Source organism: Microbispora sp. NPDC088329 (assembly GCF_040685655.1).
Lineage (GTDB): Bacteria > Actinomycetota > Actinomycetes > Streptosporangiales > Streptosporangiaceae > Microbispora.
Map to the genome: position 1 here is coordinate 113,139 of NZ_JBFBIP010000018.1, position 56,862 is coordinate 170,000.

At 70.1% G+C, this 56,862-nt stretch carries 50 protein-coding genes (2 of these 50 running past the window's edge); 30 read left to right on the plus strand and 20 right to left on the minus strand.

Going from position 1 to position 56,862, the window contains the following annotated elements; translation table 11 throughout:
- On the plus strand, nt 1-956 hold the 3' portion of the coding sequence (locus AB0O28_RS28755; RefSeq protein ID WP_363645488.1) for an Lrp/AsnC family transcriptional regulator. Its footprint begins 73 nt before the window's first position; only the last 956 of its 1,029 coding nucleotides appear in the window; the start codon falls outside the window, past its left edge; the stop codon is at nt 954-956.
- Nucleotides 957-1,046: 90 nt separating this feature from the next.
- Here AB0O28_RS28755 and AB0O28_RS28760 read toward each other — a convergent pair whose 3' ends face one another.
- The gene (locus AB0O28_RS28760; protein ID WP_363645490.1) at nt 1,047-1,997 is read right to left on the minus strand and encodes an MBL fold metallo-hydrolase; all 951 of its coding nucleotides are present in this window, start codon (nt 1,995-1,997) and stop codon (nt 1,047-1,049) included.
- Nucleotides 1,998-2,007: 10 nt separating this feature from the next.
- Nucleotides 2,008-3,318: an MFS transporter gene (locus tag AB0O28_RS28765; protein WP_363645492.1), complete on the minus strand. Its 1,311-nt coding sequence runs from the start codon at nt 3,316-3,318 to the stop codon at nt 2,008-2,010.
- A gap of 150 nt (nt 3,319-3,468) precedes the next feature.
- Between AB0O28_RS28765 and AB0O28_RS28770 the strand changes: the two genes are divergently transcribed.
- From AB0O28_RS28770 to AB0O28_RS28780, 3 genes are all read left to right on the plus strand, one after another.
- Nucleotides 3,469-3,804, plus strand: a complete 336-nt coding sequence (locus AB0O28_RS28770) for a hypothetical protein (protein ID WP_363645494.1) — start codon at nt 3,469-3,471, stop codon at nt 3,802-3,804.
- Between the two features lies 1 nt (nt 3,805).
- Nucleotides 3,806-5,221 carry an amidase gene (locus AB0O28_RS28775; RefSeq protein WP_363645620.1) on the plus strand — a complete coding sequence of 472 codons (1,416 nt, stop codon included), beginning with the start codon at nt 3,806-3,808 and terminating at the stop codon, nt 5,219-5,221.
- A gap of 279 nt (nt 5,222-5,500) precedes the next feature.
- Nucleotides 5,501-6,073, plus strand: a complete 573-nt coding sequence (locus AB0O28_RS28780; RefSeq protein WP_363645496.1) for a TetR/AcrR family transcriptional regulator — start codon at nt 5,501-5,503, stop codon at nt 6,071-6,073.
- A gap of 117 nt (nt 6,074-6,190) precedes the next feature.
- Here AB0O28_RS28780 and AB0O28_RS28785 read toward each other — a convergent pair whose 3' ends face one another.
- A complete protein-coding gene (locus AB0O28_RS28785; protein WP_363645498.1) occupies nt 6,191-7,339 on the minus strand; it encodes a hypothetical protein in 1,149 nt (382 codons plus the stop codon).
- A gap of 103 nt (nt 7,340-7,442) precedes the next feature.
- Here AB0O28_RS28785 and AB0O28_RS28790 point away from each other — a divergent pair, with 103 nt between their 5' ends.
- On the plus strand, nt 7,443-8,462 hold the full coding sequence (locus tag AB0O28_RS28790) for a hypothetical protein (protein WP_363645500.1): 1,020 nt from the start codon (nt 7,443-7,445) through the stop codon (nt 8,460-8,462).
- Nucleotides 8,463-8,937: 475 nt separating this feature from the next.
- Nucleotides 8,938-10,188: a hypothetical protein gene (locus AB0O28_RS28795; RefSeq protein WP_363645502.1), complete on the plus strand. Its 1,251-nt coding sequence runs from the start codon at nt 8,938-8,940 to the stop codon at nt 10,186-10,188.
- A 173-nt stretch (nt 10,189-10,361) separates the two neighbouring features.
- Here AB0O28_RS28795 and AB0O28_RS28800 read toward each other — a convergent pair whose 3' ends face one another.
- Nucleotides 10,362-12,842 (minus strand): SpoIIE family protein phosphatase, encoded by a 2,481-nt coding sequence (locus AB0O28_RS28800; protein WP_363645504.1) that lies wholly within the window; start codon nt 12,840-12,842, stop codon nt 10,362-10,364.
- Nucleotides 12,843-13,698: 856 nt separating this feature from the next.
- Between AB0O28_RS28800 and AB0O28_RS28805 the strand changes: the two genes are divergently transcribed.
- The 6 genes from AB0O28_RS28805 (at nt 13,699) to AB0O28_RS28830 (ending at nt 20,719) form a co-directional block, all read left to right on the plus strand.
- Entirely contained in the window at nt 13,699-14,442 is a 744-nt protein-coding gene (locus AB0O28_RS28805; RefSeq protein WP_363645506.1) for a VWA domain-containing protein, read from the plus strand.
- A gap of 36 nt (nt 14,443-14,478) precedes the next feature.
- A complete protein-coding gene (locus tag AB0O28_RS28810) occupies nt 14,479-15,384 on the plus strand; it encodes a protein phosphatase 2C domain-containing protein (protein ID WP_363645508.1) in 906 nt (301 codons plus the stop codon).
- Entirely contained in the window at nt 15,381-16,883 is a 1,503-nt protein-coding gene (locus AB0O28_RS28815; RefSeq protein WP_363645510.1) for a hypothetical protein, read from the plus strand. Before AB0O28_RS28810 ends, AB0O28_RS28815 begins: the two co-directional genes overlap by 4 nt.
- Nucleotides 16,884-16,891: 8 nt before the next feature.
- The gene (locus AB0O28_RS28820) at nt 16,892-18,409 is read left to right on the plus strand and encodes a DUF4407 domain-containing protein (RefSeq protein WP_363645512.1); all 1,518 of its coding nucleotides are present in this window, start codon (nt 16,892-16,894) and stop codon (nt 18,407-18,409) included.
- The gene (locus tag AB0O28_RS28825; protein WP_363645514.1) at nt 18,406-19,935 is read left to right on the plus strand and encodes a hypothetical protein; all 1,530 of its coding nucleotides are present in this window, start codon (nt 18,406-18,408) and stop codon (nt 19,933-19,935) included. The genes AB0O28_RS28820 and AB0O28_RS28825 overlap by 4 nt, the downstream gene beginning before the upstream one ends.
- A 187-nt stretch (nt 19,936-20,122) precedes the next feature.
- Complete coding sequence (locus AB0O28_RS28830; protein WP_363645516.1) at nt 20,123-20,719, plus strand: hypothetical protein; 597 nt, start codon at nt 20,123-20,125, stop codon at nt 20,717-20,719.
- Nucleotides 20,720-20,902: 183 nt separating this feature from the next.
- On the opposite strand, the gene AB0O28_RS28835 is transcribed toward AB0O28_RS28830, so the two are convergent.
- Entirely contained in the window at nt 20,903-21,265 is a 363-nt protein-coding gene (locus AB0O28_RS28835) for a VOC family protein (protein WP_363645518.1), read from the minus strand.
- 54 nt (nt 21,266-21,319) lie between these two features.
- On the opposite strand from AB0O28_RS28835, the gene AB0O28_RS28840 reads away from it, so the two are divergent.
- The 3 genes from AB0O28_RS28840 to AB0O28_RS28850 all read left to right on the plus strand — a co-directional run bounded on the left by AB0O28_RS28840 (nt 21,320) and on the right by AB0O28_RS28850 (nt 23,006).
- The gene (locus tag AB0O28_RS28840; protein WP_363645520.1) at nt 21,320-21,790 is read left to right on the plus strand and encodes a MarR family transcriptional regulator; all 471 of its coding nucleotides are present in this window, start codon (nt 21,320-21,322) and stop codon (nt 21,788-21,790) included.
- Between the two features lie 278 nt (nt 21,791-22,068).
- The gene (locus AB0O28_RS28845; protein ID WP_363645522.1) at nt 22,069-22,296 is read left to right on the plus strand and encodes a hypothetical protein; all 228 of its coding nucleotides are present in this window, start codon (nt 22,069-22,071) and stop codon (nt 22,294-22,296) included.
- Nucleotides 22,297-22,616: 320 nt separating this feature from the next.
- On the plus strand, nt 22,617-23,006 hold the full coding sequence (locus AB0O28_RS28850; RefSeq protein WP_363645524.1) for a MerR family transcriptional regulator: 390 nt from the start codon (nt 22,617-22,619) through the stop codon (nt 23,004-23,006).
- Between the two features lie 369 nt (nt 23,007-23,375).
- On the opposite strand, the gene AB0O28_RS28855 is transcribed toward AB0O28_RS28850, so the two are convergent.
- Nucleotides 23,376-23,756: a hypothetical protein gene (locus AB0O28_RS28855; protein ID WP_363645526.1), complete on the minus strand. Its 381-nt coding sequence runs from the start codon at nt 23,754-23,756 to the stop codon at nt 23,376-23,378.
- A 131-nt stretch (nt 23,757-23,887) separates the two neighbouring features.
- Between AB0O28_RS28855 and AB0O28_RS28860 the strand changes: the two genes are divergently transcribed.
- The 3 genes from AB0O28_RS28860 to AB0O28_RS28870 all read left to right on the plus strand — a co-directional run bounded on the left by AB0O28_RS28860 (nt 23,888) and on the right by AB0O28_RS28870 (nt 26,412).
- Complete coding sequence (locus tag AB0O28_RS28860) at nt 23,888-24,562, plus strand: response regulator transcription factor (protein ID WP_363645528.1); 675 nt, start codon at nt 23,888-23,890, stop codon at nt 24,560-24,562.
- The gene (locus AB0O28_RS28865; RefSeq protein ID WP_363645530.1) at nt 24,559-25,812 is read left to right on the plus strand and encodes a HAMP domain-containing sensor histidine kinase; all 1,254 of its coding nucleotides are present in this window, start codon (nt 24,559-24,561) and stop codon (nt 25,810-25,812) included. Before AB0O28_RS28860 ends, AB0O28_RS28865 begins: the two co-directional genes overlap by 4 nt.
- Nucleotides 25,813-25,971: 159 nt before the next feature.
- The gene (locus tag AB0O28_RS28870) at nt 25,972-26,412 is read left to right on the plus strand and encodes an ATP-binding protein (protein ID WP_363645532.1); all 441 of its coding nucleotides are present in this window, start codon (nt 25,972-25,974) and stop codon (nt 26,410-26,412) included.
- Nucleotides 26,413-26,426: 14 nt separating this feature from the next.
- Here the strand turns inward: AB0O28_RS28870 and AB0O28_RS28875 are convergent, their stop codons facing one another.
- From AB0O28_RS28875 to AB0O28_RS28885, 3 genes are all read right to left on the minus strand, one after another.
- The gene (locus tag AB0O28_RS28875; RefSeq protein ID WP_363645534.1) at nt 26,427-27,407 is read right to left on the minus strand and encodes an AraC family transcriptional regulator; all 981 of its coding nucleotides are present in this window, start codon (nt 27,405-27,407) and stop codon (nt 26,427-26,429) included.
- Nucleotides 27,408-27,521: 114 nt separating this feature from the next.
- Complete coding sequence (locus AB0O28_RS28880) at nt 27,522-28,547, minus strand: substrate-binding domain-containing protein (protein ID WP_363645536.1); 1,026 nt, start codon at nt 28,545-28,547, stop codon at nt 27,522-27,524.
- Complete coding sequence (locus AB0O28_RS28885; RefSeq protein ID WP_363645538.1) at nt 28,531-30,966, minus strand: glycoside hydrolase family 3 N-terminal domain-containing protein; 2,436 nt, start codon at nt 30,964-30,966, stop codon at nt 28,531-28,533. The genes AB0O28_RS28880 and AB0O28_RS28885 overlap by 17 nt, the downstream gene beginning before the upstream one ends.
- 384 nt (nt 30,967-31,350) lie before the next feature.
- On the opposite strand from AB0O28_RS28885, the gene AB0O28_RS28890 reads away from it, so the two are divergent.
- From AB0O28_RS28890 to AB0O28_RS28900, 3 genes are all read left to right on the plus strand, one after another.
- A complete protein-coding gene (locus tag AB0O28_RS28890) occupies nt 31,351-32,670 on the plus strand; it encodes an extracellular solute-binding protein (RefSeq protein WP_363645540.1) in 1,320 nt (439 codons plus the stop codon).
- A 2-nt stretch (nt 32,671-32,672) separates the two neighbouring features.
- Nucleotides 32,673-33,593, plus strand: coding sequence for a sugar ABC transporter permease (locus AB0O28_RS28895; protein WP_363645542.1), 921 nt, complete (start codon nt 32,673-32,675; stop codon nt 33,591-33,593).
- A 92-nt stretch (nt 33,594-33,685) separates the two neighbouring features.
- Nucleotides 33,686-34,492 (plus strand): carbohydrate ABC transporter permease, encoded by an 807-nt coding sequence (locus tag AB0O28_RS28900; protein WP_363645622.1) that lies wholly within the window; start codon nt 33,686-33,688, stop codon nt 34,490-34,492.
- A gap of 23 nt (nt 34,493-34,515) precedes the next feature.
- Here AB0O28_RS28900 and AB0O28_RS28905 read toward each other — a convergent pair whose 3' ends face one another.
- The gene (locus tag AB0O28_RS28905; RefSeq protein WP_363645544.1) at nt 34,516-35,844 is read right to left on the minus strand and encodes an ATP-binding protein; all 1,329 of its coding nucleotides are present in this window, start codon (nt 35,842-35,844) and stop codon (nt 34,516-34,518) included.
- A gap of 233 nt (nt 35,845-36,077) precedes the next feature.
- A complete protein-coding gene (locus AB0O28_RS28910) occupies nt 36,078-36,296 on the minus strand; it encodes a hypothetical protein (RefSeq protein WP_363645546.1) in 219 nt (72 codons plus the stop codon).
- A 472-nt stretch (nt 36,297-36,768) separates the two neighbouring features.
- On the opposite strand from AB0O28_RS28910, the gene AB0O28_RS28915 reads away from it, so the two are divergent.
- The 3 genes from AB0O28_RS28915 to AB0O28_RS28925 all read left to right on the plus strand — a co-directional run bounded on the left by AB0O28_RS28915 (nt 36,769) and on the right by AB0O28_RS28925 (nt 40,354).
- Nucleotides 36,769-37,257, plus strand: coding sequence for a DUF4870 domain-containing protein (locus AB0O28_RS28915; protein ID WP_363645548.1), 489 nt, complete (start codon nt 36,769-36,771; stop codon nt 37,255-37,257).
- A gap of 328 nt (nt 37,258-37,585) precedes the next feature.
- The gene (locus AB0O28_RS28920) at nt 37,586-38,515 is read left to right on the plus strand and encodes a hypothetical protein (RefSeq protein ID WP_363645550.1); all 930 of its coding nucleotides are present in this window, start codon (nt 37,586-37,588) and stop codon (nt 38,513-38,515) included.
- A 21-nt stretch (nt 38,516-38,536) separates the two neighbouring features.
- The gene (locus AB0O28_RS28925; protein ID WP_363645552.1) at nt 38,537-40,354 is read left to right on the plus strand and encodes a serine/threonine-protein kinase; all 1,818 of its coding nucleotides are present in this window, start codon (nt 38,537-38,539) and stop codon (nt 40,352-40,354) included.
- Nucleotides 40,355-40,362: 8 nt separating this feature from the next.
- On the opposite strand, the gene AB0O28_RS28930 is transcribed toward AB0O28_RS28925, so the two are convergent.
- The 7 genes from AB0O28_RS28930 to AB0O28_RS28960 are packed head-to-tail and all read right to left on the minus strand — an operon-like array spanning nt 40,363 to nt 47,943.
- Nucleotides 40,363-41,274 carry a formylglycine-generating enzyme family protein gene (locus AB0O28_RS28930; protein ID WP_363645554.1) on the minus strand — a complete coding sequence of 304 codons (912 nt, stop codon included), beginning with the start codon at nt 41,272-41,274 and terminating at the stop codon, nt 40,363-40,365.
- On the minus strand, nt 41,274-42,692 hold the full coding sequence (locus tag AB0O28_RS28935; protein ID WP_363645556.1) for a sulfatase: 1,419 nt from the start codon (nt 42,690-42,692) through the stop codon (nt 41,274-41,276). The genes AB0O28_RS28930 and AB0O28_RS28935 overlap by 1 nt, the downstream gene beginning before the upstream one ends.
- A complete protein-coding gene (locus tag AB0O28_RS28940) occupies nt 42,689-44,170 on the minus strand; it encodes a sulfatase-like hydrolase/transferase (protein ID WP_363645558.1) in 1,482 nt (493 codons plus the stop codon). The genes AB0O28_RS28935 and AB0O28_RS28940 overlap by 4 nt, the downstream gene beginning before the upstream one ends.
- Nucleotides 44,171-44,178: 8 nt before the next feature.
- On the minus strand, nt 44,179-45,177 hold the full coding sequence (locus tag AB0O28_RS28945) for an aliphatic sulfonate ABC transporter substrate-binding protein (RefSeq protein ID WP_363645560.1): 999 nt from the start codon (nt 45,175-45,177) through the stop codon (nt 44,179-44,181).
- On the minus strand, nt 45,174-45,971 hold the full coding sequence (locus AB0O28_RS28950; protein ID WP_363645562.1) for an ABC transporter ATP-binding protein: 798 nt from the start codon (nt 45,969-45,971) through the stop codon (nt 45,174-45,176). The genes AB0O28_RS28945 and AB0O28_RS28950 overlap by 4 nt, the downstream gene beginning before the upstream one ends.
- Entirely contained in the window at nt 45,968-46,768 is an 801-nt protein-coding gene (locus AB0O28_RS28955; protein ID WP_363645564.1) for an ABC transporter permease, read from the minus strand. The genes AB0O28_RS28950 and AB0O28_RS28955 overlap by 4 nt, the downstream gene beginning before the upstream one ends.
- Nucleotides 46,768-47,943 carry an ROK family transcriptional regulator gene (locus tag AB0O28_RS28960; protein WP_363645566.1) on the minus strand — a complete coding sequence of 392 codons (1,176 nt, stop codon included), beginning with the start codon at nt 47,941-47,943 and terminating at the stop codon, nt 46,768-46,770. The genes AB0O28_RS28955 and AB0O28_RS28960 overlap by 1 nt, the downstream gene beginning before the upstream one ends.
- Nucleotides 47,944-48,163: 220 nt before the next feature.
- Between AB0O28_RS28960 and AB0O28_RS28965 the strand changes: the two genes are divergently transcribed.
- The 5 genes from AB0O28_RS28965 to AB0O28_RS28985 all read left to right on the plus strand — a co-directional run bounded on the left by AB0O28_RS28965 (nt 48,164) and on the right by AB0O28_RS28985 (nt 52,397).
- Complete coding sequence (locus tag AB0O28_RS28965; RefSeq protein WP_363645568.1) at nt 48,164-50,464, plus strand: family 43 glycosylhydrolase; 2,301 nt, start codon at nt 48,164-48,166, stop codon at nt 50,462-50,464.
- Between the two features lie 116 nt (nt 50,465-50,580).
- A complete protein-coding gene (locus tag AB0O28_RS28970; protein ID WP_363645570.1) occupies nt 50,581-50,967 on the plus strand; it encodes a hypothetical protein in 387 nt (128 codons plus the stop codon).
- A 7-nt stretch (nt 50,968-50,974) separates the two neighbouring features.
- A complete protein-coding gene (locus tag AB0O28_RS28975; RefSeq protein ID WP_363645572.1) occupies nt 50,975-51,367 on the plus strand; it encodes a hypothetical protein in 393 nt (130 codons plus the stop codon).
- A gap of 104 nt (nt 51,368-51,471) precedes the next feature.
- Nucleotides 51,472-51,879, plus strand: coding sequence for a hypothetical protein (locus AB0O28_RS28980; protein WP_363645574.1), 408 nt, complete (start codon nt 51,472-51,474; stop codon nt 51,877-51,879).
- A gap of 155 nt (nt 51,880-52,034) precedes the next feature.
- A complete protein-coding gene (locus AB0O28_RS28985; protein WP_363645576.1) occupies nt 52,035-52,397 on the plus strand; it encodes a hypothetical protein in 363 nt (120 codons plus the stop codon).
- Between the two features lie 17 nt (nt 52,398-52,414).
- On the opposite strand, the gene AB0O28_RS28990 is transcribed toward AB0O28_RS28985, so the two are convergent.
- Together AB0O28_RS28990 and AB0O28_RS28995 are read right to left on the minus strand one after the other, a co-directional pair.
- On the minus strand, nt 52,415-52,774 hold the full coding sequence (locus tag AB0O28_RS28990; RefSeq protein WP_363645578.1) for an STAS domain-containing protein: 360 nt from the start codon (nt 52,772-52,774) through the stop codon (nt 52,415-52,417).
- Nucleotides 52,764-54,116: a GAF domain-containing SpoIIE family protein phosphatase gene (locus AB0O28_RS28995; RefSeq protein WP_363645580.1), complete on the minus strand. Its 1,353-nt coding sequence runs from the start codon at nt 54,114-54,116 to the stop codon at nt 52,764-52,766. Before AB0O28_RS28995 ends, AB0O28_RS28990 begins: the two co-directional genes overlap by 11 nt.
- 164 nt (nt 54,117-54,280) lie before the next feature.
- Here AB0O28_RS28995 and AB0O28_RS29000 point away from each other — a divergent pair, with 164 nt between their 5' ends.
- Nucleotides 54,281-56,862 carry the 5' portion of a SpoIIE family protein phosphatase gene (locus AB0O28_RS29000; protein WP_363645582.1) on the plus strand. The gene runs 1,699 nt beyond the window's last position, so the window shows 2,582 of its 4,281 coding nt (coding positions 1-2,582); it begins with the start codon at nt 54,281-54,283; the stop codon falls past the right edge of the window.

Consider the following 56,862-nt stretch of genomic DNA (forward strand, 5'->3'; position numbering starts at 1 on the left):
GGGCCGAGGCGGCCCGCATTCTCGGCACCACCCCGGCGACCCTCGCGGCGCGGTGGCGACGATTGCGCTCGGCTGGCCTCGCCTGGGTCACAGCGCATCCCGGCGGCGACTACAGCCGGATCATGCTTGCCTTGATCGAGGTTGACTGCCTCCCCGGCGCGCGGGCCGAGGTCGTACGCGCACTGTGCCTCGACCCGCGCGCGGTCACCGTCGAGGAAGCCACCCGCGGCCGCGATCTGCTACTCACCGTCATCGCCCCCGACCTCGCCGCCCTGGCCGCCTTCGCCCTCGACGACCTGGACCGGCTGCCCGGCGTCGAACGGCAGCGCACCCACCTCGTCACCGCCGTACACCGAGACGGCGGCGCCTGGCGGCTGAACGCGCTCAGCCGCCCGCAACAGCAGGCGTTCGCCGCCGCGGCGGCGGCGACGCGACCGGTCCCCGGCGTCACCCCGCCGCCGAACGCCTGGCCGCTGATCGAGGCGCTCGCCCACGACGGCCGCCGCACCGCCACCGACCTGGCCGCGCTCACCGGTCGTAACCCCGCGACCGTACGCCGCCAGCTCGGCCGGCTGCTCGCCTCCGGTCTGCTGTCGTTCCGCTGCGAGATCGCTCAGCCGGTCTCCGGCTCCCCCATCAGCTGTACGTGGATGGGCCGGGTCGCCGCCGCCGAGCACGAGCGCACGGTCGCCGCGATCGCCACCCTGCCCGAGTTGAAGATGTGCGTGTCCACCACCGGGGACACCAACATCGCGTTCACGGTGTGGGCCCGGTCGGTGTCCGACCTGCTGCGGCTTGAACGCCTCATCGGCGAGAGGCTCCCCTGGCTCCGGCTGCACGAGAGCGGCGTCAACCTGCGCACCCCCAAACGCATGGGCTGGCTGCTGGACGCGGCGGGCCACGCGACCGGCGAGGTGGTGCCTCCCGCCGGCCACCTCAGCCTGGGCGCGGGGTGACGTGATCAAGGTAGTGGCCTACCTGACCGGCATCACCGACCGCTTCCCCTGGTAGGTGTGGTCGACGGTCGCGGCTCGGCGAGGCACCCCTCAGGCGTCGGCACAGTCGTGGTCGCTTCGCTCTCCGCCGCGCGGGAGCGAGCTGCTCTGCGGGACGGGAACGAGGCGGTGGGCGTCGCCGTACGACTGCACGTGTCCGGCGGTGGGCGGAGGAAAGTGGGTGCCCAGGACCAGGATGCCGGTGTCGGCCAAGGAGGCGAGCAGTGACCGGCGAGTGGCCTCCGCTCGCACGGGGTCTATGTCCACACAGCTTCCGATCCCCGGATAGGGCATCTGGACGGGGTGGTGGACGCAGTCGCCGGTGATCAACGCCGTCTCTGTACGGCTGCGCACTTCCACCGCCACATGTCCGGGCGTGTGACCGGGCGTGGGCAGCAGGCGCAGGCCCGGCGCGACGTCGGCGGCCCGGTCCTGGACGTCGACGAGGTTGAGGAGCCCCGCCTCGCGGATTGGCTGCACCGAGTCGCGGAACATCTGTCGCCGCGGTTCGTCCATGTCGTATCCCGCCCAGAAGTCCCACTCCGTTTTGGTGGCGAGGTAGCGCGCGTTGGGAAAGGTCGGCACCCAGGTGGTGCCGTCAGCGCGGGTGTTCCAGCCGACGTGGTCCGTGTGCAGGTGGGTGAGGATTACCAGGTCCACCGACTCCGGCGGGAAACCGGCGCGGTGGAGCCGGTCCAGGTAGCCGGTGTCCAGGTCGTGCCAGGCGGGGTTCGCTCGTGGCTTGCCGTTGCCGATCCCCGTGTCCACCAGGATCCGCATGCCGTCCACCATCAGGGCGAAGCTGTGGCTGCTCAGGCGAAGGACCCCCTGGTCGTCGGCGAAGTCGGGGGCCAGCCATGTCTCCCCCTCCACGACCTGCCTGGTGGCTTCGGGAAGAAGCCACGGTCCGGTCTCGGGCGGAAGCGTGATCTCGTCGACCCGGTGGACGACGACGTCACCCACGTTCCAGGTCGAAGCCTCCGGATTGTGTGTGCGCCTCATCTGATTCTCCTCACTTGCAGGTGGCGGGAAGTGACGTGCCGGCGACAAGACCGGCCGCGACCGGCGCGGCCGCGCAGGGGGCGCCGGCGTGTTCCTCGGCTGGGACGGACGAGTGCCGCACCGCCGCGAAGAGTCTGGCCGCCGCGGTCACCGAGAGCAGGGCGACGGCGGCCGCATATAAGTGGGCCGCCGTCCGCAGCCCGTAGAGTTCCGTGAGGAGACCGGCGCCCACGGCAGGCAGGCTCATCGCCGCGTAGCTGAGCACGTAGTACGCGGCCAGCGTCGCACTGCGACCCGGCTGTGAAACCGGTGCGAGCATCAAGCGCAGTGAGCCCTGTGACACCGCGCCGAAGGCAACACCGGCCAGTACGGCCGCGGTGAACACCGCGGCCAGGCTCGCCAGGTGCATTCCGGCCAGGGACAGGGTCATGGCAAGGAGGGCGGCACAGCAGCCGAGAAGAGTGGCGGTCACCGGGCGCAGCCCGCGCGTGACCCCCATGGTGACGGCCGCGGACAGGGCCAGGGTGAAGAAGACCATGCCACCCGCCGCCTGCGGAGAGCCGGGAGCCGCCACGTGGACGAAGGCCGGTCCGAGGGACGAGTAGAAACCGCCCAGCGCCCAGACCGCGGCGACGCCTCCGCCGCAGAGCAGCAGGGCGCGGCGGGTCGCAGGCGGCATGGCGACACGCGGACGCAGGGAGCGCCATGCGCCCTGCTGAGGGCGGGCTGTCTCGGGGACGAAGAGGACGGCGACGGCCTGCGTGACGAAAAGGATCATCAGGGAGAAGTACACGGTGACGGTGGGGCCGGGCGCGTAGCGCACGAGCAGTGTGGCCGCCATGACCCCGATAGCCATGCCGGCCGCAGGGGCGACGCTGTTGGTCAAGGCGGACCGACCGGGCCGTACCGGGTCGTCGAGATCCACCAGCGCGGCACCCGCCGCGCTGGTGGCCCCGCCGGTGGCAACTCCCTGCAGGGCGCGGGCGGCGATGAGCGCACCCGTGCCGTCGGCGGCGGCGAAGGCGGCCATCGAGGCCGCTTCGAGGACCAGTGCGCCCACCAGCACGGGGCGCCGTCCGACATGGTCGGACAGGGTGCCCGTGGTGAGCAGGGCCGCCAAGAGGGCCAGGGCGTACGCACTGAAGACCAACGTCACGGCCAAGGCTGACAGCCCCCAACGCTCCTGGTAGGTGGGGTAGAGCGGAGTGGGCGCGCTGGAGGCGGCCAGCAGGGTGACCAGGATCGATGCGTACAGGACGAACGTCAGGCGCGTCGCGGTGCGGGTGCGCTGCACTGGTGCGCCCGTAGGAGCGCTGTGCATGATACTCCTCACTTAAAGCAATTTGTTTGCTTTAAGTGACGGTAGGCCCTATCGTCCCCTAAAGCAAATCCTTTGCTTTAGCGTGCGGTGCCGCCGCATGGGGCGCGAACAGCTCCCGCGCGGCACACCCACCCGACAGAGAGGGCGTACATGACCGCCACCGATCTCACCCCGCAGGAGGCCGCCCGCTGGGCCCTGTGGGCAGGACTTCCACTGGGGCACGAACGCCGCGCCGAGGTGGCCGCCACAGCCCGGCACATCCACGACGTCATCGCCATCCTGCGAGAACTGGACTTCGGAGACACGCCACCTGCGGCGGTCTACCGCCCCGGCTCCTCCACTCCGCCGGGGACAGGCGTGTCGCCGGAGACGGGCGACCGATGGGGGACGGGCGGCCCGTCCACACCGCGGGACGGGCACGACGGGCTGTACGGATCCCAGGCGAAGGCGACGAGAGGACGGGAGCAGACGGATGCAGCCGTATGAAATGACCATCACCGGCGCCTCGGCGGAGGTGCGGTCCCGGCGACTCTCACCCTTGGAACTAGTGGACTCGGTGCTAGGCCGGATCGAACAGGTGGAACCTCGTCTTCGGGCCTACACCACCGTGACCGCCGACCGCGCACGCCAGGCGGCGCGCCAGGCCGAGCGCGAGGCGGCGGCTGAGCGGTTCCGCGGTCCGCTGCACGGCATCCCGATGGGTCTGAAGGACCTGATCGACGTCGCCGGTCTGCCCACTACGGCGAGTTCCCAGGTCAGGGTGGACCACCTGGCGGCCGCCGACAGCGCCGTCGCCTCCCGGCTGGCCGACGCCGGCGCGGTCCTGGTGGGCAAGACCCACACCCACGAGTTCGCCTACGGTCTGATCACGCCGCAGACGAGCAACGCCGTGGACCACGGCCGCATCGCCGGCGGATCAAGCGGGGGCTCGGCCGTCGCTGTCGCCGCCGGCGCCGCGATGTTCGCCCTGGGCACCGACACCGGCGGGTCGATCCGCGTCCCCGCCGCGCTCAACGGCGTCGTGGGACTCAAGCCGACCTACGGCCTCGTCCCCCGGCATGGCGTTACCTCGCTGTCCTGGTCCCTGGACCATGTCGGCCCCATCACCCGGACCGTCGAAGACGCGGCGCTGGTGCTGCCGGCCCTGGTGAGGCACGACCCGTGCGACCCTGCCGGCCTGCGGGCGCCTGCCACGTCCTATGAGCCGCACGCGGACCCCGACCTGAACGGGCTGCGGGTCGGCGTCCCGCGCAACTACTACTTCGACCGGGTCGACCCGGAGGTCGAGGCGGCCGTACGGCGCGCGATCGAACAACTCCGGAGCCTGGGGGCGGAGCCGGTCGAGGTCGAGATCCCGATGACCCGCTACATCCAGGCCATCCAGTGGGGCCTGATGGTCCCCGAGGCGGCCTCCTACCACGAGCGGACGCTGCGCTCGGCCGCCGAGCTGTACGGCCCGGACGTCCGCGTCCTCCTGGAAGCCGGCGAGCTTGTCCTCGCCGGCGACTACCTCCGCGCTCAGCGCGCACGGACCCTCATGCGTGAGGCCTGGATGCGCATGTTCGACCAGGTCGACGTGATCGCAGCTCCCACCGTCCCGGCCACCGCGGCCCACGTCGGCCAGGACGCCGTCACCTGGCCGGACGGCGTCACGGAGAGCCTCGCCGACTGCTACGTCCGCCTGTGCGCACCGGCCAACATCGCCGGTATACCGGCGCTGACTCTGCCCGTGGGCCGCGACCAGGGGGGAATGCCGATCGGGATGCAGCTGATGGGCAGGCCGCTGGATGAGACCACTGTGCTACACGTCGGCCACGCCTACGAGCGAAGCACCACCACACCCGCCTCTCCGGCGGAGGCTCGTCCGGAGCCTCCGGCCGACCTCACCCCCACGGCCCGGTGACCACACACGGGGTGAAGCGCCCACCTACTGGCGTGTCACCTCGCACCCATAGCTCAGTGAACGAGGGGTGTGGCGTCCCCCCTGCCAGGACGCCACACCCCTCGGACGCCACACCCGTCGGAGCCGGTCATCGCGGATGCCACGGGCCACTCCGCGCGTTCTCCCGCGCCATGCACCTTCCCCCTGCGCGCCGCGGCGAGGAGAGGCACGGCCCGGACGGCCGGCTCCGGGTCGTTCACATGACACTAGACGCAACAGCTTTGCTTTAAGGTGTGGCCTATGGGTCGCAAACCGAGCGTACGTCCCGGCGGTCGCAGCGCCCGTGTCCAGGCGGCGGTCCACGCCGCGGTGCGCGAACTCGAGGCGGAAGTGGGACGCCCGGCGCTGACCGTCCCTTTGGTGGCCGCCCGTGCGGGCGTCACCCCGTCGACGATCTACCGCCGCTGGGGAGACCTGCAGGAGCTGCTGTCGGATGTCGCCGTCGAGCGCCTGCGTCCGGAAGCCCCGCCGGAGGACCACGGGCGCCTGTCGGCGGACCTGCAGAACTGGGCCCAGCAGTTCCTGGAGGAGATGGCCTCGCCTCCTGGCCGCGCCTACATCCGCGACGCGCTGCTAGGGGATCCGGACGGTGACAATGCAGGCCAGTGCTCCGCGTACGCGGCGGAACAGATCCGGATCATCCTCGCCCGGGCTGCCGAGCGCGGCGAAAGCTTCCCGGATGTCGAGACGGTGATCGACCGGGTCGTGGCGCCGATGATGTACCGCATCCTCTTCCGCCCCGGCAATCTCACGGCCGCATACGCACACACGCTCGTATGCGAGACGCTGGACGAAAGCGTGGCATCCCGGTGAGTGTCGGGCACGGTCGCCGGATGCGGTCGCGGCGCTTCGTTGAACCGAAACCCGGCAACTATCGCTGACGTCCACGGAGACGGGCAGCGGGAGATCCCCTCGGCCCCGCGGAGCGGCTCAGCCGTACCGGAGGATGAAGTCCTTTTCCGAGTCCTCGCTGTCGCCCGCTATTCGGCCGACCGCCCACATGCCGCTCGAACCGGGGATCCCGCTGATCGTCGCGTGCCGCACCGGAAGCCCCAGCTTGGGGCCGTACGACGTGGTCCAGGCACCCTGCACATACCGCATGAAGAGGACCTGCTTCGGGTGGGAGGGGTCGACGCCGCTCACCCAGATGTTTCCGGAGGCGTCGGCGGTGAGGCCGGTGATACGGCCCTTCGCCACCGGAAGGGGCACCTGGCTCCACGACTTGCCGTCGAAGTGCAGCACGAGCGGCTTGAAGTCACTCCAGTCGTAGGGGTTGCCGATCTGACCGACCGCCCAGACGTCGTTGGCGCCGATCGCCCGCACCTGGTTGAGCTGCCCCTCGGGAATCGCCGGGGTCCGGCTCTCCTCCCAGCGGACCCGGCCGCCCCGCTCGGTCCCCCGCACGACCAGCGGCCCGGTCTTCTGCGAGCCCACCGCCCAGATCTCACCCGTCCCGGGACGGGCCGACAGCGCGGCGAGCGAGCCCTTGTGGGTGTACTCCCTGGTGAATCCGGCGCTGCCGCTCCAGCTCAGGACGACCGCACGGTCACCGATCTCGTTGAGACTTCCGGTGAACCACACCCGCCCCCGGCCGATCCCGACGTCGGACAGGCTCTTAGTCCCGTCCTTCCCGAACGGCCGGTACATGCTCCAGCTCCTGCCGTTCCAGTGCCCGACCCGTACGTTCAGTCCATTGCCGACCGCCCAGACGTCGTGGGCGGAAGCCGCGCTGACGGCGGTGAAATGGTTCAGATCCGAGTCGTACCCCGCCGGCAGCCGGTAGGCGGGCATGGTCGCGCTCTTCCACTGGGTGCCGTTCCACCGTGCGATGGCGGGGCAGCTCTCGGCCTTCTCCCGCCCGCAGCCGTACCCGACGGCCCAGGCGTCCCGCGGGCCGGTCGCCGTCACGTCGATCAGGGCACTGCCGTCCGGCCCGAGGGTCGCGCCCTTGACGACCCGCCACTGCGCTGGGGCCGCCTGCACGGTGCCGGCCCCGATCGTCAAGCCGGCCACCGGGACGGTCACGACCGAGATGGCGACGGCGAGTGTGACGCGGGCCGAGGCGCGAGGGATGTCCATGGCAGGGGTCCTTTCGTCTGCGGTGGGACAGACGCAGTCTGAGACGGACCCCTTGCAGTCCCCTTGATCGGCGGTTACCGCCGATCTCACGAATTCAAGGGACATGCAAGCGGTCGACCTTTCACTGGGCGCGATCACGCCCGGCGCCGATCACGCCGGGAAGCAGCGCACCCAGGAGTTCGCCATGAAGCGCACCGCACTCGGTCTGGCCGTCACCGCGATCGCCGGCCTCGCCGTCCTCCCCTCCGCGGCCGCCGCCGGCACCACGACGGCCACCAGGTCCATGAGCGCGGCGCCGAAGCCGCTCGCGGGTGTCGCCGTCTACCTGAGCTACGGCAAGGGCTATCCGATCAGCCGCTACGAACCGGGCAAGGGGTTCATCAAGCTCGGCAGCGCACCGGATCTCACCTTCCAGGTCGCCGCCTCGCCCGACGGCACGAAGCTCGCCTGGGTCACCCTGGACCGCCTGCCGAAGGGCAGGCTCCATATCGGGGACGGGAGCACGTCAAAGGTCGTGGCCGAGGGAGTCGCAGCCAACTTCCCCTGCTTCACCCCGGTCTGGTCCCCGGACTCCGCCCGGGTCGCCTTCTTCGGCAAGCACGTCAACGCCGAGACCGGGACACCTCTCATGGTCATGAACGCGGACGGCACGGGCGTACGCAGGGCCGGCGCACCGCTTGGCGCCTGCCACCTCGCCTGGTCCGCCGACGGGCGCCACCTCGCGGGGGCGGCCGGCGACGGCGTCTTCATTTTCGATGTCAAGACCGGGCGGTCGGTCCGGGTCAAGGGCATCAAGTACGCGAACCACGTGCACAGCCTGTCGCCGGACGCCAGGAAGGTCGTCGTACACACGTTTTCGGTGAATGACCCGGAAGGCGACTACGTCTGGCCGATCGGGTCCACCCCGACGATCGTCGACACCGCCACGGGCAGGCAGGTTCCCATCCCGGTCAAGGGGACGAAGATGGGCGCGTTCTACCTCCCCGACGGCCGTCTGGTAGTCCGCGTCCGCGGCCGCACGCACAACACCCTGGTCGTGCTCGACTCGGCCGGCCGGGAACTGCAGCGGCTCGCCGAGCCGGCGAAGGCGCGCAACCAGGCCCTGCTCCAGATCGTGAGATGACCCTGCCGCCTGCCCCGAGAACGAGCGGGTCGGCGAGTGTCGTTCAGCCGGCGAAGCACCTGCCGAGAGTGCTGGTCGGGCGGGAAGACAGGGTAGAAGACATGCTTGATCCGCTCGTCGCGTACGACCAGAGTGAGGGCGTTGTAGAGCCTGACTCCGCCGGCGTGGGAGCTCGGCAGCTTGAGCACGTCGGCGAGGCCGGCCTTCTCGACCAGGCGGCCCCAGCGGGGCTACAGGCGAAGGCCTGAGCGATGGCAACGCCGCGGCTCGACACGCCGCATCAAAGAATGACCAGGACATTCAGCTAGAAATACCGGGAGGGCGGACAGCTTCACGGCGCTCGGTCAATTGCTGAGCCATCCACGCCTACGGCTGAAAGGCTATGGTGTGTTTCAGTTCGGAGAGGGGACGAGGCGTGACCACTGGTGATGAGGTATCCCTGCCAGTATGGACACTCGCTACAGAGGCCTTGAGCGTGCCGGACGTGCTGGGCGATGAGGGCATGACACCGGCCCGGCTCGCAGAACTGCGAACAGTCCTGGCAACGCTTGCGGATTCCCCCATCGCCACGTTGGAAGCGCATCCGATGTCGACCAGGCGCGATCGGAACGGTGGAATTTCGCTCCATGCAGCCAGTCCTCTCGCTCAGCAGTTGTCGCACCTCGTGGCTCAGACAGCGAAGTCAGCGCCTCCGACGCTGAACGTCGCCACTACTGGTGACGTGCTCTACCGGATGGTAGTGCCGGCCAAGGTAGCCGCACAGGTCGGTAAGGGACTCGTCCAGCCCATGAAGGCATCTGCCGGAGGTGTTCACAGCGCGCTGGTCAACTCCGCCGGCCGCATCACGAATCAGGCGAGATTTGTTCCCGTTGCTGGTAAGGCCGCTGTTGCGGGTGCCGCGACCGGCTCGGCCGGCACGGCCGGTGTGGCGGCGGCCACCGCCGGAGCGTTTACCGTGGCCGCGCCACTCGTGCTGATGGCCGTCGCGGTCGGCGTCAGCGCCTACGCCGATCACCAGCGACAGGAAGCGATCGAGCGGATCACCGACCTCCTGGAGCAGTTACACGAGGACAACCTCGAGAACGAACGCAGCGAGCTGGACGGTTGTCGTGACGCGATCGACAAGGCGACGTCGATTCTCCTCGACCAGGGCAGAATCGGCCTGTCGCTAGGGCTGGACACCTCGTCGTACGCAATCAGCACGGCGATCGAACGGGCCAAGCGTCGGCTCATGAAGTGGCAAGATGCGCTGGCCAAGCTGCCCGACGGTCCTGTCGAGCTTGATGTGTTGACGAAATCATTCCCCGGCGTCAACGAGGAAGGCGGAGCATTCCGGGCGCACGTGGAGCTGGCACGACTCGCCATCGCCCTCAAACGCCGAGTGCTCGTGCTTCAGGCGGTTGAACACGCGCAACTGGCGGGCACGGACAATCCGTTCAAAAGCTTTGCCGCATCGTTGCACGACGACGAGCGTCGCGTCGACGAGTTGGAATCAGGCATCAACTCCCTCCTTCTTCGACTGTCGACTCTCGAATTGAAGCGTGATGGCGGTTTCCTAAGCATCATGTTCACGCAGCGCGAGGTCGACGACCTACTCAAAGCCGTATATCGCCTTCGCGCCCTGGGCGATGGCCTCAACGTGGGAACCCACCAGGCTGACGTCGCGATCGAGATCGAACGAAGCAGGGACGGATCACTCGTGGTGTTCCCTGCGGTCACTGCCTGACCGGGCCCCACGCGCAACCCGACACGGCTGGGCCACCGCCGGCTACCTGCCCACCAAGTTGGTGCCGAGTCGGGCTGCCGCCCACAGCGCGATCTTCGAGCAACCCCACCACCTCGGCCCTCGCTTTTGCTTTCCCGGGTGGCAGGTCAGCCGTAGGGGTGCGCCCGCGCGTCTCATGCCGCCCTGAAGACTTCGTCGCCGGATGCCCCGTCCGAGTTCGGCGCGGGGGGAGGCAGGGCCTGTTCGCACCAGATGGTCTTGCCGCGTGTCGTCTGCCTCGTGCCCCAGCTCTGCGTCATCTGTGCGACCAGCAGCAGTCCGCGGCCTCCCTCGTCGAAGACGCGGGCCCGGCGCAGATGCGGTGCGGTGTTGCTGCCGTCCGAGACCTCGCAGATCAGTGTGCGGTTGCGGATCAGTCGCAGCTGAATGGGGCCGGTCCCGTGGCGCATGGCGTTGGTGACCAGCTCGCTCACCACGAGCCCGGTGACGAACTCCATTTCATCCAGTCCCCATACGAGGAGCTGCTCGATGGCGAGCTTCCGGGTGTGCGAGACCAGGGCCGGGTCGCCGGGGACGTCCCACGTGGCGATCTGGTCCGGGGAGAGGGCTTCGGTGCGCGCGAGGAGAAGGGCCGCGTCGTCAGCCGCGCGGCCGTCGAGCAGGGCGCGGGTCACGGTGTCGCAGGTGTCTTCGAGTGATGCCGTCGGCAGTGCCAGGGCGTGGCGCAGCTCCGCGAGGCCCCGGTCGATGTCCCGGTAGCGGGCTTCGATCAGGCCGTCGGTGAACAGGGCGATGATGGTGCCCTCGGTCAGGCACAGCTCCGTGGTTTCGAAGGGCAGGCCGCCGACGCCGAGAGGAGGGCCGACCGGCCCGCTCACCAGTTCCGTGGTGCCGTCGGGAGTGACCAGGACAGGCAGTGGGTGACCGGCGGTGGCTGTCGTGCAACAGCGTGAGACGGGGTCGTAGACGGCGTACAGGCACGTGGCGCCCAGCTCGGCGGACGCGGCCGTGTCGCCTTCCGCCATGCCGGGCTGTTCGTCGCCGGTGAGGTGGATGACCAGGTCGTCCAGGTGCGTGAGGAGCTCGTCGGGTGGCAGGTCGACGTCGGCCAGCGTGCGTACGGCGGTGCGCAGCCGGCCCATGGTGGCGGCTGCGTGGATGCCGTGGCCGACGACGTCCCCGACGACGAGGGCGACCCGGCAGCCGGACAGCGGGATCACGTCGAACCAGTCGCCGCCCACCCCGGCCTGTGCGCCCGCCGGCAGATAACGGGAGGCGATCTCCACCGCCGCTTGCACCGGCAGCCGCTGGGGCAGCAGACTGCGCTGCAGGGCGAGCGCGGTATTGCGCTCGTGGGTGTAACGGCGTGCGTTGTCGATGACGACGCCGGCCTTGGCGGCCAACTCCACCGCGTAGGACAGGTCCTCCTGGTCGAATGGCCCGGGCAGACGCGAGCGCCAGAAGCTGACCACGCCCATCCGCGTCCCCCGGGCACGTAGCGGAGTCGTGATCAGGGAATGGATGCCGTGGTCCAGGATCCGCGCGGCCTCTTCAGGGTCCCGGGACCGCCACGCGGTGGAAGCCCGCAAGTCGGGCTCGATCACGGCGATGCCGTCGTCGAAGCTGCGGGCCTGAGGCGTGGACGGGGCCCACGTGACCAGCGCGCCGGGCGGGTGGAACGACGCGGTGTCCCCGATGCCTCCGATCGCCACCCGGCGCAGCGTCTCGCCCTCGTCCGGCTGGTGGTCATCGCATCGTATAACGGCCACTACCAGGTCCACCGTGACGAAGTCGGCGAACTCGGGGACCACCACCTGCACCAGTTCTTCCGCCGTCCGCTTCACGTCGAGGGTGGTGCCTACGGCCGTGCTGGCGTCGTACAGCAGTTTGAGGCGTCTGTGCGCCTTCTCTGTCAGCGTGCGGCTCTCCTCCAGCGAGCGTCCCATGCTGTTGAACGCGACTTCGAGCTCGCCGATCTCGCCCGCACCGGTTTCGGGCATGCGGGCCGTGAGGTCCCCGTCGGCCAGCCGGGACGCGGCGGCGGCCGCTTTGCGGACCGGCCGGACGATCGACCGGATCAGATAGGTGTCGAAGACGATGATGAGCAGGATCGATCCCGCCACACCGACCGCCGCCGCCGCGGTGGCACGGCCAGCTGCTTCGGTGGCACGCTCTTGCCGCGACGCGAGAAGTTGATTCTCAAAAGTCACGAAGCGCTGGAATTGGTCCCTGATCGCGTCGACACGGCGCTTTCCTTCTTCCGTCACCACCACGGTTCGGGCGGATGCCGGATCTCGCCGCGCGGCCTCCACGGTCGGCACCGAATAGTCACGGATGTAGGCTTCGACGGACTGCTTGATCCGGCGTGCCCGGTCTCCCTGCGCGGCGCTCTGGGCGCTCGAGAGCCGTTCCAGGGTGGCCGCCTGCTCGGGGATGGCGGCACGGGCCTGTCTCCATGGTTGCAGGAAGTTCTCGTCTCCGGCGATGACGAACCCCCGCTGGCCGGTTTCAAGGTCGATGACGAGCCTCTGGAGGTGGTTCGCGGTCGTCAGCACATGCCTGGAGTGGTTCGTGAGATGCACCGCCTCACGGAGACCCGAAATCGCCGGCAGGAGGAACGCGAAGGCGCCGCTGATGAGACCCAGGAGCAGCACGCTCACCATGATCGTGCGCCGGGTCAGTCCGCCCTTCCCCTCAGCCCATCGCGTAGGCCGCGAACCACTTACCCGCATGGCATGCCTCTTGACCAGCAGGAATATCGCCTATTTCGTCATCTTACGACGGTGACTCCTTCGCTCCGGGAACGGAGCGGCTCCTCGCTGGAAAAGGCGACGGGGTCCGCTCACCGGCCGCCTCCGGCCGGGGCGCGGGACCGCCGGGTGCCGCAGAACCGACGGCCATCGGCGCCGATCCGGTGACGGCCGCGCGGCGCCGGCAGCGGCTGAGCGCCTCGGGCGAGGCGTGGACCACCGTCGCCCTCGCGCAGCGTCAGATGCACGCGATGAGCATGGCGTCGGCGCACGCCGCGTCCGGCGGCTTCGCCCGCACCGCCGGCGCCTGCGCCGACGTCCCGCGCCGAGTCACAAGATCTGCGCGGGCTGTTTCATCTGGTAAGCGGTGCGGTCGGCCGCGCCGACGCCCCCGAGATACGAAACAGTTCTCGGAGGAAGAAATGCGGTCAATTGCGCGCCGGGGTCGCGTCCGCGGCGCCGAGGTGACATCCCTAGAGCACTCGCATGTGACGAGCAGAAAAGTGCCGTACCTCCACGATTAGTGCATATCTGGACATAGCAAGAAATACTTCGACGCTTATGGAGCTGCGACCTGCCACGCTCTCCCTGCACCCCTCCACAACGGACGTGACCCACGGTGCTCATGATTGAGATACTCATTCGTGACCAAATTGAGGACCTCCAAAAAAGGACCCGATACGTCCAACTCGTGCATGTCCGGAGCCGAGACAGGAAACGGCGACGGAGCTCCGGGCAGTCTCAGGATCAGGGAGCTGAAATGAACGACGAGCGGATATCGGAACGCAGAGGCGTGGAAGCCGGCCAACTGGTCATGCCCTTCTATCTGATCTGCGATGTCTCCGGTTCGATGTACGACGACATGGCGGCACTCAACGAGGGCGTCGAGCGGCTGCGCCGCGCGATCGTCAGGCAGCCCGTCGTCGACGACGTGGCGCAGATCTGCATCATGTCGTTCTCGGACACGGCGAAAGTGGTCATGCCGCTCTCGCAGATGAGCGAGACATCGGTTCCCACGCTCGCGGTCGAGGGCGGCACGAACTACAGCAGCGCGTTCCAGGAACTGGCACGGGTGATCGAGGACGATCGCGAGGACCTCAAGCGGCAGGGGTACAAGATCTACCGCCCCTGCGCCTTCTTCCTCACCGACGGCCAGCCCCTGGACAACCACTGGCAGCGGACCTTCACCAGCACACTGACCTATGACAAGACGACCGGGACCGGGATGAAATCCCACCCCATCTTCGTCCCGTTCGGTTTCCGGGACGCTCCCGAGGACGTTCTGAGAAAACTCGCGTACCCACGGGACAGGGGGAAGTGGTACCACGCCAGGAACACCGGTATCGAGCAGGCGCTCGCCGGAATCCTGGACATCATCATGAACACCGTCATCTCGTCCGGCCTCTCGGCCGGGGCCGGTCAGCCGACCCTGATACAGCAGTCTCCCGCGGCGGGCTCGGGCATCGTTCAGGGCGACTCCGAGTACGACGACGACTACATCTGATCCGCCACCAGTGACTTCCGCAGAAGGTCGGCCTGTATGACATCGATCCAGGTGGGCGATCCGCGTGTCGCCGCTTCGCCCTTCGCCATCGGCGACCCCGGCCGTGCCGGCACGGAGTTGCCGGCCGGCCCCCCCGGTGTCCGCATAGGGCAGTCGGACGTCGAGTTCAGTGCCGCCTCGCTGCCCGGAATGGTCGTCCGGGCGGTCACGATGAGAGGACTGCTGCACCGGGCGAACGAGCAGCCGCGGCAGGACGCCTTCGCGATCGCGCGGCACCGCCCCGCGCCGGACACGCCCGCACGCGCGGTCGCGGTCGTCTGCGACGGCGTGGGCTCTCTGGGGCGATCCGACGAGGCCGCCGTGCTGGTGAGCCGCCGGCTCGCCGAGCTGGGCGCATCGGGGGCGGCGTGGCCGGACGCCTTCCCGGCCGTGAACGGGGAACTGCGTGCGTTCGCCGGCGAACCGCCGCGAGGCGACGCCCGCGAAGCCGCCCGTCTCGGCATGGCGACGACGGCCGTGGCCGTGGCCGTTCACCGCACGGCGGAGGAGTGGATCGGCGAGGTGGCCTGGGTCGGCGACTCCTCGCTCTGGCACCTGGGGGACGACGGACGCTGGACGGCGATCACCGGAACCGCCGAAGGAGACGACGACGACTTCCATTCGACCGCCGTCAGACCCATGCCGACGGCCGACGGCGCGTGCGCCTTCCAGAACTTCCGCGTGCCCGCGGGAGCCTTGTTCGTGATGTCGGACGGCATCGCCAACCCGTTGAAGTGGTGTGACGACGTGCGGACGACGCTGGCGCACTGGTGGGAACGGCCGCCGGATCCGTTCACCTTCGCGGCGCAGGCGGCCTTCGCCCGCAAGTCACATGTGGACGACCGCACCGTCGTGGGCATCTGGCCCGACGAGGTGGGCACGGGCGCGGGCGACCCCGCATGATCGTGCCCGAAGCCGATCTGGGACGTCTGACCTTCCTGGCGAAGGGCGCGTTCGCCGAGGTCTACCGGGTTGAGGAATACACGCTGCCCGGGGACCCGGCTCCGCTCGCGTACAAGAAGTTCATCAGGGAGCACGCCGCGCAGGCCAGGTCCGCGCGCACCACGGTCGGGTTCCGCGACGACCTGAGCCCCTCCGAGCAGCGTGATCTGGACAGGTTCGCCGCATGGCCGAAGGCCCTGGTGACAGATGCGGCCGGAGACGTCTGCGGGGTGCTGATGGTCCTTCTTCCGGAGGACTTCTTCTGCCGGCAACTCGACGACTCCGGGCAGATGACGACGGCTCCCAGGGAGTTCTCGTGGCTCATCTCGACCGCCGCGCAGCGCGCCGCGGCTCAGGTCGACATCCGCGACATCGAGTTCACCGAACGGCTGGTGCTGCTCGCACAACTGGCCTACTTCTTCGGGCGGCTGCACAAGCACGGATGGGTCTACGGCGACTGCAGTTTCAGGAACATGGCCTTCGCGCTGGATCCGCCGAGATTGAAGGTGCTCGACTGTGACGGCGCCGCCGCGCTGACGGACACGAGCCGCGAACAGGCGTCCACCTTCTTCTGGGATCCGCCGGAGTGCCCGATCAGTCCCCCACCGGGGCAGCGCAGACAGCAGGAGCTGCAGGACGACGTCACGGACGTGTACAAACTGGGGCTGGCGATCCTGCGGTGCCTGACTCCGGGCAAGGGCGCACCCTCCACCCGGGCGGTCAGCCGTCTGTCCGGTGAGCTCGACAGCGAGGGAACGGACCTGCTGACCCGGGCCCTGTCCGCGGACCGGAGCACTCGGCCCACGTCGAAGGAGCTGTACCTCTACCTCAGGGGAGTCGTGGCGAGCAGGACCTCGCCCCCCGGCATCGTCCATGCCCGCGTCGCGACGCCCTACCGTGTACGGGGCATGGACGTGCGCGTCGAGTGGCGGGTCACCAACGCGACGACGATAGAGATCAGAACGGGAAGTGAGGCGCCGATCACGCTGGACGCGGCCCAGCACCCCGACGGCTGCGTCTTCCGGCCCGCCAGGTCCGGCCGGGTGACGCTGGAAGCGCGCAACGACTGCGCCTCCGTGACGATGGACCTCGGCGAGTTGACGCTCTACGAGTTGCCGGCGTTCGATCTGAGCCTGCATCGGCTGCCCACGGCACACGTCCCGCCCATGGAGACGTTCCAGCCGCCTTCGCCGGCGGCCGCGTTGCCGGGGCGCCCACGGATCGCGGCGGGATTCGGCGCCGTCGAATTGCCTTCGCTCCACGTTTTCGATTTCGTCCACAGCATGCTTCCGGTCGAACCGGCCCTGATGCCGGCCCCCCGGATCAGCGCGGTCGTGAGCGAGGCGACCGGCGTCGTGAGGGCGTCCGTGACGGACGCGGCAAGTGACATGGCTGCGGTGCTTCACCGTACGTTCATCGAGAAGGCCACAGCGGACAGTTCGGAAGGTGCCCAATCGTGATGGAGCGGATGAGCGAATTCCTCGCCTGGCTCGGAGGCGGGGAAAAAGAGGCCCTGCGGCACGTTCCCACGGAGCGGTCCAGGTTCACCCAGATGGCGCTCGTCCTGCTGACGACGGCAGGGCTCGCCGTGGTGTCGATGGCCTTCGCACTTCACGACGGCCTGAAGGTGGACTGGCTTTGGGCTGTGGTCTTCGGGCTGCTGTGGGGGTTCGTCATCCTCAACCTGGATCGACTGCTCGTGCTGAGCATGGGGTCGATCCGGGATCGCAAGCGCATGCTTCTCATGGCGTTGCCCCGGCTGGGCATGGCCATGGTGCTCGCTGTCGTGATCTCCACGCCCCTCGTCCTGCGCGTGTTCGCCAGCGACATCAACGTCCAGATCTACACGACGCAGCAGGAGACGTCGGCCCGCATGAAACTGCTGCAGGCCGACAGCGCGGAGCAGGACCGGGCCAACAAACTCCGTCAGAAGATCCAGGAGGATCAGGAGATCCTGGCCGGCAAGCTGTCGAGGCGGTTCACCAGCCCGCAGCTGCAGACGGCCCAGGCCAAGGTGAGCGAGCTCCAGCGCCGGCTCGAGACCGGCGAGGAGAAGGCGAATGTGGCGCTGGAAGCCTGGAAGTGCGAGCTCTACGGTGCCGGCGAGAAGTGCAGGAAGGCCTCCGACAAGGCGGGACCCGGTCCGCTGGCGGCGACCAAGGAGCGGGAGTACCGGCAGGCCGTGAGCGCGGTCAGGTCCATCCGCACGGAGTTGAAGGCCGCGCGGGCCGCCGCGAGCACCGCGGAGAAGGGAGTCGCGGACCAGCAGGCGGAGGCCCTTCGGAAGGCCCAGGACGACGCCCGGGCGGAGCTTCCCGGACTCCAGGCGCAGTACAGGGAAATGGAGGCCTCCCTCCAGGCATCGGCGGCCCGGGGTACCACGCTGAACGGGAACGACGACGGACTTCCCGCGCAGGTTCGGGCTCTCTTCGAGCTCGGCGAGCGGGACCTCTCCCTCTCGCTCGCACACCTTGCCGTGTTCTTCCTTTTTTTCATGATCGAATTACTTCCCGTCACCGTGAAGATCCTGATCAACATGGGCCCGATGTCCCCCTACGAAGCGTTTGTGAAGTTCCGCGGGGACGCGCAGATCGACGAGGCGAAAACCCGGCGCGTCGAAGCCCGGCGGATCGAGGAAGGCAGGTCGCGGGTCAGAGTCGAGGTCGCGGAAGGCAAGGAGCGGGTCAGGGGCGAGATCGAGGCCGACATGCGGAGACGGGAGGCGGATCTCGGCAAGCGCGCCAACGCGCACGTCGCCGCGGAGATGACGAAGATCCTCGACATCGCACTGCAGGAGTGGAGCGAACAGGTGCGCTCCCGGCTGGCGAAGACGCACTCGGACGGCGACGGGACGCCGCCGCCCTCGCACGGAACCACCCCCTCCCCGGGCGACGGCGGCTTCACGATTCCTCCCGTCAACGGCGTCCGGCCCCCCACCGTCCAGGTGACCTCACCGTTCTTCCTGCCGGACGGGGACGATTTGTGAGATCCCTGCCCGAGGAGTCGGATTCGCAAGGGTGCCTGCTGGTCGTCGCGAGCTACGCCGATCTGGCGAGCACCCTCGAGAGAGTGACGAAGGACGCGGCGACCCGGTTGCTGATGTCACCGGTGATCGGCGATTTCATCGAGCTACGTCTCGTGGACCTCGGACACCGCCCTCCCGGCGACGGCGTCCCCGCGGCCGCGGTGGAACGGATCGTGAACGAGATCACGCGACCGGCGGGCGGTGCGAGCGAGAACTACTTCGGTCTGCTGGTCGTCGACGGCTCCGCCGCGACCGTGGAACGGCTGCTCGACGCATGCCGCGCTGATCGGACGATGGCGGCGCTGCCGCTGCGGTGCCGTGGTTTCGCCGCCAAGGACGACAGGCACATCGGGGACACGCAGACCGGGATGGAATCCGCCGAGGGCCGCGAGGAGGTGGCGCCGCCGGCGGCCGGCAGCGTGGACATCGTGGTCCCCGAGGCCGGTCGCTGGACCCGGCGCGGCATGGTGGACGACCTGAAAAGGTACGCCGAGGATCTTCTTCACCACTTCGCCACCACCCACGTGTCCGGTCTCACCGGTGACGATCTCGACTCCATCCGGCGCGCCCGCACCTCCTCGCCGGAGGACGGGGACGTGGAGGCCGACGATGTCGTGCTGGACCTGGAACCCGCGGCCGGCGTCGCGAACGAGCCGGCCGCGGATCAGCCGCTCCCCGGAAACCGGCCGTCGTCCGAGAGCGTCGTCCCCGCCCTCTCATCGGCGGCTGTGGCGCCGTCCGCGCATCCGATGCCGCCTGCCGGGAGCGCGGGTGCTCCGTCAAAGCCGGTCATCGCCGCCCGCCTTCGACCGGCGGCTCCGGTCAGTGCGGTCACCGTGCTGCGGCGACTCGCCGGCCGCCTGCTGCGCAGACCCCCGGCCGCTCCGGCGGATCCGTTGCCGGTCGCCACCGCCCCGGCGCCGTACGAGGCGGATGGGGCGGTCGCTCTCGTCTATCTGGCGATCGCCGAAGGCGTCACGGTGGACGACTCGGACGCCTGGCGTCGCGGGCGCTCACTGATTCAGGAGATCGACAAGAGGATCGCCGCGATTCCGGGAGCCGCCTATCGGATCCGAGTGGTGACGAGTCTGGATGAGCCGGCGGAAAGAGCCCCTCGCCCTCCCGGCGAGTTGTCGAGGCGCGACATCAGGCGATCGGCCTCACGCTTCGACTTCATCGAACTACTGGTGAAGTTGAAGGCGCAGATAAGCGGGGACCTGGCGACGATCGGCGGTTCTCCGCCTCCCGCGGTACGCCCTGCCGTGGTCGTCTTCGCCGCGGACGTTCCCATGGGGGACGTGGTCACGATGCAGGAGTACCTGGAGCTGGTCGGCACCGCCTCGGTCATCTGGATCACACCTCTCGAGTCGTCGGCCCTGCTGTCCCCGGAATTCGCCGTGGACGGCGTACGTGTCCTCACCGATCACGACGGCATCGCCGACGAAGTGGCCACATATCTGCGTGTCGACGCCGGCGCGGGCGCGTGAAGGAGCAGACCGAGTCACCCTGAGCACTGCCGCCCACCGGCGGACGACGACCAGCACCGGGCCGAAAGTCCCACGTATCGCGGGACTTCCGAACGATCTCGCCGTGCCGTACGGCTCCTGCGGCAGGGCCGGTGCTCGCGGTTTCCTTGAGATGTCGCAAGAGAGAAGACGTTGAAAGGGGCCGGTCATGGCCATCATCGAAGGACGTAACCGGAGCAACCACCGCCTCACCGAGGCCGCGGCCCCCGTCACCGTTCCCGCCCCCCGCGCGCACGGCGAGGCGGTTCCCGCCGCCGGCACCGGCCCGGCCCGCTACGCCTGGGCCGCCGCCCGCATCGCCATCGGCTGGGTGTTCCTGTGGGCCTTCCTCGACAAGACCTTCGGCTGGGGCTTCGCCACTCCCGCCGCCAAGGCCTGGATCAACGGCGGCAGCCCGACCACCGGCTTCCTGAAGGGCACCGCCGACCACACCTTCGGCGGCCTGTTCAACGCCCTCGCCGGACAGCCCTGGGTCGACTGGCTGTTCATGACCGGTCTGGCCGGCATCGGCACCGCGCTCGTCCTCGGCATCGGCATGCGCCTCGCCGCCACCACCGGCGGGCTGCTCCTGCTGATGATGTGGGCGGCCGAACTGCCGCTGGCCACCAACCCCTTCATGGATGAGCACATCGTCTACGCCATCGTCCTGGCGGGTCTGGCCCTGACCGGCGCAGGCACCCCCCTCGGACTCGGCACGCAGTGGGCCGCCACCCCCCTGGTCCGCCGCCTCCCGATCCTCAAGTAAGTAACCCCGGCCCCACCGCTCCGGTGCCCACCTCCAGCCCCCTGGAGGTGGGCACCGGCATGTTCGGCCGACCGTGCATGGGATCGGATTCCCGGGGTAATCGCAATGTCGAGAGTGCGCACGGGGCCCGCGCGGGACGGCGGCGGACGGTTCGCCCGTCACGTCCCGCGCGGCCCCCGGTTCTCAGCCGTGGACGGTGATCACGTAGCCGTCGGGGTCGCTGAAGGAGAACGTCCGGCCGAACGGCCCGTCGACCGGCGCGGACAGGATCGGCACCCCCGCCGCGGCGAGCTCGTCGTGGAGACGCTGGGCATCGTCCGCTCTGAACCACAGCGCCACTCCCAGGCCCGGACGCGGAGCCGCCTCCAGGTCGACGCCGGGCAGCGGCTCGCGCACCGCGAACGGTATGGGGGCGGTGGCGAACACCACGGCGTGCGGCGGCCCGGCGGGGTCCCGCCGGAGCCCCAGGCGCTTCTCGTAGAACGCGGCCGCGGCCTCCAGGTCGCGCACCTGCAGCGCCACGAAATCCACTCCGGTCACGGTCACGACTACCTCCGATGTCAGAACGTTGACATGGGGACCCTATGTCAGAATGTTGACATGAGGCAAGACAGCGACGGCGCGGACCTCGGCCGCTTGGTGGGCTACCAGCTGAAGCGGGTTCAGGCGGCGCTGCGCTCGACCATGGACGCCACGCTGCGCCGCCACGACCTGACCACTCCGCAGTACGTCTGCCTGGAACTGCTCGACCAGCGGCCGGGGCTGTCCAACGCCGAACTGGCCAGGGGCGCCTTCGTCACCCGGCAGTCGATGAACGTGCTGCTCCGCAACCTGGAGGACGCCGGGCTGGTCGAGCGGCCGGCGTCCGCGCCGCAGGGCAGGGCCCTGCCCACCACTCTGACGGCGCAGGGCAGGGCGCGGCTCGCCGCCGCCCGCGGTGACGTGCTCGAGATCGAACAGCGGATGACCGGTCACCTCGACGCGGAGCAGGCCGAGCTCCTGCTGGGCCACCTGGAGCGGATGACCGGCGCCCTGGAAGACCGCCCGGACGCGGTCCACCGGAGGCGTTAGGTCATCCCGCCGCCGAGGCCGGTTTCGAGGGGTGCGCCTGGCACTGCGGCGCCACCCTCGGGTTCGTCTACTGTGACGTCACAGTAGGGTGATGCCGGTCACGTGGTCAGCCCGGCCGACGCGCAGCCGTCCCGCGACGTCCCCCGCGCCCCTCGCGGGATCAACCGGGAGACCAGGGATCCGGGGCGGCCCAGCCGCTCCCGGGGCCGCCGGCCCGCGCGGAGCCTCCTCCGGCGCGGTCCGACGGCGCCGGACACCACACGTGAAGAGGGAGGACGATGTCCGTCTACCGCATCAGGATGTACAGCGGGTTCCAACGCACCCTCACCGCCGATCGCGTCGTCGTCAACGGCGACAACGTCTGTTTCGAGCGGAGCAGGAACGGATCCTGGGTGGCGGCGCTTCAGCTGCCGACGCAACTGGTCACCCGGGTCCGCCGGCGGTGCGTCCAGTCGGACGGCACGGTGACCTGGAACGTCGAGAAGCCGGGACCCAGCACCTACTGACCGGGAGTGCTCACCGTCGTTATTGCTCTCTAACCTTCCGTGAGAGTAGAGTCTGCCCCGCTTGCGGTGGGACTCCGCTTCGCCGCGTGCTCGCCCATCGCAGGCGTCAACGCCACCGCAACGGCCCGCCTGGCCCTTCCCCCCTCGCCGGGCGCGCCGTCGCGGTGGGAGCCGGCCGCGCGGACTCCCCCTCGAGAGGTATCGTCACCGGGAAGTTCGGGGACCTGTTCTGCGAAACCCTACCCTTGCGTTAGGCAGGCCATGAGTGGCGACGGTACCCGCACACGAGCGGCCACGGGGTGGAAAAGGTGAGCGGAGCGATGCCTGAAGGTCTGGTGCAGATCGGCGAGGTCGCCGAGCGGATCGGGCTGTCCCTGCGCACCATCCGGCACTACGAGGAGGTCGGCCTGGTCGTGCCCGCCCGCACCCAGGGGGGTTTCCGGCTCTACAACGAGGAGAACGTGCAGCGCCTGGCGTTGATCAAGCGGATGAAGCCGCTCGGGTTCACGCTGGAGGAGATGCGCGACCTGCTGGAGATCACCGATCGGCTCACCCGCGGCGACGAGGACCCCGGCCTGCTCGTCCGGCTGCACCTGTTCGAGAGGGCGGTGGCCGAACGCGCCGACAGACTGCGCGAGCAGCTCGCGATGGCGCGGGAGTTCGCCGAGCAGCTCCGCCGCCAGCGCATGAACGCCCCGTCCGCCCGCTGATCCCGCGGCCGGCGTGTCCTCGCCGGGCATAAGTCCGTCCCAAGTGCCGTCTCAGCCCTGCCGCGCGTGACTGAGCTGGCCGCTCGTCGAGTGTTCCGCCGCCTGGTCCGCGTGGCGCCGGGCGGCGGCCCAGTCGTTGCGGCTCAGCGCGACCATGCACAGCGCCGCGTGACCGAGCGTCTGGTAGCCGAGCAGCCCGGCACGGTGACGGCACGGTGACGGCTCGCCGCGGTGGTCGCGGGTGTGCCGTGGCCGAGCCGCGTCCCATGGCCGACCGGACGCGGCTCGGCCCGCGTCCGATGGCCGACCGGACGCGGCTCGGCCCGCGTCCGATGGCCGACCGGACGCGGCTCGGCCTGACTGGCCCGCTTACTTCTTGGAGGAGCCCTTCTCGACGGCGCAGGCCTCGGTCTCGCCCTTGTCGTCCCCGGTGTCACGGGTCACCTGGCCGCCGGTCGCGGCGTGGGGCGACTGCGACAGGGCCTCGGTAGTGCCGACGGAGATCTCGCCGTCCTTCACGGGCACCTTCAGCTTGCCGTCGCTCGGCACCGAGCCGACCGACTTGCCGTCGAGGTAGACCTTTCCTGCCTCCACCCGTACGGTGCCGACGTTCGCGTCCTGGCCGGGGCACGTCCCGGTCGTGACGGTGAAGGTCGCCGGTTCGGTCCCCTTCGCGTTGGCGGCCGCCGTGATCGTGCCGGCCAGTCCCAGGGCGAGGACGCCGGCGAGCATGACGCGCGAGCGCTTCATGAGGAATTCCTTCCATGCGGTTACAGCGTGATTGCCGCTGAAAGGCTCGCCGGAAGTGCCTGAAGCAGGGCTGAAGCCACCTGAATTGATCTTAAGGTTGGCTTCAGGTGGGTTCGTTCAGGCTGTGGAGCATGCGTTTACTGCTGGTGGATGATGAGGAGCGGCTCGCCGAACTGCTGCGGAGCGGGCTGGGCGAGGAGGGCTTCGCGGTCGACGTCGCCCACAACGGGCGCGACGGCCTGTGGATGGCCACCGAGAACTCGTACGACGTGATCGTGCTCGACGTCATGCTGCCACTGCTCAACGGGTATTCCGTCTGCCGCCGCCTGCGCGACATCGGCGACTGGACGCCGATCATGATGCTCACCGCGAAGGACGGCGAGTACGACGAGGCCGAGGCGCTGGACACCGGGGCCGACGACTTCCTGTCGAAGCCCTTCTCGTACGTGGTGCTGCTGGCCCGGCTCCGGGCCCTGGTACGGCGGGGCGGGCGCGAGCGGCCGGTGACGCTGCGCGTGGGCGACCTGGTGATCGAGTCGGCGGGGCTGCGCTGCCGCCGGGGGGATGACGAGATCGCGCTCACGCCGAAGGAGTTCGCCGTGCTGCACGCGCTTGCCCGGCGGGCGGGCGAGGTGGTGAGCAAGACCGAGCTTCTTCAGCAGGCCTGGGATTTCGCCTACGACGGCGATCCGAGCATCGTCGAGGTCTACATCAGCGCACTGCGCCGTAAGATCGATGCGCCGTTCGGCCGGTCGTCGCTGGTGACCGTGCGCGGGGCCGGCTACCGGCTGGACGGGGTGTCATGAGGCGCTGGTCGGTACGGGTTCGGGCGACGGTGGTCGCGACCGTGACGGTCGCTTCCGCGCTCGCGGTCGCGGTCGCCGTACTCATGGGAACGTTGAAGAGCAGCTTGGAGTCGAGCGCCGGCCAGGAGGCCGCGCGGCGGGCGGAGACGGCCGTGCAGGCGCTCATCACGACCAACGAGAACGGCGCCACGACCCTCGTCACGACCGGCCCGGCAGGGGATGTCGCGATAGACCCGGACGTGCGTGTCAGCACGCACCCGGAGCAGAGCTGGGGCGAGGGGTACGCCACCGTCGAGCGGACGGTGACGACCTCGGGCGGGAAGGTCACCGTACGGGCGCGCTCCTCCCTTGAGCCGGTGCGCGACGCCCTGCATGCCCTTCGTCCCCTGCTGTTGGTCGGCATACCGGTGCTGGTGCTGCTGGTCGCCGTGCTGACGTGGCTGCTGGTCGGGCGGGCTCTCGCGCCCGTGTCGGCGATCCGGACGACGTTCGCGCGGATCACCGCGAGCGATCTGCATGAGCGGGTGCCCGTGTCGGCGTCGGGAGACGAGGTCACCCGGCTGGCGCAGACCATGAACGCCACGCTCGACCGATTGGAGCGCGCGGTCTCCAAGCACCGGCGGTTCGTCGCCGACGCCGCGCACGAGCTGCGCAGCCCGCTCGCGACCCTCCGTACCCGCCTCGAACTGGGACGGCGTGAGGCCCCGAGGCTGGTCCGCGAGGCGCTGACCGATGTGGAACGGATCCAGGGGCTCGCCGCCGACCTGCTCCTGCTCGCGCGGCTCGACGCCGGCGAACCCCTGCGTATGGAGGAGGTCGACCTGGGTCAGGTGGCGACGGAGGAAGCGCTGCGCCCCCGGCGTGACGGCGTCACGATCCGGCTCGACGTCGCCACCGACGTGGTCGTGCGGGGCTCCCGATCACATCTGACCAGGCTGGTCGCCAACCTGGTCGACAACGCCGTACGGCACGCCGAGACGACGGTGACCGTGCGCGTGGCACCCCCCGGGACGGTTGAGGTGTGCGACGACGGGCCGGGCATCCCGGTCGAGCACCACGAGTCGGTGTTCGACAGGTTCACCCGGCTCGACGAGGCGCGGGCACGCGACGCGGGCGGGTCCGGACTCGGCCTGGCCATCGCGAGGGACATCGCCCGCGCCCACGACGGCACGCTTGTCGTCGCCGGCGCAGCGGGACTGGGCGCCCGCCTGCGGGCCGACCTGCCGCCCGGGGACACGGCGGCCGGGTAATGGTTCGCTATGCGGATACCCGCCCGCGCCTTGGGGATAGCAGGCCTTCGCATGACCTGCCTAAACTGCGATAAGTGACGCTCTTTCCGACCGTATGACGCGCCCTATGCGGAGCGTCGGGGCGGTCTCCGCCCGCTGGTGATCAAGGAGCATGACACGATGAACTCGCAGACCGTGGACCGCGCCGACGTCTCCGCGACCGAGGCGGTCTCTTCCGTATACACGTGTCCGGTGCCGCACTCTCCTCAGGAGGTCAGCGGCGTGCGGCGGCGTGCGCTCCGGGTGCTGGCGGCTTGGGGAACTCCCGGGGCCGCCGCGGAGGACGCCCTGCTGGTGATCTCGGAGATGGTCACCAACGCCGTCCTCCACGCCATGCCGCCGGCCGAGCTTCGCCTCTTCATCCACGCCGACGGCGATCGCCGGGCCATCCGGGTCGAGGTCACCGACGGCGGAGCGGCACCGGTGTGGCCGGGAACCACACCGTGTCCGGACGAGAGCGGGCGCGGCGCCGTCGTCGTCGACGCCCTCGCCATCCGGCACGGCAGCGTGAGCCGCTCCTCCGGCACCACCACGTGGTGGGCGGACCTGCCCGCCCGCTGAGCGTACGCGGGCGCTCAGCGGCGCAGCGTCTCCGATGGGGACTCGCCGAAGCGGCGGCGATACGCGTTGGCGAACCGCCCCAGGTGGACGAATCCCCACCGATAGGCCGCGTCGGTGACCGTGGTGGTGCACGGGTTGGCGGCCGCCAGTTCGGCCCGCACGCGATCGAGGCGGACCTCCCGCAGATACTTCATGGGCGTCGTCTCCAGACGACGCCGGAACCCCTCCTGAAGCGCCCGCACGCCGACGCCCACGGCCCCGGCGATCTCTTCCACGGTGAGCGGTTCCGCCGCGCGCGCCTCGATCAGGTCCACGGCCCGCTCCACCACCGTCGGCGCGGCGCGGGGCTGCCCCTCCGACAGGGCCTCGCTGTAGTTGCTGGGCTGGGCCAGCAGCAACTGCGTCATGAGCAGCCCCTCCAGCTGCCTGAGCGCGACGGGCTGCTCCAGCATGGCGCCGCCGGTCTCCGCCTCCCGTCTGAGCAGATCGACGACCGCCAGCCAGGATCGGGCGGCCGGCCGGGTCAGGTCCATGCCCAGGGAGAAGGTGAGCGGCCTGCGCGGCGTGCGTCCGATGAGCTTGCCGAGGTGTGCTTCGAGCGCGGCGCGGTCGAAGCGGGTGACCAGTTGCACGTGCCCGGGAGCCCATCGCATGGTCATGGGCCGCGTCAGCGACAGTACGGAGGCGAGCTCGGGCGTCGACACGATCCGTTCACGACCGTGGGACACCTCCGCCGCTCCGGCGAGCGGGATCTCGACGAGCAGGTAGCGATCCAACGGCTGCGGCGTGATGAGCACTTCCGTGCCGTAGCCGAGCGAGTACAGCCCGGTCCCGTCGAACGTGATCCCGTTCATGCGGGCGTCGAGCGTGATCTTCGGATTCACCGGGCGCAGCCCGTGAGCGCCGAGGGCGTTCCCGACCGTCGTCCGGGCCTCGTCGACGTCGTGTGTGTGCAGCCGCCGGTAAGCGGCGAGCGGTAGCGATCGTTCGGCCATTTTCGCCTCCCCCGGGCCGGCAGACCCCCCGTTTCCGCAGGTAGTGGGCGCGCAACAAGCTTATGCGCGGGTCTGTCCCGACGGAACACGGCGCCGCGGGAGCCGTCGGCGCGTCTACCGGCCGGTGTCCGGGACGGGGGCGGACGATCCGCGCACCACGAGTTCCGTGGCGAGTTCGACGTGGTGGGACTCGACCCGCTCCCCCGCCGCGAGACGCAGCGCCGTACGCACCGCGACGGCGCCCATCTCCCGCAGCGGCTGGCGCACCGTGGTCAGGGGCGGCGAGGCCATCCGGGCGATCTGGGTGTCGTCGAAGCCCACGATGCTGAGGTCTTCGGGCACGCGCAGCCCCCGCGCCCTGGCGGCCTCGAGCACGCCGAGCGCGATGTCGTCACAACCCGCGAAGATCGCCGTGGGCTGCTCGGGAAGGTCGAGCAGGGCCGCCCCGCCCGCCATGCCGTCCTGGTAGTGAAAGGTGCCCGTTCGTACGTACGCGGGCGGGACGGGCACCTGCGCGGCCTCCATGGCGGCGCGGTAGCCGTGCAGGCGCGCCTGGTTGCAGGCGGCGGTGGCCGGGCCGCCGAGATAGGCGACGCGCCGGTGCCCGAGCGCGAGCAGGTGCTCGGTCGCGGCCAGGCCACCGGCGAAGTTCGTCGAGCCGACGCTGGTCACCCTGGCTCTCGGCAGGTTCAACGGGTCGATCACGACCAGGGGCAGCCGCGCCCGGGCCAGGGCGGCGAGCTGCCCGGAGGACAGCTCGCCGGTGACGGCGACCAGCGCCCGCCGCCCGGCCGTGACCAGGTCGCGGGCCCATCCTCCGGTGCGGTCGGCGTTGCGCCGGATGCTGACCACGACCGCCACGTCGAGGTCGGCCCCGGCCTGCACCGCGCCCTGGACGATCTCGGTCGAGTAGGCGTTGAGGTCCGCGTCGAACTCCACCTCGATCGTGTCGGGCGCCGCCTCGCTCCGGCGCTGCGGCGGCGCGACGTAGTCGTGCTCCTCCAGCAGCGACAGCACCAGTGAACGCGTCTCCGGGGCGACGTCGCTGCGGCCGTTGAGCACCTTCGACACGGTCGCGACCGACACCCCCGCCGAGGCCGCGACCGTGGCCAGGGTGGCCCGCCTACGACTGGGCGGCATCTGTTCCTCCCTGCTCGGGGCCCGCCGCCCGTCGCACCTCCACGGGGGTGACCAGCCGCCGGTCGTGACCGACGTGGCGCAGCGGGCCGGTCAGCCGTACGCGGCCCTGGCACGGCAGGTCCGACGCCGAGGTGCCGACGAGCACGTCGATGTCTCCGGGCTCGACGATCCGCCGCAGGTCGCGACCGGTGAAGGCGGTCCGGTCCGCGTGCACGGCGAACGACGCCCGCGCGCTTTCGCCCGGCTCCAGCCGCACCCGGGCGAACCCGGTGAGCTGCCGCACCGGCCGGGTCACCTGGGCGAGCACGTCGTGCAGGTAGAGCTGGACGACCTCCTCGCCCGCCCGGCCGCCGGTGTTGCGCACCCGCACCGACACGGTGAACTCCCCGTCGGTGGGCACCTCCGCGTCGCTGATCTCCAGGTCGTCGACCTCGAAGGTGGTGTAGGACGCGCCGTAGCCGAACGCGAACAGCGGGGTCGGGTCGAGGTTGCTGATGCCGTGGCTGTCGGCGCCGAGCGGCGGCTGCAGGTAGGTGCCCGGCTGCCCGCCCGTGGTCCGCGGGATCTGCACCGGCAGTTTCCCGCTGGGCTGCACCCGGCCGGACAGGACGCCGGCGACGGCCGCACCGCCCTCCTCGCCCGGCATGAACGCCTGGACGAGCGCGGCGGCCCGGTCGTTCACCCGCCCCAGCGCGTACGGCCGCCCCGACACGACCACCACCACGACCGGCGTGCCGGTGGCGGCCAGCTCGATCAGCAGATCCTCCTGGACCCCGGGCAGGCGCAGGTCGTCGGCGTCGCAGCCCTCGCCCGAGGTGCCCTGTCCGAACAGCCCGGCCAGGTCGCCGACGACGGCCACGCACAGGTCCGACTCGCGGGCGGCCGCGAGCGCGGCGGCGAAACCGGAGCGGTCGTCGTCCCGCCAGTCGCAGCCCCGCTCGTAGGCGATCTCGGCATCCGGCAGCTCGGCCCGCAGCGCGTCGAGCAGGCTGGGCGCCTCCACCCCGAGCCCGAGCTTCGGGTAACGGGGCAGCACGTGGTTGGGGAAGGCGTAGCAGCCCATGAACGAGCGCGGGTCGTCGGCGCAGGGCCCGACCACGGCCACCCGGCGGGGCTCCGGACGCCCCTCGCCGAGCAGCGGCAGCACGGTCCCGGCGTCGAGCAGCACGATCGACCGCTCGGCCAGCTCCCTGGCCAGGGCCCGGTTGGCGGGCGAGTCGAGGTGCACGCCGTCCGCGCCGGCCACCGACTTCTCCGGCGTCCAGTCCGGGTCCAGCAGGCCGAGCTGCACCTTCTGCGCGAGCAGGCGGCGCACGGCCCGGTCCACCAGGTCCTCGGGGATCTCGCCCCGCCGCACCCGCTCGACCAGGTGCTGGCCGAAGCCGAGCGTGTCGGGGAGTTCGACGTCGATGCCGGCGGTCAGCGCCTGCACCCCGGCCTCCTCGGCGTCCGCCGCGACCTGGTGCATGGTCGCGAGGAACGGCACCGCCCAGTAGTCCGAGACCACCGTGCCGGTGAACCCCCACTCGCCGCGCAGCAGGTCGGTCAGCAGCCACGGGTCGGCGGCGGCGGGCACGCCGTCCACGTCGGAGTAGGAGTTCATGACCGACCGCGCGCCGCCCTCGGCGACGGCGGTCTCGAACGTCGGCAGGATCATGTCCATCAGCTCGCGCCGCCCCATCGGGACCGGGCCGTGGTTGCGGGCCGCACGCGAGGCGGAGTATCCGGCGAAGTGCTTGAGCGTGGCGATGACCCCGGCGTTCTCCAGGCCGCGCACGTAGGCCGCGCCGAGCGTCGCGACGAGGTACGGGTCCTCGCCGATGGTCTCCTCGACCCGGCCCCAGCGGTAGTCACGCACGACGTCGAGCACCGGCGACAGACCCTGGTGGACGCCCACGGCGCGCATGTCCCTGCCGATCGCGGCGGCCATCCGCTCCACCAGCTCCGGGTCGAAGGTCGCACCCCAGGCGATGGCGGCCGGGTAGACGGTCGCGCCGTAGGTGGTGAAACCGGTCAGGCACTCCTCGTGGACCAGCGCGGGGATGCCGAGCCGGGAGTGCTTCACCACCTCGCTCTGCAGTCGCACCACCTCCGCCGCGCCCTCGGCCACGGTCACCGGAGTGCTGCCGAAAACCCGCGTCAAATGGCCGAGGCCGTGGCGTGCGGCCTCCTCGATCGGCACCGTGCCGGAGGCCGCGAAAACGTCCTGCATCGGGGCGACATTGTGCGCGCCGTCGGGCTCCACCTCCTGCTCGGGCTGCATGTCGTTCCCGATCCACCGGCTGCCGAGCTGGCCGACCTTCTCCTCAAGGGTCATCTCGGCGAGGAGTGCCTCGACCCGATCGGCCACGGGGAGTGCCGGGTCCTGCCACACCCGGAACGTCCCGTCCGCCGCGTGCGTCCGATCTGGGGCCGTCATCTGCTCTCCTCACAAAAAAGTTTCGAAACATTTCGGCATCCGCTGGCGATTCGGGCGTCGATCGTCCAGTAAACCAAGATCACCAGGTAGAGGCCTGCTCGTCGGTACTTTACACACGCCTCACGCTGTGCTGGGGAGACCGTGAGAGCGCTCTTGACAGTCGGGTACCGCAAATCTAGATTGGCGTGCCACGCGGCTTGTGTCGAAATGTTTCGAGCGAGCTGACCTAAAGAAGGAGTGGACAGTGGCACCGGGGTGCCGATCCACGTCGCCCCCGCCGCGTCCGAATGTCATCAATAAGCCGCAGCCTGCCTCGGCGTTCGACGTACGGAGATCAGCGTGGAGTCCAGCAAATCATCCCGCCGCACATTCCTCAGTCTTTCCATGGGACTTCCTCTCGGCGCGGCCTTAGCGGCCTGCGGCACGGACGGCCCGGCCCCGTCGGGCGGAGGCTCCGGCGGCGGCGCCGCCGGGGGTAACGGCGGCGGCGGGGGCAAGGCCACCTACTGGTTCCTCCAGGGTCCTCCCGGTGAGGCGCCCCGCACCGCGGCCGTCGACCGGTTCAACAAGGCCAACCCCAACGGCCAGATCGCTATCACCACGATCCAGAACGACGCGTACAAGACGAAGATCAAGACGGCGATCGGCGCGAACCAGGCACCCACCATCATCTGGGGCTGGGGCGGCGGCGGTCTGCGCAGCTACGTGCAGGCCGGCCAGGTCGAGGACCTCACCTCGTGGTTCGGCGAGAACGCCGCCGTGAAGGACCGGCTGTTCCCCGGCGCCTTCGGCGCCGCGACGATCGACGGCAAGATCTACGCGATGCCGTGCGAGACCGTGCAGCCGATCGTGCTGTTCTACAACAAGAAGGTCTTCGAGAAGGTCGGCGCGCAGCCGCCGCAGTCATACGGCGACATCCTCGACCTCGTGAAGAAGTTCAACGCGGCGGGGATCGCGCCCTTCTCGCTGGCCGGTCAGTCCCGCTGGACGAACATGATGTGGCTGGAGTTCCTCTTCGACCGCATCGGCGGCCCCGAGGTGTTCCAGGCCGTCTTCGACGGCGAGAAGGACGCCTGGAACAACCCCGCCTCCATCGAGGCCCTGACCAAGATGCAGGAGCTCATCAAGGCCAACGCCTTCATCAGGGGCTTCTCCTCGGTCACCGCCGACTCCAACGCCGACCAGGCGCTGCTGTACACCGGCAAGGCCGCGATGATGCTGCACGGCAGCTGGTCGTACGGCATCCAGCAGGAGCAGGGCGGCGACATCGTCTCCAGCGGCAACCTCGGCTGGATGAACTTCCCGGGGGTCGACGGCGGCAAGGGCGACCCGACCAACACCGTCGGCAACCCCGGCCAGTACCTGTCGATCTCCTCGAAGGCGACGCCCGAGCAGAAGGAGATCGCCAAGAAGTTCTTCGCGACCGGCGTGCTCGACGACGAGGAGCAGAAGCAGTGGGTCGGCACCGGTGGTGTGCCGATCGTCAAGGGCTCCGACAAGCTGTTCGCCGGCTCCAAGGACGCCGAGTTCCTGAACTTCATCTACGGCGTCGCCAGCAACGCCAAGGTGTTCGCCCAGTCGTGGGACCAGGCGCTCAGCCCCACCGCGGCCGAGAAGCTGCTGGACAACATCGCCAAGCTGTTCCAGCTGTCGATCTCGCCGCAGGAGTTCGCGACGAACATGAACGCGGTCATCGGTAAGTAAGCATGTCTGCTATCTCCGCTCGAAGGACGTCGTCCGCCGTCGCGCCCAGGGCGCGCGGCGGCGGCGTCCTGCCGTGGCTGGCCCTGCCCGCCCTGATAGCCTTCACGGCCTTCGCACTGATCCCGCTGATCGGGGTCCTGCTGCTCAGTTTCACGTCCTGGGACACGCTGGGCGAGATCCAGCTGACCGGGCTCGACAGCTGGCGGGCCGTGCTCACCGACCCCGGCCTGCCCCACGCCCTGTGGATCACGTTCCTCATCATGCTGCTCTCCTGGGCCTTCCAGACCCCGGCCAGCATCCTGATCGGCGTGTTCCTGGCGGGCCGCCAGCGCTACCGGGAACTGCTCGCGGTGCTGTACTTCATCCCGCTGCTGCTCAGCTCGGCGGCCATCGCGATCACCTTCAAGGCGCTGCTCGACCCGAACTTCGGGCTCGGCGCGGGGCTGGGCCTCGACTTCCTCGTCCAGGACTGGCTCGGCGAGCCCGGCCTCGCCTTCGGCGTCGTGATCTTCGTGGTGTCGTGGCAGTACATCCCGTTCCACTCGCTGCTCTACCAGGGCGGTGTGCGGCAGATCCCGCGGTCGCTCTACGAGGCCGCGGAGCTGGACGGCGCGGGACGGGTCCGGATGTTCTTCAGCATCACGCTGCCCCAGCTCAAGTACACCATCATCACGTCGTCCACCCTGATGGTCGTCGGCTCCCTGACCTTCTTCGACCTGATCTTCGTGCTGACCGAGGGCGGTCCCGGTGACGCCACCCGCGCGCTCGCGCTGGACATGTACAAGCGCGGCTTCCAGGCCAACCTCATGGGAGCGGCCTGCGTGATCGGTGTCATCCTCGTTCTCGTGGGCCTCGTCCTGGCGCTGCTGCTGCGCCGGCTGGGCGGCCGCGACCCCAACGCCAGTCAGTTGGAAGGGGCCTGACCGTGACCGCGACCCACACCTCGAGGGCGCGCACCGCCGCGTCCGGGGCGCACGGACGTCGGCCGGCGAAGAGCCGGCAGCGCCCCAACTGGCTGGGCGGGCTGGTGAGCTGGCTGTGGCTGGCCGTCGTGATCGTCCCGATCTACTGGATCGTGATCACCAGCCTCAAGACGCAGTCCAACTACTACGCCACCAACCCGCTGGCGCCGCCCGCCGATCCGACGCTGGACAACTACCGGCTCGTGATCGAGATGGACTTCCCGCTGTACTTCCTGAACAGCATCCTCGTCGCCATCGGCACGGTGATCCCGTCGGTGCTGTTCTCGTTCATGGCGGCGTACGCGATCGTCCGGAGCGCCGGCGCCAACCGCTTCCTGCGCGGAGTGAACTCGCTGTTCCTCATGGGCCTGGCCATCCCGCTGCAGGCGACGGTCATCCCGGTCTACCTGCTGATCATCAAGCTGCACCTCTACGACTCGCTGACGGGACTGGTCGTGCCGTCGGTCGCCTTCGCGATCCCGCTGTCGGTGCTGGTGCTGTCCAACTTCATCAGGGACGTGCCGAAGGAGCTGTTCGAGTCGATGCGGCTCGACGGCGCGACCGAGTGGAAGACCCTGTGGGGTCTTGCCTTCCCGCTCACGCGACCGGCCGTGGTCACGGTGTCGATCTACAACGCGCTGCAGGTCTGGAACGGCTTCCTGCTGCCGCTGATCCTCACCCAGAGCCCCGACAAGCGCACCCTGCCGCTGGCGCTCGCGGCGTTCCAGGGCGGGCCGTACGGCGTGAACGTGCCCGCCGTGCTGGCCTCCGTCGTGCTGACCATCCTGCCGATGCTGATCCTTTACGCGGTCGGCCGCCGTCAGCTGCTCAGCGGCCTGACCGCCGGATTCGGCAAGTAGGCCGGGACCAAGAAGGAACTGCCTCACGCTCCGCCGTACAGACGGCCCATGTCGACGAGCTCGACATCGGGCCGTCTTTCGGTGAGGCGGACCAGCGCGGGCGAGAACCCGGATCGGGCGAACAGCAGCAGCTTGGGCAGAGCGCCGATCTTGCCGCCGGGCAGCAGTTCGCGCAGGTGTTCCAGGCGCTCCAACTGAGGGACGTCGACAGGCGCCTCGGTGCTCTTGGCCTCGCCGATCGCGGTGATCCGGTCGGCGGCGAACGAGGTGGACTCCGTGACGACGACATCGAGCTCGTGCCCCCGGCGGTGCTGCCGGCAAGGAAGTTCCGTCGGGCGCACCGCGCTCGCCACTCCGCCGAGAGTGTCGGATGAGGCGTGCTCGAAGCACCACTGCCGCGCGAGATCCTCGAAGTGCGCGCCGTAAATCTTGGACGCTACGGTGTCCGCGTTGTTCTCCCAGACACGTTCGGCACGGCCCGCGACCAATTCGGCCTCGTGGCGCTGAACGACGAGCTGATGCAGGCGTACGACGGGCTCGGTGATCCGGAAGACGCTGCGCTTGCCCCTCAGCGCGTCGTCGATCTGTTCGACCAGTCCGATGTCCTGCAAGCCGGCCAGCAGATGAGCGAGGGCGCTGCTGGGGCGCCCCAGCACCGCCGCTATCTCCGACCGGCGATGGTTGCCGGCGCTGATCGCGCTCAACGTGGCCGAGTACGGGGTCGGATCCGCGATCGAGGGCTCCTCCCGGAGCAGCAGGACACCTTCGCGGAACATCGCGGAGGCCGGGTTCAGCAGGCGCCGCTGAACCCAGCGGTCGAAGTCCGCGACTCCGGCGGGCCCCGATCCCCCGCTCATCTCCAGGTAGGCGGGGGTGCCTCCCACCAGTGCGTGCAGCCGGAACGCCAGCTCCGGATCGTGGTCCACGCCCCAGAAGGCCGCGGCCTCGCGGAATCCGAAGGGGCGCACCACCAGCTCCATGCTTGCCCGTCCGCGTAGGGGCGCGCCGCCTGCGAGCAGCTGTGCCATGATCGTCAAGGCACTGCCGCACAAGATCATGCGCGTACGGGTGTGCTGCTTCGCATGGCTCAAAGGGCTGAGCGCCTGCTGAAGATAGGAGGGCAGCGCGGGCGTCGCCGAGACGAGATAAGGAAACTCGTCGACGATCAGCGGGGCGGCCCGGTCCTCTCCGAGCCGGAGCAGCTCGTCAAGTGCCTCGCGCCAATCACGGAAGGCGACGGGCTGACGCAGGCCACGATGAGCGGCATAGGCCGCCCCCAGGTCGGCGAGGTTCTGCGCCTCGGTCTGCTGCGTCGCCCCGAACAGGAACCCCCCGGTCTGCCGGGCCAGCATTCGAGCATGAGGGTCTTGCCCTGACGGCGGCGGCCGTAGACCAGCCCGAGTGTCGCCCCTGCCATGGGGGACGCGACGAAGTCGGCGAGGTTCTCCCACTCCGTGTTGCGGCCGAACAGGAGCTCCGGCTTCTCCAGCAACGGCTGCCCCCCCGTAGCAATTGATAGCTGCACCTATCATAGGTGTAGCTATCAATCCCCGCGGCCACCTTTGCAGTGCGGAGCGTCCTGGCGTCAGGCGTAGAGGAACCAGAAGTTGCCCCCGCCGGTGCCCCATTCGCAGCGGAAGGACGTCCACCAGCCCCACTGGATGCCCAGGTTGCCGCCGTTGTAGCAGTCGGCCTGGTAGTAGTAGGCGTAACGGATGCTGTCGGCGTGCGCCGGAGCGGTGCCGACGGACACCAGGCCGGCGGCCAGGGCGGCGGAGACGAGGAGAGCCCGTACCGTACGCATGCGATCCTCCCGGGGTAGTCGCCCACAGCGGTGAGCGGCACCCGCACTGTCGCATCGTCGATTCCGCCCGGCCAGAGCCACGGAAGGGAAGCCGGACCCGACCTGCCGAACCTCCGGGACCACGCTGAAAGGTTCACGATGTCCCGGATGCCGGTGTCATTCGCGCCCAACAACTCGGCGCGTATACCTACTTACAGTCCCTCAGGTGACATAACCACCGAGACAGGATTCCAGGGATCATGACAACCAGTATCGGTCGGTGCATAATTGGCGAGCACCAAGCGACATAAACCAGATCGGCAGGACAGCGTTGCGCATCCCCCCACGTCCGCCCGGCGACTGGTCCTTCAACCCCCCTCCGGGATGGCCGACCCCGCCCGCGGACTGGTCGCCGACGGAGGCATGGAGCGGCCCCGAGCCTGACTGGCCCGCCGCCCCTCCCTACTGGTCCTGGTGGGTCAGGACCACGCCGATGAAGGACCTGCCCGTGCAGGACCCGCTCGCCCGGCAGACGCCGCCGATCCCCGGCCCCCCGCCGTACGTCGGCCCGGCATCGCAGCACGTCTCCGCTCCCTCGTATTGGACCGCTCCACCGCTGCCCGATCCGCGGCGCACCGCGATGTGGGCGCATCTGGGCGCTCTTCTCATGGATCTGGGTGGTCTGCTCACCTGCGGGATCACCTCGCTGCTGCTGTGGATCCCCCCTCTGGTCATCCACAACGGGCGAAGCGCGGGCGATCCCTTCGTGCGCCGGCACGCCCGGCAGGCGCTGAACTTCGCCTTCACCGAGTTGCTGGCCGTGCTGGTCCTGCTCGTGCTGTTCGCCGTGGCCGCACCGCTCGCCGTGCCGCTCACGCTGGCCGTGTGCGTCACGACGGTCGTTCTCAGAATCATCGCCGCGACGGCCGCCAATCGCGGCGAGCCGTACGTGTATCCCCTGGCCATTCCGTTCCTGAGCTGAGCGCGGCCCGGAGGCCGACAGGCAAGAAAGATCGATGGTGAACATCCCCCCACGCCCCGGTCCCGACTGGACGTTCAACTCACCGCCGGGATGGCCGGCGCCCCCCGACGGCTGGGTGCCCGACGAGGGCTGGGCCGGGCCCGAGCCGGACTGGCCCGCGGCCCCGCCCTACTGGAACTGGTGGCAGCGGACCGGCGGAACAACCACGCCTCCCGCACCGGCCGTCGAACCGGCTGAAACGCTCCCGGCTCCTCCCTTGGCTCTGGTTCCTCCCTTGGCCCCGGTTCCTCCTTTGGTCCCGGCGCCCCGGCAGGTCGCTCGGCCTCCGATGGCCGCCTGGGTCAGGGGGCCGATTCCGCCCGGCCTGAGGTTCCACCTCCTGGGCCGGACGTCCCCCCACCGGCTGCCCCGCGTCGTCGCCTCGCTCGTCGTCGGCGCCGTGCTCGTCGCCGCCGTCGCAGGCATCGTCCGGATGCTGGTGAGGGCCGTGGCGGTGAGCGCGGGATTCGGTGAGGAGGACCCGTCCCGGAAGGTGTCCGACGGCCAGTGGGACCTGCTCGGCTCCGTCTTCCCGAACATCGCCGTCCTCGGATGCGTCTGGGCCGTCCTGGTCGTGTTCCAGTCCCGCCCCCTCTCGACCCTCACCTCCGTGGAGGGCACCATCCGCCACCGCTGGCTGGGATGGTGCGCCTGCATGGCGGCCGCTGCGGTCTTCGCCGGGGACATGCTCAGCTTCCTGCTCGGACAGCTCGACGGTTCGACGCAGCGGCCCTTCTACTACTGGGCCGAAGGCCTGTCCACGACCACCATGTATCCCACTTTGATCATCATCGTCCTGACCGTCCCCGCCATGGCCTGGTGGCCGTACATGATGTGGGGCCTGGTGCTGCAGGCCCCCGGCGTCAGAACGGGCAGCCTCTGGCCGGGAGTCGCGCTGGCCACCGCGGTCTCCGTCATCGCGGACGGCGCGCTGGCCGGCGGCCAGTACGGCCCGCGGGATCTGCTCACCAGTGTCGTCTTCGCTCTCACGGGCTGCGCGCTCGTGGTGTTCACGGGAGGGCTTGAGGCCGGCCTGGCACTGAGCGTCATGCTCTTCCTCAAGAACGCGTTGAAGATCCTCGGAATCGAGCAACTGCAGGTGCAACTGCTGCCCGCCGGCGGTCTCTACGCCTTCGGCCAGTACGCCGGCCTCGTGCTCTACGCGATCGCCGCGATCGCACTCGCCAGAATCCTCCGCATCCGCACGGTCTCTCCCTGACGGATGAAGGACCCGAACGACATGCCCGGGGAAACCTTCACCCGGGTGAAGACGGCGATCAGCGGCGATCCCGAGGACATCGGCCCCTACCGGATCGTCGGCAGGCTCGGCGCCGGTGGCATGGGCGTCGTCTACGCGGGCGTGGATCGGCACGGCACTCAGGCCGCCGTCAAGCTGATCCACGCGGCGTACGCGCACGACGCCGAGTTCCGCACCCGGTTCGCCAGGGAGATCGGCATCGTCAGCCGCGTCCGTGGGCTGTGTACGGCCAGGGTTCTGGCGGCCGACCCGGACGCGCCCCTGCCGTGGCTGGCCACGGAGTACGTGTCCGGACCGACGCTGGACGAGCTCGTCTCCCTGCGCGGCCCGCTGCGGGAGGAGGAACTGCGCAGCCTGGCCGCCGGGCTGGCCGAGGCCCTGGTGGCGATCCACGCGGCGGAGGTCATCCACCGGGACCTCAAGCCCACCAATGTGCTGATGTCTCCCGTGGGACCCCGCGTCGTCGATTTCGGCATCGCACGAGCGCTGGACGCGACCGCCATCACCCGCTCGGGCATGGTGATCGGCTCTCCCGGATGGATCAGCCCGGAGGAGTATCACGACGGTCCGATCACCGCGGCCGTCGACGTGTACGGGTGGGGCCTGCTCGTCGCCTACGCCGCCTCGGGCAGGCCCGCGTTCGGGCCCGGGCGTCCCGAGGTCCTCGCGCTGCGCACCCTGAGCGAGCCGGTCGACACGGCAGCCGTGCCCGGCACGCTCCGCGGGCTCGTCGACGCCGCCCTGCGGAAGGACCCGCACCAGAGGCCCTCGGCCGAGGAGGTGCTCTCGGGCGTCATGGCGTCCCAGGAGCCCGGCCAGGCGACGATCGAGCTCACCAGGCTCCTGGAGCGTACGTGGGAAGCGAAGATCGAGGCCGAGCGGGCATGGCCTGCTCCCGCCGAGCGGCGTCCGCCTCGGCGCCGGCTTCTCGTCGCGGGACTCACCGCCGCCGTCGTCCTGGCAGGCCTGGGGGTCGCCGTCGCCACCACCTCACAGCGGCTGGGCGACGGTACGGACACGGGTGCCACGGCTCGAATCGCCCCCGTCTCGGCCCCGGCCGTCACATCGGCTGTCACATCGGCCGTCACGCAGGCGGACGTTTCCTTCGCGCTCTCATCGCCGCCCGCTTCGGACCCGGCCCCGAGCCCCTCGCCGAGCGCGAGCCCGTCGCCGAGCCCCTCGCCGAGTGCGTCGCCCAGCCCGAGCCCGTCGCCGTCCTCCAGCCCCAGCCGTTCACCGAAACCGAAACCGAAGCCCAAGCCCAAGCCGGCGTACGTCCGCTTCGTCAGCGATCGCGGCATCGCGGCGAACCTTCCCCCCGGCTGGGAGGCGACGGGAAGCGCGGACCGATACTGCCTCCTTCCGCCCTTCACGATCGGCACCTCCCGGTCCGACTGTCTCGGCGGCATCGATTTCGCACGGGGCAGGGATTACGACCTGACCAGCACGTCCTTCGCGGCCGAGCAGAGCGGTGCCGTGTGCGGCCTGGTGAGTTACGCCTTCGAACCCCCGAAGGACGCGTGGCGCTACGACGAGATGACGCGCCCGGGGCCCAAGCTCCTGCTGCACGACAGCGTCATCGTGGGCGGGCACCGCGCCTCACACGTCCGCTGGAAATACTCCTGCCGCTACCGGACGGTCACGTCGGAGATCTGGTATGTCCCCGACCTGAAGGTCGTCTTCTTCGTGGACGACATGACCGACAAGCACCGCCCGTCCTACCTGAAAATCTTGTCGACCGTCGACTTCTCGAAGCTGGAGAAACTGCTCCGTACGCCCACCCTTCAGGAGACGGGCTGACGACGTGCTCACAGCGCGACGGTGCGGAATCCGGCGTTGGCCATGGAGGAGTCGGGGGTGTTCGACGAGCGCGCCGAGTTGCGGTAGCGGTTGCAGTAGGAGTCGTGGCACAGGAACGAGCCGCCGCGCAGCACCCGGGCACTGCCGCGCAGCGGGCCGCGCGGGTTGTCCTCCGGCGAGTAGACGTAGTAGTCGGGCGCGTACCAGTCCGCGCACCACTCCCAGACGTTCCCCACCGTCTGCCACAGCCCGTACGCGTTGGGCTCGTACGTCCGGACCGGGGCGGTCGTGAGATAACCGTCGTCCAGGGTGTTCTCCGTGGGGAAGACGCCCTGCCAGATGTTGACCTGCCAATCTCCTTGAGGCAGGTCGTCGCCCCAGGGATAACGGGCGCCGTCGAGGCCGCCACGGGAGGAGTACTCCCACTCGGCCTCGGTCGGCAGCCGCCTGCCCGCCCAGGAGCAGTAGGCCATCGCGTCGTTCCAGCTCACGTGGACCACCGGGTGGTCGGGTTCCGCCTCCGACAGCCGCCCGGCGGGGTGCCGCCAGTCGGCCCCGCGCACTCCGACCCACCAGGGGGTGCCGGGCACCGGACCCATCAGGTCGCCGGGGTGGGCGCGCATCGCGAGGTGGAAGACAGCGGAGAAGCCGTACTCCTCGGCCTCGGTGCGGTAGCCGGTCGCCTCGGCGAAGGCCGCGAAGTCCGCGACCGTCACGGTCGTGGCGTCGATCGAGAACGGCGCCACGGTGACCGCGTGCACGGGCCCCTCGCCGTCGCCGGGGTTGCCGTCGCCGGTGGCGTCGCCCATGCGGAACTCGCCGCCGGGCAGGCGCACCTGCTCGATCCCGTGGAGCCCGTGCGCCGTGAAACGGACCGGCTCCAGCGGCTGCCCCGGCGTGGCGGGGGTGCAGCAGGACATCAAACTCCTTCCGGCACCGGCTGGCTGGGATGCGGCTCGTCGCCGAGGGCCGCCTGCGCGTGCCACATGCGGACCTTCATCTCCTCGCGGATCTCCCGGTAGGCCGGGTCGTCGTAGACGTTGCGCAACTCCTCCGGGTCGGCCTCCAGGTCGTACAGCTCCCACTCCCCGGGGTAGGTGAACGCGCCCGTGCCGGGGATGCCCATGCCGTCGTTGTAGAAGTAAATGATCTTGTAGCGATCGGTCCGGTAGCCGTAGTGGGCAGGCGCCTTGTGGAAGACGTCGTCGTGCTCCCAGTAGCGGTAGTACATGCCCTCCGCGGGAGGCGGGCCGGGCTCGCCGGTCAGGTCGGCGAGGAAGCTGCGGCCCTGCATCCGGGGGTGGTGCGCCACCCCGGCCGCGTCCAGCACGGTCTGCGCGAAGTCGACGTTCGTGACGATCCCGCCGTGCACCTGACCGGCCGGGATCCGCCGCGGATAGCTCAGCACGAGCGGCATCCGCAGCGACTCCTCGTACATGAACCGCTTGTCGAACCAGCCGTGGTCGCCGAGGAAGAAGCCCTGGTCGGAGCAGTACATCAGCAGCGTGTCGTCGAAGTCGCCGCGTTCGCGCAGCCAGTCGACCACCCGGCCGACGTTGTCGTCCACCGACGCGACGACGGCCAGGTAGTCCTCCATGTAGCGCTGGTACTTCCACAGCGCCAGTTCCTCGTACGACAGCCCCTCGGGCGGGTCCTGCTTGAGATCCTCGGCGTTCAGGTGCTCGGCGATCCGCATGGCGGCCCGGCGTGCCGACGACGAGCGCGTCGCGTAGTCGTCGTCGAACGTGGACGGAACAGGGATGGGGTCGGTGTACATCCCCGCGTGCTTGTCGTCCGGCTCCCACGGGCGGTGCGGCGCCTTGTGATAGATCAGCAGACAGTAGGGGTCGTCGCCGTCGAGCGAGTCGGCCCATCTCAGCGCCATGTCCGTGATGAGGTCGGTGGCGTAGCCGGGAACGGTCCGCAGGCCCTCCTCCGACAGGAACGACGGGTCGAAGTACTCCCCCTGCTCGATCAGCACGTCCCAGTAGTCGAACCCCTGAGGGTTGTGCCCCGGGCCGTCCCCCATGTGCCACTTGCCGACGATCGCCGTGCGATACCCGGCCGCCTTCAACTGGCTCACGAACGTCGGCTGCGTCGCGTCGATCGGCGTGACCAGCGTCGAGACCCCGTTGACGTGCGAATACGTCCCGGTCAGGATGCTGGCCCGGCTCGGCGAGCACAACGCGTTCGTCGCGAAGCAGTTGTCGAACCGGACGCCGAGGTCCGCGATCTCGTCGATCCGCGGCGTCCGGTTGACGACCGAGCCGTACGCGCCGACCGCGTGCGACGCGTGGTCGTCGGTCAGGATCATGACGATGTTCGGACGCCGGCTCATCGGTACGTCGCCTCGTCCAGCCCGCTCAGCGTGGGGTCGTACGACACCTCGCCCACGTCGTACATCGAGGTCATCCAGTGGTAGAAGTTGTCGCCCCGGTCGCGCAGCACCTGGTAGAGCCGCCGCATCAGCCGTCCGCGCACCTCCGCCATCTCGGGGTGGTTGTAGACGTTGAGCAGTTCGTCCGGGTCGGTGAACAGGTCGTACAGCTCGTTGGTCGAGTCGGGGTTGACGACCAGCTTGTAGCGGTCGGTCCGGATCATCCGCTGCGGGTACGGGAAGTGGTGCCCGTGGAACTCGCAGACGATGTCCTGCTCCCACGGCACCTCGTGGGTGGAGGCGAGCGGCACGAGGCTGCGCGAGTCGACCGCGGGGGCGGGGTCGATCCCGGCCAGGTCCAGGATCGTCGCCGTGCAGTCCAGCAGGCTGACGAACTCCGTCCGGACGACACCCGGCTCCTGACCGGGGATGCGCAGCAAACCGGGCGTGCGGTAGATGTCCTCGTACATCGCCGGGCCCTTGTCGTGCAGCCGGTGGGCGCCGGTGAACTCACCGTGGTCGCAGGTGAAGAACACCGCCGTCTCGTCGTTCAGGCCGAGGCGCCGCATGGCGTCCATGACCCGCCCGATCTCCATGTCGATGAGCGCGACGTAACCCCAGTAGACCGCGATGAGCTTGCGCGTCACCTCCAGCGGCATGGTGTCGAACGTCCAGTGCGCGCTGTAGTTGGCCTGCACCGGCGGCTTGCCGGCGAAGGTCTCCGCGATCGACTTGGGCAGCTCGACCAGCTCGGGGTCGAACATGTCGAAATACTCGTCCGGCACGATGTACGGCAGGTGCGGGCCGAAGAAGTTGAGCTGCAGGAAGAACGGCTTCGGGTCGGCGGCGTACCGCTCCAGCATCTCGATCGCCCGGGTCGCCAGGTAGTGCTCGAACGTCGCCTCTACCGGCTGGCGCAGCCGCGCGGCGAGCAGGTTGCCCGGCCCGCCGTTCGGCAGCGTCCCGCGGATGCGGTCGTGGATCTCGTACGGCGGCAGGTCGTTCGCCTTGAGATAGTCGAGGTAGTCGGGGTGGTCGACGGGGTTGTGCCACCCCGGCAGGTCCGGCCCGTCGAACCCGAAGTCGGCCGCCCGCCGGTGGTGCCCGACGTGCCACTTGCCGATGAGCCCGCAGTTGTATCCGGCGTTCCGCAGGGCCGTGGAGAAGGCCCACTGGTCGTCGGGCAGGTCCTCGATGTAGCCGACGTTCCTCTCGTGGTTGGCGAGCAGCTTGTGCCGGAACGGCGCCTGCCCGGTGAGCAGGCTCGCCCGCGCCGGGGTGCAGATCGCGGTGGGCGTGTACCAGCGGTCGAACCGCGTCCCGGTCCTGGCCAGCTCGTCCAGCACCGGAGTGGCGGCCAGCCGGTTGCCGTACGCCCCCAGGGTGTCGGCCCGATGCTGGTCGGTCATCAGGAACAGAACGTTCAACGGGCTGGTCACTGGGCTCGTCACTTGGCCGCGCCCGTGAACAGGTCGCCGGTGTAGTACGTCTTCGGGTCCACGGCCGAGGGCAGCTTGCCCGCGCCGACGAAGTAGTCACCCATGCCGCTCAGCCACTTCTCGATGGTCCCGTCCTTGCTGTAGCCGTCCAGCTCCGCGAGCGACAGCACCTTGGAGTTGGCGGCGTCGGCCTTGACCTGGTCGGCCGGCAGCTTGAGCATCTCGGCGGTCGCGGCCACGGTCTCGTCGAGGTGCTCGCTGCGGTACTGGATGGCGTCGCGCAGCACGCCGATGACCTTCTCGGTCTTGTCCTTCTCCTTGGCGACGACATCGTTGCCGGCGACGAAGGCGGTCGGGAACGACACGGTGTCGGCGAAGTCCTCGTTCTTGGCCAGCTCGACCAGGTCGGGAACGGTCTTCTTGATCGTGGAGATCGCCGGGTACCAGAAGCCGGCCGCGTCGATCTGCTTGGAGGTGAACGCCGACACGATCGTGGACGCGTCCATCGGGACGATCTTCACGTCGTCCTTGGTCAGCCCGGCCTTCTTCAGCGCGAGCGTGAGGATCATGTCGCCGGAGGTGCCCTCGGGCACCCCGATCGTCTTGCCCTTCAGGCCCTCGATCGAGGTGATGCCGGCCTGGGCGATGACGCGGTCGGCGTTGCCGAGCGTGTTCAGCGCGACGACCTTGGCCTTGCCGGAGGCGGGCAGCCACATGGCGCCGGGACCGATGTAGCCGAAGTCGAGGTCGCCGGTGCCCAGCGCCTGGATCTGCAGCGGGCCGTTGGTGAACACGCTGACCTTGGCGTCGAGGCCGTGCTTCTTCCACAGGCCCTGCTTGTCGGCCACGGCGAGCAGGCTCGCGCCGTTGAAGTCGGCGATGTAGCCGAAGTCCACGTGGGTGGTGCCGCCGCCCGAGGCGCTCGAGTCGCCGGAGTCGTCCGACCCGCAGGCGGCCGCCAACAGTGCCACGACGACCGCCGCGGTGGCCAGGAATGTCTTCTTCATTGCGCGGGCTCCTTGATCTGCCGCTGGTGGTACACCGCATGCCAGACGCGGTTGCGCAGCGCCCCGAACTCGGGGCTCAGCCGCATGTCCTCGTCCCGCGGATAGGGGAGGTCGACCTCGATGACCTCGGCGATGCGACCCGGCCGGGCGGCCATGACGACCACCCTGTTGGCGAGGAACACCGCCTCGTCGACGTCGTGGGTGATGAACATGACCGTCCGCCGCTCCTTGCTCCAGGTCTCCAGGAGCTGCTCCTGCAGCCGCACCCGGGTCAGCGCGTCCAGGGCGCCGAAGGGCTCGTCCATGAGCAGGATCGACGGGTTCACCGCGTACGCGCGGGCGATGGCGCACCGCTGCTTCATGCCGCCCGACAGCGTCTTGGGCAGCGCGTCGGCGAACTGCTCCAGGCCGACCAGGCGGATGAAGTGCTCGGCCCGCTCCCGCCGCTCCCCCTTGGGGACCTTCGCGGTGCGCATGCCGAACTCGACGTTCTCCCGGACGGTCAGCCAGGGGAACAACGCGTACTGCTGGAAGATGACGCCGCGCTCGGGGCCGGGGCCGGTGACCGGCCCGCCGTCCACCAGCGCGGTGCCGCCGGTGGGCTGCTCCAGCCCTGCGAGGATGTTGAGCAGCGTGCTCTTGCCGCAGCCGGAGGGGCCGACGACGGTCACGAACTCGTTGTCGGCGATGTCCAGCGAGACGCCGCCGAGCGCGACGAACGGCTCCTTCCCTACGGGGAAGACCTTCTCGACATCGCGTACGGAGATCTTGGGTGTGATCTCGGGAGTGCTCATCGGTTCTCCTGCCAGGCCGTCAGCTTGTTGCCGGCGATCATGAGCAGCCGGTCCATGATCAGGCCGAGGACCCCGATCGCGATGATGCCGACGAAGATCGTCGGAAGGTCGTAGTAGAGCTGCGCGCTCTGCATCCGGTGGCCGAGCCCCGCCTGCGCGGCCAGGAGCTCCGCGGCCACCAGCGTGCCCCAGGCCGAGCCGAGCCCGACCCGCATGCCGACGAGGATGAACGGTGTGGAGGCCGGCACCACGACGCGGCCGAAGATGGTCCCGTCGCCGGCGCCGAGCACCCGCGCGGCGTTGATCAGCGTCCTGTCCACGTTCACCACGCCCTGGTAGGTGGAGATGACGCAGGACAGGAACGCCGCCAGGAAGATGACGAAGATCTTCGGGCTCTCCCCGATGCCCATCAGGACGAGCACCAGGGGCAGCATCGCCAGCGGCGGGATCGTGCGGAAGAACTGGATCCACGGCTCGAACAGGCCGCGGGCCACGGTGTACCACCCCATGACGAAGCCGACGATCACCGCCGCGATCGAGCCGAGGGCGAACCCGGCCAGCACGCGCCCGAGTGAGGCGCCGACGTCGGTGGCGAGCGTGCCGTCCTGGAGCATCTTCCAGGCGGCCGACACGACCTCGGCAGGGGTGGGGAACTGGAGCCCCGCCAGGGACAGCCCCCACCAGATCGCGATTCCGGCCACGATCGAGATGATGTTGAGGACCAGGAAGGTCCGGTTCTTGCGCGGCCGGGCGGGGGCGTTGCCGTCCCTCGTGGCGCCCGCGGTGGTCACGGCCACTATCGGCCTCCGTCCGTCGTGACGTTCGCTTCGTATCCGGCGAGCAGGGGGGACTCGTGGAACAGGGCCGCGATGGCCCCACGCGCGCCGCCGTCGTCCGAGAGCAGGGCGGGGCGGATCACGGGCGCCGCGTCGGTCCACCACGACAGCTCGTAGGTGACCGTGTCCGCGACCTGCCGCAGCAGGGCCGGAGCGATCTGGATGATCTCGCCGCCGAGCACGATCTCGTCCGGGTTGAGGGTCATGACCGCCGTGCCGAGCACCCGGCCGACCGCCGTGCCGGCCTCGCGGAGCACCTGGTCGACGACCGGGTGGGCGATGTCCACCGCGGCCTTCAGGTCGTCCAGCGTGTCCATGGGCACGCCGTGCTCCCGGCACCGCCCGAGGATCGCCGGGACCGACGCCACGGTCTCGACGCAGCCGCGCTTGCCGCAGCGGCACTGCGCGCCGCCGGTGACGGCGGTCACGTGACCGAGCTCGCCCGCGAAGCCCCGCGAGCCGCGCACCAGCTGGCCGCCCACCACCAGCCCGCCGCCCACCCCGTCGGACAGGCGCAGGTAGATGAGGTCGCGTACGGAGTCCGACTGGGCGTGCAGCGCCTCGGCCAGCCCGGCGAAGCGTACGTTGTTGTCCACGGTCACCGCCGCGTGGAAGCGCTGGGCGAACACGTCCGCGACGCCGTCGGCGCGGGAGCGGTCGCCCCACCCCGGCACGCCGATCCCGATGGCCTGGAGCGCGCCGTAGTGGACTCCCGTCTCCGCGCTCAGCCGGTCGATCAGGGCGAGCCCGGCGTCGAGACGCTCGGGCCACTGCGCCGACTCCTCGTAACGGGCCGTCCCGGACGCGATGATCTCGTGCGCGGCGTCCGCCACCAGGACGTTCACCCGGCGGTGACCGAAGTCGACGCCCATGTACTGCCCGGAGGCGGGGTCCAGCGCGAGCCGCTCGGCCGGCCGGCCGCTGCCCACCCGCTCCACGGCGTCGGTGTCGACGACGCGGATGGCGCCGCGGTTGAGGAGATCGCTGGTGATCTCGGAGACCGTGGTGCGTGACAGGCCGACCCGGGCCGCGATCTCGTTGCGGCTCTGCGCGCCGTTCTGGCGAAGCACGCGCAACACCCGCTCCTCATGAGAGCGGCGCACGAGGGCGTGCACGCCGTTGGGGGTCGTTGACACGCTGGCAACCTAAGGTTCTTCTGTTTTTTACGTCAACCATCCGGCAAAAAGAATCGATAAATTCGTCCGGGATCCTGAAGAAACCTCTGACCAGCATGGACACCCCCGCGACAAGCTCCCCGGCATCCTGCCGCATCCGCCGGTGCTCTCTGTGACAGGTGGGACACGGGATTCTGACGGCGTCTCGACGGAAAAATTTCACCTGTCTACGGTGCTCGCCGTGAGACAACTGGTGATCGGAGCCTTACTCCTCGCGTCCACCGTGGTCCCGGCGACGCTGCCCGCCCAGGCATCGACAACGCGGGCATCGACCGCGCAGGCGCCGCCCGGACCCACCCACGCCACCTACTCCAACCCCGTGAGCGGCGACGCCGTGCAGACCTTCCCCGATCCCGCGATGATCCGGGGCAAGGACGGCCTCTGGTACGCCTACGGCACCACGAACCCGATCGACGGCAAGAACGAGCACATCCTGCCGATGCTCAAGTCGGCCGACATGGTCCACTGGACGTACGCCGGGGACGTCTACACCGGGGACGACCACCCCTCGTGGTGGCCGAACGGCACCCGTCCCTGGGCGCCGGACATCCGGTACGTCAACGGGGCCTACCACCTGACGTACTCGCTGTCCACGAGCGGTGTCGGGCTCGCGACCAGCCCGCACCCGACCGGGCCGTGGACCGATCGCGGCCGGATCGTCCCGGCGGGCGGCAGCGGCTGCCCGACCAACGACATCGACCAGGCCGTCTACACCGACGTGAACGGCGACAACTACCTTTACTGGGGCAGCTACGACACGATCTGCGTGGCGCGGATGAACGCCGAGGCGACCGCGGTCACCGGCGAGGTCACGCGGATCGCCCACGGGCGCCGCATGGAGGGCGGCTTCGTCGTCCGGCGCGACGGCAAGTATTACCTGTTCTACTCCGACGCCGGATGCTGCGACGGCGCGTTCAGCGGCTACACCGTCAAGGTCGGCCGGTCCGACAGCCCGCTCGGGCCGTTCACCACCCCGACCGGCGTCAACCTGATGGACCTGACCAGCAAGGACGGCATCGTCCTCGCGGCCAACGGCAACGGCTGGGTCGGCCCGGGCCACAACGCCGTCCAGACCGACCTCAGCGGGCAGGACTGGCTCGTCTACCACGCGATCCCGTCGTCGGCTCCCGAGTTCGGGCGGGTCACGACGACCTGGGGCACGACGATCAGCAATCTGGCCCGCCGGCCGCTGATGATCGACCGGCTCGACTGGATCGACGGCTGGCCGGTCGTACGGGCCGGGGCCGGACCGTCCACCGGCGAGCAGCCGGCGCCGGTCACCACGTGGAGCGTGGGCAGCACGTTCAACGACGGCACGGCCGGGTGGACCGGGCCGTGGAAGCCCGCCTCCGACCCCGACTCGCTCGGCTACCTCACCGGCAAGGGCTCGACCAGCGAGCTCAGCGACGGCCGCATCCAGGGCGACGTACGCGTGGAGGCCGACCTGCGGCTGCGCGAGGGCGGCGCCGCCGCCGGGCTCGTCGTGACCCGCGAGAACGGTTCGAAGGACGTCACCGCCTGGATCGACCGCGAGCGCGGCGAGCTCGTGGTGACGGCCAAGGTGCGAGGGAGGACGACGACGGCGAGCAGCCCCCTGCCCGCCTCGTTCGGCTACGGCTCCTGGCACAACGTCGCCGCCGAGCGGCGCGGAAACGCCCTGGCCGTGTCGGTGTCGGCCGACCGGCTCGGCGACCCGCTGGCGCAGGTCGTCATGACGTTGCCCGAGGGCGCCCCCACGTCCGGCGCCATCGGCGTGGTCGCGCGCGGCGCCGCCGACGCCGACAACGTCGGGGCCGCTCCGCTCTACCAGCAGGTCACCGAGCGGGTGCCCGACCCCGTCCTGGGCGAGCGGCTCCCGGCCTACTCCGACGAGTTCGACGGCACGGGCACGCCCACCGGCTGGACCAGGGTCCGCAACCCCTCGGCCGCCCTGTCGGGCGGCTCCCTGGTCTGGCCGACGCAGAACGCCGAGCTGTTCCAAGGCACCAACACCGCGTCGATCCTGCTCCGCGACGCGCCGCAGGGTGACTTCGCCGTCGAGACGAAGCTCACCTTCAACGGCACGAAGGGCAACCAGCAGGCCGGTCTGCTGCTGTACGAGAACGACGACCGGTGGCTGAAGCTCACGCACACGGTCCTGCCGCTGGCCAACGGCGGCGGCGCGGTGCTGCACCAGACCGAGTTCGGCAAGGAGGGCCCGCGGCCCGGCACCACCCCGCCGACCGCCGTCGCCAACGCGCCGATGTTCGGCGGCCCGGCCGCGGAGACCACCTGGCTGCGGCTGCTCTACCACTACGACGAGGAGAACGGCGAGCACGACGTCCGGATGGCGTCGAGCACCGACGGCACCCACTGGATCTGGGGCGGCACCTGGTCGCTGCCGCGCACCGGGCCGGTGCGGATCGGCCTGATCTCGATGAACACGGCGGGCGCCACGGCCACCTTCGACTACCTGCGGACGTACGAGGTGACCAGCCGATGACCGGTGAGCGGCCGCCCCTTCACCCGGGGGGCGGCCGCTCGACGGACGGGGAATGATCCGGCCCGGTTTCCGCCGGGGCCGGGACGCGGGACCGCCGCCGGGGTAGAGGCACGTCGATGCCGATCACCCTGCCGACCGCCCTGCGAACCACCATGCCGATCATTCACGCCCTCACGCGATCCCTGGACCGCCGGCCGCGACGGCCCGCGCCGGTCGCCGTCGCGCTCGCCGTCGCACTCGCCGTCGTGCCGGTCCTCGCATCGGGGAACGCGTATGCGGCGGCGGCCGGAGACGGCAACGGGAACGGCTCGGCCGTACGCGCGGGCAACGGCTCGGCCAACCGCACCATGGTGGTGATGGGCAGCACGCGCCTGAGCGGCGTCCTCCATCAGATAGCGACGGGAGTGGGCGGGCTGAGCAGCGTGCAGGGCGGTCTGTGCAGGCCGCGCGCCCGGCTCTGCACACTCTCCCAGGACATCCGCGCCCGGACGGCCGCGCGGTGAACCGCTGATGCGCGCCCGCGTCCTGGTGGCGGTCACGATCGTGACGGCGGGACTCGTCACGTCGCCGCCCTCCGCCGCCGGGCGCGCGGCGGTCACCCCTGCGACCGGCTACGGCGACCGCAACGGCGCCGGCGCCGACGTCCGCATGGGCAACGGGATACGCAACGTCAGCCAGCTGACGGTGGGCAGTGCGAGAAACGGGACGGGCATCCAGCAGAGGACGGTCGGCGTCAGCGGTGTCGCCAACGCGCAGAGCACGATCTGCGGGCGGCGGTCCCGCTTCTGCGACGTGACGCAACGCATACGGGCATCGGACCGGCAGAGCGAGATGATCACCCCTCCGGGCGCGCGAATCCGGCGGGACGCCAAAAAGACCGGCATATCACCAGAGGTCGGTTAATCCTCGTCCAGCCGCCGTGACGGGCGCGTCCACCCAGGGTAGATGCCCGGCAGGTCCGCGCGAACGGATCTCCATGACGGACATCGGGGAAGGCGCACGAGAACATGGCTCGTCACGCTCGTCACAGCGCTCGTCACTGGGCTCCTCACGCCCTCGTCGGCCCGGCGGCGCGACTGCTGGCGGTGACCGCGCTGACGCTCACGAGCGCGGGGGTCGCGCTCGCCCCCGTGAGCGCGGGCGCGGCGACGAGCCGGGGATGGGGCGGTGGCGACGGCAACGGCGTGAGCTCCAGATATCGGGTGAACAACGGCCAGAACAACCTGAACTCCCTGCTCGTCGGCAGTCAGTGGAACACGGCGGGCACCCAGCAGGTCATCACGGGCGTGGACGCCTCGGTGAACACCCAGGCCGCCAACTGCGTGCACCGGCCCGGGTGCAGGGGCTCCCAGAATCTCCGGGGCCGCAACCAGAGCTCCCCCAGGACAAGCGGGACGGTGAACTCAGGACGGTGAGCTCAGGACCCTGGAACTCGGGACGCTGGAACTCGGGACGCTGACGGCACCCGAACGGCCGGGAACGGGGACACGCACGCCGGGGAACACCGGGCGGCGACCGCGGACAGCTAGCGTGTCAGCATTCGGCAACCATGGGCGACAGGCGGTGGCGGATGCTTCATTCACGCGGTGCGTCTCGGAGCGGTGCGTCTCGGAGGGCCCGGCTGTCCGCCGCCGCCCTGACCTCCGCCCTCACTGCCGCCCTCACCGTCTCCGCCGCCGCGCAGGTCCTCCTCGCCGCCCGCGCGGACGCGCGGGCCGTACGGGGGGACGGGGACGGTCCGCGCGCCATCGGGAACGGCACCCGCAACCGGAACATCGTCCACCTCGACAGCCCCACCCGCAATCGCGGTCACCAGCACACGGCGGCCAGCACGGCCGGCGGGGCGACCAGCGTGGCGGACGGCTTCTGCCGCGGAGCGAGGAACTGCGACATCAGGCAGAACATCGCCGTCGTGGTCGCCGCGCCTCTGTAGACGCCCCCGCTCGCGCCTCATCCGCTCAGCGCGCGTACGGCCTCTTCCGGGCTGTCGTAGAAGGAGAGCAACCGGTCCAGGCCCATGATCTGGAAGACGCGGGCGATGTCGGCGTCCAGACCGGCCAGGAGCAGGGCGGCGCCCGCGTCGTGGGCGCGCTGATGGGCGGCGACCAGCGTGGCGATGCCGGTGGAGTCGCAGAAGGTCAACCCGGACAGGTCGATCACCAGGTCGGTGCCCGGGCCGAACGTGACCTCCTCCAGGGCCGCCCGCAGGCGTGGGGTGGTGTGATGGTCGAGGTCACCGGCCACGACCAGCAGGCGCGGACCGGAGGTATGCGGCTGAAGGCTGATGGTCAGACCGTTGTCATGCTGCACCGAGACTCCCGGATGACGGCGTTCGAGTGGCGGGCGGGACGGAGAGGGCGAGGACCGCGGTGTCGTCTGACACTCCCGTGCCCAAGGCCGTGATCAGGTCGTGCACGGTGGTCAGGAGGGCGTCGGCGCTCGTGGGCCCGGCGGCGGCGAGGTAGGCGGTCAGCCCGTCCTCGTCGAGCATCGAGCCCGTCGGCGTCCGCGCCTCGGTGAGGCCGTCGGTGTACAGCAGCAGTGCGTCACCGGCGTTCAGGCGCGCGCTCACCTGGGCGAAGTGAGGATTGCGCAGGATGCCGATCAGCTGTCCCCCGGCCGGGTGGATGGGCTCGACGGCGCCGCTCGCCCGCACCGCCAGCGCCGGGGGGTGGCCCCCGGTGGCGAGTGTGACGCCGAACCCGTCGCCGTCGGGCTGCAGGACGCCGAAGACCGCCGTGCAGTACGGCGCCGGGGCCTCACCCCCCGCGTGCTCCTGTTGCAGGACCGCGTCGAGATTGGCCAGCACCGCGTGCGGGTCGGCGTCGTAGACGGCCGCGGCGCGCAGGGTGTAGCGGACCAGGGACGTAAGCGCGGCGGCGTCGGCGCCCTTGCCGCAGACGTCGCCGAGGAAGAACCCCCACCGGTCGCCGTCGAGGGGGAACAGGTCGTAGAAGTCGCCGCCCACCTCGTCCGCCGAAACGGGGTGGTAGGCGGCGGCCGCGCACAGTCCGGGCACCCGGGGCAGCGCCGGCGGAAGCAGGGTGCGCTGCAGGGTGCGGGCCAGCCGCTCGGCGCCCGCGCGCAGTTCCCTTTCGACCTCGACCGTACGGTGCGTGGCCAGCCGCACCTCGAGTTCGTCCATGACCAGGCCCGCCAGGTCCCGCAGGCAGGCCAGCTCCTCCTCGCCGGCCTCACGGGGGCGCACGTCCATGACGTTGACGCTGCCCAGGGCCTCGCCGTCGGGCGTCGTGATCACCGCCGCGGCGTAGAAACGGACGCCCGGCTCGCCGTACACCGCCGGGTCGCCGGCCGCCCGCGGGTCCAGCAGCGCGTCGTTGACGACGTACGGGCCGCCGTGCCGCACGGCCGCGGCGCACAGGCTCTCGACGAGCGCGCGGCGCGGTGGCAGCCCGTGCGCGGCGACGACGCGGACCGTGCCGTCGCCGACGACCGTCACGGTGGCGAAGGGGGCGTGGAAGATCCGTGCGGCCAGGGCGGCCACCCTGTCGAACGCGGCGCCGGTGGCGGTGCCCAGGGCCGCGTAGCGGTGCACAGCCGTGAGGCGGCGCGCCTCCGCGGCGGAGGCGGGCGGCAACTGCCTGCCGGGCGCTTCGTCGACGGTGCTGACCTCTGGCTCCTTCCGTCCCACCGGCCCGCGGCCCCCCGGGGGCCCACGTGAACGGTGAATGATTTGCCCTATCCTACGAAACCATTGAACTGTTGCTTCCCTGACCTGCCGGACTCGCGTGATGGCCGGCCCACGACGCGACAACGGCCCACGACGCACCGGCCGTTGAGGAGAAGGCGAAAGCGATGAGCGGGGCGGCGGAACCGATGTCTGTTGAGGACGGCCAGCCCGTCGAGCTGCTGTTTCCCGGCGACAGCGAGATGGCGCGGCGGATGCGCGGCCATTCCTGGTCCGAGACCTCCATGGGAGACCCGGCGACCTGGCCGACGAGCCTGCGCACCGCGTGCCGGATCTGCCTCACCTCCCGGTTCCCCATGATCGTGTGGTGGGGGGAGGAGCTGCGGTTCCTCTACAACGACGCCTACCTGCCCCTTCTCGGGTCCAAGCACCCGGCGCTGGGCAAACCGGGCGACCAGGTGTGGACGGAGATCTGGCACACCATCGGCCCGATGCTGAAGTCGGTGATGAGCTCGGGCGAGGCCACCTGGTCGGAGGACCTGCTGCTGCCGATGAACCGGCACGGCTACTGGGAGGAGACGTACTGGACGTACTCCTACAGTCCGCTGCACGACGACGACGGCACCGTGCGGGGCGTGTTCACCGCGGTCAGCGACACCACCGAGCGGGTCATCGGCGAGCGGCGCCTGGCGGTGCTGCAGGACCTCGGCGCCCAGGCGGGCCACGCCCGCAGCGTCGCCGAGGCGTGCCAACTGGTCGCCGAGGTGCTGGAGCGGTCGGGCTCCGACGTGCCCTTCTCCGCCGTCTACCTGCGCCGTCCCGGCACGGACGAGCTCACGCTGACAGCGACGAGCCCGAGTGGCGCGACCGTGTCCCCCCTGCCCGGCGGGCCCGGCGACTGGCCGCTGGAGCAGGTGTTGCGCAGCGAGACGCCCGTCGTGGTGACCGACGTGCCGGAGCGTTTCGGCGCGCTGCCCTCGGGGGGCTGGCAGACGCCGCCGACGCAGGCCATGGTGCTGCCGCTGGCCGGTGAGACCGGCGGCCAGACCGTCGGGGTGATGGTGCTCGCGGCCAGTGCCGGCCGCGTGCTCGACGAGGCGTACGAGTCGTTCCTCTCCCTGGTGGCGCGGCAGACCGCGGCGCTGGTCAACGCCGCCGTGGCCTATCAGCTCCAGCAGCGCAGGGCCGAGGAGCTGGCCGAGCTCGACCGGGCCAAGACGGCCTTCTTCTCCAACATCAGCCACGAGTTCCGCACCCCGCTGACGCTGATCATGGGCCCGGTGCAGGAGCTGCGGACCGCGCTCGCCGGCGGGCCGGCCCGCGAGGGCGTGCTGAGCGGGGACCGGTTGCGCGAGGAACTGGACATGGTCCACCGCAACGGCCTGCGGCTGGGCAAGCTCGTCAACACGCTGCTGGACTTCTCCCGCATCGAGGCCGGCCGCATGCAGGCCAGGTATGAGCCGGTGGACCTGGCCGCCGTCACCGCCGAGCTGGCCGGCGTCTTCCGCTCCGCCATCGACAGGGCCGGGCTCGCCTTCGAGGTGGACTGCCATCCCCTGGACGAACCGGTGTACGTCGACCGGGGCATGTGGGAGAAGGTGGTGCTCAACCTGCTGAGCAACGCCCTGAAGTTCACCTTCGACGGCTCCGTCCGGGTCGCGCTGCGCGCCGGGGACGGGCACGCGGTCGTCACCATCGCCGACACCGGCATCGGGATCCCGCGGCACGAACTGCCGCGGCTGTTCGAACGGTTCCACCGCATCGAAAGCGCCAGGTCGCGCTCCAACGAGGGCAGCGGCATCGGGCTGGCGCTGGTGAAGGAGCTGGTGGGCCTGCACGGCGGCACGATCACCGCCGAGAGCGCCGAGGGCGCGGGAACCACGTTCACCATCCGGCTGCCCTTCGGCGCCGCGCACCTGCCGTCCGAGGCCGTCGTGCCGGCCCGGCAGGCGGACGCCGCGTCGGACACGACCCCGGGCGCGGTGTCGGACGCCGCCGACCCGTTCGTCGAGGAGGCCCTGCGCTGGCTCCCCTCGGAGGAGGGGACGACGGCGGACCAGACCCGTTCGCCGTCCACCTCCGCGCAACCGGGCTCCCCGCACGTGAGCTCCCCACACCCGGGCTCCCCACATCCGGGCTCCCCACATCCGGGCTTCGACGGGCCCCCGCCACGGGTCCTGATCGCCGACGACAACGCCGACATGCGGGACTATCTCGCGCGACTCCTGCGGCCCGCCTACGAGGTCACTCTGGTGACCGACGGCCAGGCCGCCCTGGAGGCCGTACGCGACGACGCCCCCGACCTCGTCGTCAGCGACGTCATGATGCCGCGCCTGGACGGCCTGCAACTGGTGGCGGCGCTGCGGGCCGACCCGCGCACCGCCGGGGTCCCGGTGCTGCTGCTGTCGGCCCGCGCGGGCCAGGAGGCCTCGATCGAGGGCCTGGAGGCCGGCGCGGACGACTATCTCGTCAAGCCGTTCTCCGCCGCCGAGCTGCTCGCACGGGTCCAGGTCAACGTGAAACTGGCGCGCATCCGCGGCCGCCACACGCGGTGGCAGACCGCGATGATCGAGTCGCTGCAGGAGGCCTTCTTCGTCTGCGACGACAACGGCGCGGTCATCGAGATCAACCAGGCGTTCACCGACATCCTCGGATACGGCCCCGAGGGCCTGCCCTACACCGCGCTGCATCCCTGGTGGCCAGGGGAGGCCGAGGACCCTGTGGCGCACCGGATCGTCGCCGAGGCGTT

Coding starts and splice junctions, on each gene's coding strand:
- AB0O28_RS28760 (WP_363645490.1), bottom strand. CDS start 1,997: ATGAGGCGCACACACAATCCGGAGGCTTCGACCTGGAACGTGGGTGAC.
- AB0O28_RS28765 (WP_363645492.1), bottom strand. CDS start 3,318: ATGCACAGCGCTCCTACGGGCGCACCAGTGCAGCGCACCCGCACCGCG.
- AB0O28_RS28770 (WP_363645494.1), top strand. CDS start 3,469: ATGACCGCCACCGATCTCACCCCGCAGGAGGCCGCCCGCTGGGCCCTG.
- AB0O28_RS28775 (WP_363645620.1), top strand. CDS start 3,806: ATGACCATCACCGGCGCCTCGGCGGAGGTGCGGTCCCGGCGACTCTCA.
- AB0O28_RS28780 (WP_363645496.1), top strand. CDS start 5,501: ATGGGTCGCAAACCGAGCGTACGTCCCGGCGGTCGCAGCGCCCGTGTC.
- AB0O28_RS28785 (WP_363645498.1), bottom strand. CDS start 7,339: ATGGACATCCCTCGCGCCTCGGCCCGCGTCACACTCGCCGTCGCCATC.
- AB0O28_RS28790 (WP_363645500.1), top strand. CDS start 7,443: ATGCAAGCGGTCGACCTTTCACTGGGCGCGATCACGCCCGGCGCCGAT.
- AB0O28_RS28805 (WP_363645506.1), top strand. CDS start 13,699: ATGAACGACGAGCGGATATCGGAACGCAGAGGCGTGGAAGCCGGCCAA.
- AB0O28_RS28810 (WP_363645508.1), top strand. CDS start 14,479: ATGACATCGATCCAGGTGGGCGATCCGCGTGTCGCCGCTTCGCCCTTC.
- AB0O28_RS28815 (WP_363645510.1), top strand. CDS start 15,381: ATGATCGTGCCCGAAGCCGATCTGGGACGTCTGACCTTCCTGGCGAAG.
- AB0O28_RS28820 (WP_363645512.1), top strand. CDS start 16,892: ATGAGCGAATTCCTCGCCTGGCTCGGAGGCGGGGAAAAAGAGGCCCTG.
- AB0O28_RS28830 (WP_363645516.1), top strand. CDS start 20,123: ATGGCCATCATCGAAGGACGTAACCGGAGCAACCACCGCCTCACCGAG.
- AB0O28_RS28840 (WP_363645520.1), top strand. CDS start 21,320: ATGAGGCAAGACAGCGACGGCGCGGACCTCGGCCGCTTGGTGGGCTAC.
- AB0O28_RS28845 (WP_363645522.1), top strand. CDS start 22,069: ATGTCCGTCTACCGCATCAGGATGTACAGCGGGTTCCAACGCACCCTC.
- AB0O28_RS28850 (WP_363645524.1), top strand. CDS start 22,617: ATGCCTGAAGGTCTGGTGCAGATCGGCGAGGTCGCCGAGCGGATCGGG.
- AB0O28_RS28855 (WP_363645526.1), bottom strand. CDS start 23,756: ATGAAGCGCTCGCGCGTCATGCTCGCCGGCGTCCTCGCCCTGGGACTG.
- AB0O28_RS28860 (WP_363645528.1), top strand. CDS start 23,888: ATGCGTTTACTGCTGGTGGATGATGAGGAGCGGCTCGCCGAACTGCTG.
- AB0O28_RS28865 (WP_363645530.1), top strand. CDS start 24,559: ATGAGGCGCTGGTCGGTACGGGTTCGGGCGACGGTGGTCGCGACCGTG.
- AB0O28_RS28870 (WP_363645532.1), top strand. CDS start 25,972: ATGAACTCGCAGACCGTGGACCGCGCCGACGTCTCCGCGACCGAGGCG.
- AB0O28_RS28875 (WP_363645534.1), bottom strand. CDS start 27,407: ATGGCCGAACGATCGCTACCGCTCGCCGCTTACCGGCGGCTGCACACA.
- AB0O28_RS28880 (WP_363645536.1), bottom strand. CDS start 28,547: ATGCCGCCCAGTCGTAGGCGGGCCACCCTGGCCACGGTCGCGGCCTCG.
- AB0O28_RS28885 (WP_363645538.1), bottom strand. CDS start 30,966: ATGACGGCCCCAGATCGGACGCACGCGGCGGACGGGACGTTCCGGGTG.
- AB0O28_RS28890 (WP_363645540.1), top strand. CDS start 31,351: ATGGGACTTCCTCTCGGCGCGGCCTTAGCGGCCTGCGGCACGGACGGC.
- AB0O28_RS28895 (WP_363645542.1), top strand. CDS start 32,673: ATGTCTGCTATCTCCGCTCGAAGGACGTCGTCCGCCGTCGCGCCCAGG.
- AB0O28_RS28905 (WP_363645544.1), bottom strand. CDS start 35,844: ATGCTGGCCCGGCAGACCGGGGGGTTCCTGTTCGGGGCGACGCAGCAG.
- AB0O28_RS28910 (WP_363645546.1), bottom strand. CDS start 36,296: ATGCGTACGGTACGGGCTCTCCTCGTCTCCGCCGCCCTGGCCGCCGGC.
- AB0O28_RS28915 (WP_363645548.1), top strand. CDS start 36,769: ATGAAGGACCTGCCCGTGCAGGACCCGCTCGCCCGGCAGACGCCGCCG.
- AB0O28_RS28920 (WP_363645550.1), top strand. CDS start 37,586: ATGGCCGCCTGGGTCAGGGGGCCGATTCCGCCCGGCCTGAGGTTCCAC.
- AB0O28_RS28925 (WP_363645552.1), top strand. CDS start 38,537: ATGCCCGGGGAAACCTTCACCCGGGTGAAGACGGCGATCAGCGGCGAT.
- AB0O28_RS28930 (WP_363645554.1), bottom strand. CDS start 41,274: ATGTCCTGCTGCACCCCCGCCACGCCGGGGCAGCCGCTGGAGCCGGTC.
- AB0O28_RS28935 (WP_363645556.1), bottom strand. CDS start 42,692: ATGAGCCGGCGTCCGAACATCGTCATGATCCTGACCGACGACCACGCG.
- AB0O28_RS28945 (WP_363645560.1), bottom strand. CDS start 45,177: ATGAAGAAGACATTCCTGGCCACCGCGGCGGTCGTCGTGGCACTGTTG.
- AB0O28_RS28950 (WP_363645562.1), bottom strand. CDS start 45,971: ATGAGCACTCCCGAGATCACACCCAAGATCTCCGTACGCGATGTCGAG.
- AB0O28_RS28970 (WP_363645570.1), top strand. CDS start 50,581: ATGCCGATCACCCTGCCGACCGCCCTGCGAACCACCATGCCGATCATT.
- AB0O28_RS28975 (WP_363645572.1), top strand. CDS start 50,975: ATGCGCGCCCGCGTCCTGGTGGCGGTCACGATCGTGACGGCGGGACTC.
- AB0O28_RS28980 (WP_363645574.1), top strand. CDS start 51,472: ATGGCTCGTCACGCTCGTCACAGCGCTCGTCACTGGGCTCCTCACGCC.
- AB0O28_RS28985 (WP_363645576.1), top strand. CDS start 52,035: ATGCTTCATTCACGCGGTGCGTCTCGGAGCGGTGCGTCTCGGAGGGCC.